Source organism: Collimonas sp. (assembly GCF_035566555.1).
Taxonomy (GTDB): Bacteria; Pseudomonadota; Gammaproteobacteria; order Burkholderiales; family Burkholderiaceae_D; genus Collimonas.
Genome location: NZ_DATMRB010000037.1, coordinates 1 through 50,637 on the forward strand (window position 1 = coordinate 1; position 50,637 = coordinate 50,637).

At 60.1% G+C, this 50,637-nt stretch carries 44 protein-coding genes; 22 read left to right on the forward strand and 22 right to left on the reverse strand.

Features of this window, described 5'->3' with window-relative positions:
* On the reverse strand, positions 1-2,596 hold a 2,596-nt coding region (locus VNZ65_RS05485; RefSeq protein ID WP_325666860.1), incomplete at its 3' end, for an amino acid adenylation domain-containing protein.
* Between the two features lie 520 nt (positions 2,597-3,116).
* Here VNZ65_RS05485 and VNZ65_RS05490 point away from each other — a divergent pair.
* Positions 3,117-4,385: an MFS transporter gene (locus VNZ65_RS05490; protein ID WP_325666862.1), complete on the forward strand. Its 1,269-nt coding sequence runs from the start codon at positions 3,117-3,119 to the stop codon at positions 4,383-4,385.
* Positions 4,386-4,397: 12 nt separating this feature from the next.
* Here VNZ65_RS05490 and VNZ65_RS05495 read toward each other — a convergent pair whose 3' ends face one another.
* Together VNZ65_RS05495 and VNZ65_RS05500 are read right to left on the reverse strand one after the other, a co-directional pair.
* Positions 4,398-5,213, reverse strand: coding sequence for a hypothetical protein (locus tag VNZ65_RS05495; RefSeq protein WP_325666864.1), 816 nt, complete (start codon positions 5,211-5,213; stop codon positions 4,398-4,400).
* An 8-nt stretch (positions 5,214-5,221) separates the two neighbouring features.
* Positions 5,222-5,422, reverse strand: coding sequence for a hypothetical protein (locus VNZ65_RS05500; RefSeq protein WP_061939601.1), 201 nt, complete (start codon positions 5,420-5,422; stop codon positions 5,222-5,224).
* A 178-nt stretch (positions 5,423-5,600) separates the two neighbouring features.
* On the opposite strand from VNZ65_RS05500, the gene VNZ65_RS05505 reads away from it, so the two are divergent.
* The 4 genes from VNZ65_RS05505 to VNZ65_RS05520 all read left to right on the forward strand — a co-directional run bounded on the left by VNZ65_RS05505 (position 5,601) and on the right by VNZ65_RS05520 (position 9,131).
* Positions 5,601-6,647 (forward strand): methionine ABC transporter ATP-binding protein, encoded by a 1,047-nt coding sequence (locus VNZ65_RS05505; RefSeq protein WP_414649057.1) that lies wholly within the window; start codon positions 5,601-5,603, stop codon positions 6,645-6,647.
* A gap of 238 nt (positions 6,648-6,885) precedes the next feature.
* Positions 6,886-7,545 (forward strand): methionine ABC transporter permease, encoded by a 660-nt coding sequence (locus VNZ65_RS05510; RefSeq protein WP_325666867.1) that lies wholly within the window; start codon positions 6,886-6,888, stop codon positions 7,543-7,545.
* Positions 7,546-7,610: 65 nt separating this feature from the next.
* The gene (locus tag VNZ65_RS05515) at positions 7,611-8,420 is read left to right on the forward strand and encodes a MetQ/NlpA family ABC transporter substrate-binding protein (RefSeq protein WP_325666869.1); all 810 of its coding nucleotides are present in this window, start codon (positions 7,611-7,613) and stop codon (positions 8,418-8,420) included.
* Positions 8,421-8,549: 129 nt separating this feature from the next.
* Complete coding sequence (locus tag VNZ65_RS05520) at positions 8,550-9,131, forward strand: ATP-dependent Clp protease proteolytic subunit (RefSeq protein WP_061939595.1); 582 nt, start codon at positions 8,550-8,552, stop codon at positions 9,129-9,131.
* Between the two features lie 112 nt (positions 9,132-9,243).
* Here the strand turns inward: VNZ65_RS05520 and metE are convergent, their stop codons facing one another.
* Entirely contained in the window at positions 9,244-11,544 is a 2,301-nt protein-coding gene (metE, locus tag VNZ65_RS05525; protein ID WP_325666872.1) for a 5-methyltetrahydropteroyltriglutamate--homocysteine S-methyltransferase, read from the reverse strand.
* Between the two features lie 143 nt (positions 11,545-11,687).
* Here metE and VNZ65_RS05530 point away from each other — a divergent pair, with 143 nt between their 5' ends.
* Positions 11,688-12,608, forward strand: coding sequence for a LysR family transcriptional regulator (locus VNZ65_RS05530; RefSeq protein ID WP_325666874.1), 921 nt, complete (start codon positions 11,688-11,690; stop codon positions 12,606-12,608).
* A gap of 23 nt (positions 12,609-12,631) precedes the next feature.
* On the opposite strand, the gene VNZ65_RS05535 is transcribed toward VNZ65_RS05530, so the two are convergent.
* Positions 12,632-13,207 carry a CVNH domain-containing protein gene (locus VNZ65_RS05535; protein ID WP_325666876.1) on the reverse strand — a complete coding sequence of 192 codons (576 nt, stop codon included), beginning with the start codon at positions 13,205-13,207 and terminating at the stop codon, positions 12,632-12,634.
* A gap of 246 nt (positions 13,208-13,453) precedes the next feature.
* Here VNZ65_RS05535 and VNZ65_RS05540 point away from each other — a divergent pair, with 246 nt between their 5' ends.
* Positions 13,454-13,585 (forward strand): hypothetical protein, encoded by a 132-nt coding sequence (locus VNZ65_RS05540; protein WP_325666878.1) that lies wholly within the window; start codon positions 13,454-13,456, stop codon positions 13,583-13,585.
* 71 nt (positions 13,586-13,656) lie between these two features.
* A complete protein-coding gene (locus VNZ65_RS05545; protein ID WP_325666879.1) occupies positions 13,657-15,465 on the forward strand; it encodes a M4 family metallopeptidase in 1,809 nt (602 codons plus the stop codon).
* A gap of 92 nt (positions 15,466-15,557) precedes the next feature.
* On the opposite strand, the gene VNZ65_RS05550 is transcribed toward VNZ65_RS05545, so the two are convergent.
* The 6 genes from VNZ65_RS05550 to VNZ65_RS05575 form a co-directional block, all read right to left on the reverse strand.
* The gene (locus tag VNZ65_RS05550; protein ID WP_325666881.1) at positions 15,558-16,094 is read right to left on the reverse strand and encodes a tetratricopeptide repeat protein; all 537 of its coding nucleotides are present in this window, start codon (positions 16,092-16,094) and stop codon (positions 15,558-15,560) included.
* Entirely contained in the window at positions 16,091-17,302 is a 1,212-nt protein-coding gene (locus VNZ65_RS05555; RefSeq protein ID WP_325666883.1) for a PLP-dependent aspartate aminotransferase family protein, read from the reverse strand. The genes VNZ65_RS05550 and VNZ65_RS05555 overlap by 4 nt, the downstream gene beginning before the upstream one ends.
* Positions 17,299-18,681, reverse strand: coding sequence for a pyridoxal-phosphate dependent enzyme (locus tag VNZ65_RS05560; protein WP_325666885.1), 1,383 nt, complete (start codon positions 18,679-18,681; stop codon positions 17,299-17,301). The genes VNZ65_RS05555 and VNZ65_RS05560 overlap by 4 nt, the downstream gene beginning before the upstream one ends.
* Before the next feature lie 210 nt (positions 18,682-18,891).
* On the reverse strand, positions 18,892-21,741 hold the full coding sequence (locus tag VNZ65_RS05565; RefSeq protein WP_325666887.1) for a TonB-dependent receptor plug domain-containing protein: 2,850 nt from the start codon (positions 21,739-21,741) through the stop codon (positions 18,892-18,894).
* 571 nt (positions 21,742-22,312) lie between these two features.
* Positions 22,313-23,701, reverse strand: a complete 1,389-nt coding sequence (locus tag VNZ65_RS05570) for a sensor histidine kinase (RefSeq protein ID WP_325666889.1) — start codon at positions 23,699-23,701, stop codon at positions 22,313-22,315.
* Positions 23,698-24,366, reverse strand: a complete 669-nt coding sequence (locus tag VNZ65_RS05575) for a response regulator transcription factor (RefSeq protein ID WP_325666891.1) — start codon at positions 24,364-24,366, stop codon at positions 23,698-23,700. The genes VNZ65_RS05570 and VNZ65_RS05575 overlap by 4 nt, the downstream gene beginning before the upstream one ends.
* 198 nt (positions 24,367-24,564) lie before the next feature.
* Here VNZ65_RS05575 and VNZ65_RS05580 point away from each other — a divergent pair, with 198 nt between their 5' ends.
* Together VNZ65_RS05580 and VNZ65_RS05585 are read left to right on the forward strand one after the other, a co-directional pair.
* Positions 24,565-24,960 (forward strand): MerR family transcriptional regulator, encoded by a 396-nt coding sequence (locus tag VNZ65_RS05580; RefSeq protein WP_325666893.1) that lies wholly within the window; start codon positions 24,565-24,567, stop codon positions 24,958-24,960.
* 16 nt (positions 24,961-24,976) lie between these two features.
* Positions 24,977-25,381 carry a carboxymuconolactone decarboxylase family protein gene (locus tag VNZ65_RS05585; RefSeq protein WP_325666895.1) on the forward strand — a complete coding sequence of 135 codons (405 nt, stop codon included), beginning with the start codon at positions 24,977-24,979 and terminating at the stop codon, positions 25,379-25,381.
* Positions 25,382-25,712: 331 nt separating this feature from the next.
* Here VNZ65_RS05585 and VNZ65_RS05590 read toward each other — a convergent pair whose 3' ends face one another.
* Positions 25,713-26,651 carry a LysR substrate-binding domain-containing protein gene (locus tag VNZ65_RS05590; RefSeq protein WP_325666897.1) on the reverse strand — a complete coding sequence of 313 codons (939 nt, stop codon included), beginning with the start codon at positions 26,649-26,651 and terminating at the stop codon, positions 25,713-25,715.
* A gap of 195 nt (positions 26,652-26,846) precedes the next feature.
* Between VNZ65_RS05590 and VNZ65_RS05595 the strand changes: the two genes are divergently transcribed.
* The 5 genes from VNZ65_RS05595 (at position 26,847) to leuA (ending at position 31,925) form a co-directional block, all read left to right on the forward strand.
* Positions 26,847-28,154 carry an MFS transporter gene (locus VNZ65_RS05595; RefSeq protein ID WP_325666899.1) on the forward strand — a complete coding sequence of 436 codons (1,308 nt, stop codon included), beginning with the start codon at positions 26,847-26,849 and terminating at the stop codon, positions 28,152-28,154.
* Positions 28,155-28,166: 12 nt separating this feature from the next.
* Positions 28,167-28,607, forward strand: coding sequence for a GNAT family N-acetyltransferase (locus tag VNZ65_RS05600; protein WP_325666901.1), 441 nt, complete (start codon positions 28,167-28,169; stop codon positions 28,605-28,607).
* 163 nt (positions 28,608-28,770) lie between these two features.
* Positions 28,771-29,094, forward strand: a complete 324-nt coding sequence (locus VNZ65_RS05605; protein ID WP_325666903.1) for a hypothetical protein — start codon at positions 28,771-28,773, stop codon at positions 29,092-29,094.
* A gap of 364 nt (positions 29,095-29,458) precedes the next feature.
* On the forward strand, positions 29,459-29,599 hold the full coding sequence (locus VNZ65_RS05610) for a DUF3096 domain-containing protein (protein WP_082792731.1): 141 nt from the start codon (positions 29,459-29,461) through the stop codon (positions 29,597-29,599).
* A 619-nt stretch (positions 29,600-30,218) separates the two neighbouring features.
* A complete protein-coding gene (gene leuA, locus VNZ65_RS05615; RefSeq protein WP_325666907.1) occupies positions 30,219-31,925 on the forward strand; it encodes a 2-isopropylmalate synthase in 1,707 nt (568 codons plus the stop codon).
* Positions 31,926-32,208: 283 nt separating this feature from the next.
* Here leuA and VNZ65_RS05620 read toward each other — a convergent pair whose 3' ends face one another.
* A complete protein-coding gene (locus tag VNZ65_RS05620) occupies positions 32,209-32,826 on the reverse strand; it encodes an FMN-dependent NADH-azoreductase (RefSeq protein ID WP_325666909.1) in 618 nt (205 codons plus the stop codon).
* 183 nt (positions 32,827-33,009) lie between these two features.
* Here VNZ65_RS05620 and VNZ65_RS05625 point away from each other — a divergent pair, with 183 nt between their 5' ends.
* Entirely contained in the window at positions 33,010-33,942 is a 933-nt protein-coding gene (locus VNZ65_RS05625; protein WP_325666911.1) for a LysR substrate-binding domain-containing protein, read from the forward strand.
* Positions 33,943-33,957: 15 nt separating this feature from the next.
* Here VNZ65_RS05625 and egtB read toward each other — a convergent pair whose 3' ends face one another.
* Both egtB and egtD read right to left on the reverse strand, forming a co-directional pair.
* A complete protein-coding gene (egtB, locus tag VNZ65_RS05630) occupies positions 33,958-35,154 on the reverse strand; it encodes an ergothioneine biosynthesis protein EgtB (protein ID WP_325666938.1) in 1,197 nt (398 codons plus the stop codon).
* A gap of 86 nt (positions 35,155-35,240) precedes the next feature.
* Positions 35,241-36,209: an L-histidine N(alpha)-methyltransferase gene (gene egtD / locus VNZ65_RS05635; protein ID WP_414649058.1), complete on the reverse strand. Its 969-nt coding sequence runs from the start codon at positions 36,207-36,209 to the stop codon at positions 35,241-35,243.
* A 323-nt stretch (positions 36,210-36,532) separates the two neighbouring features.
* Here egtD and VNZ65_RS05640 point away from each other — a divergent pair, with 323 nt between their 5' ends.
* Both VNZ65_RS05640 and VNZ65_RS05645 read left to right on the forward strand, forming a co-directional pair.
* A complete protein-coding gene (locus VNZ65_RS05640; RefSeq protein ID WP_325666914.1) occupies positions 36,533-38,329 on the forward strand; it encodes an ABC transporter transmembrane domain-containing protein in 1,797 nt (598 codons plus the stop codon).
* Positions 38,330-38,375: 46 nt separating this feature from the next.
* Entirely contained in the window at positions 38,376-39,491 is a 1,116-nt protein-coding gene (locus VNZ65_RS05645) for an NADH:flavin oxidoreductase/NADH oxidase (protein WP_325666916.1), read from the forward strand.
* Positions 39,492-39,609: 118 nt separating this feature from the next.
* Here VNZ65_RS05645 and VNZ65_RS05650 read toward each other — a convergent pair whose 3' ends face one another.
* Positions 39,610-40,566, reverse strand: a complete 957-nt coding sequence (locus tag VNZ65_RS05650; RefSeq protein ID WP_325666918.1) for a LysR family transcriptional regulator — start codon at positions 40,564-40,566, stop codon at positions 39,610-39,612.
* Between the two features lie 231 nt (positions 40,567-40,797).
* On the opposite strand from VNZ65_RS05650, the gene VNZ65_RS05655 reads away from it, so the two are divergent.
* From VNZ65_RS05655 to VNZ65_RS05670, 4 genes are all read left to right on the forward strand, one after another.
* Positions 40,798-41,388: a TetR/AcrR family transcriptional regulator gene (locus tag VNZ65_RS05655; protein WP_325666920.1), complete on the forward strand. Its 591-nt coding sequence runs from the start codon at positions 40,798-40,800 to the stop codon at positions 41,386-41,388.
* Positions 41,389-41,485: 97 nt separating this feature from the next.
* Positions 41,486-42,643 carry an iron-containing alcohol dehydrogenase gene (locus VNZ65_RS05660; protein WP_325666922.1) on the forward strand — a complete coding sequence of 386 codons (1,158 nt, stop codon included), beginning with the start codon at positions 41,486-41,488 and terminating at the stop codon, positions 42,641-42,643.
* A gap of 81 nt (positions 42,644-42,724) precedes the next feature.
* Positions 42,725-43,759 (forward strand): NADP-dependent oxidoreductase, encoded by a 1,035-nt coding sequence (locus VNZ65_RS05665; RefSeq protein ID WP_325666924.1) that lies wholly within the window; start codon positions 42,725-42,727, stop codon positions 43,757-43,759.
* A gap of 34 nt (positions 43,760-43,793) precedes the next feature.
* Positions 43,794-44,471 (forward strand): type 1 glutamine amidotransferase domain-containing protein, encoded by a 678-nt coding sequence (locus VNZ65_RS05670; RefSeq protein ID WP_325666925.1) that lies wholly within the window; start codon positions 43,794-43,796, stop codon positions 44,469-44,471.
* Between the two features lie 137 nt (positions 44,472-44,608).
* On the opposite strand, the gene upp is transcribed toward VNZ65_RS05670, so the two are convergent.
* The 6 genes from upp to rplT form a co-directional block, all read right to left on the reverse strand.
* The gene (upp, locus tag VNZ65_RS05675) at positions 44,609-45,259 is read right to left on the reverse strand and encodes a uracil phosphoribosyltransferase (protein WP_098492967.1); all 651 of its coding nucleotides are present in this window, start codon (positions 45,257-45,259) and stop codon (positions 44,609-44,611) included.
* A 210-nt stretch (positions 45,260-45,469) separates the two neighbouring features.
* Positions 45,470-45,877: a MerR family transcriptional regulator gene (locus tag VNZ65_RS05680; RefSeq protein WP_325666929.1), complete on the reverse strand. Its 408-nt coding sequence runs from the start codon at positions 45,875-45,877 to the stop codon at positions 45,470-45,472.
* Positions 45,874-46,317 (reverse strand): integration host factor subunit alpha, encoded by a 444-nt coding sequence (locus VNZ65_RS05685; protein ID WP_014005494.1) that lies wholly within the window; start codon positions 46,315-46,317, stop codon positions 45,874-45,876. The genes VNZ65_RS05680 and VNZ65_RS05685 overlap by 4 nt, the downstream gene beginning before the upstream one ends.
* A 113-nt stretch (positions 46,318-46,430) precedes the next feature.
* The gene (gene pheT / locus VNZ65_RS05690; protein ID WP_325666930.1) at positions 46,431-48,857 is read right to left on the reverse strand and encodes a phenylalanine--tRNA ligase subunit beta; all 2,427 of its coding nucleotides are present in this window, start codon (positions 48,855-48,857) and stop codon (positions 46,431-46,433) included.
* A gap of 98 nt (positions 48,858-48,955) precedes the next feature.
* Complete coding sequence (pheS, locus tag VNZ65_RS05695) at positions 48,956-49,972, reverse strand: phenylalanine--tRNA ligase subunit alpha (RefSeq protein ID WP_061939540.1); 1,017 nt, start codon at positions 49,970-49,972, stop codon at positions 48,956-48,958.
* Between the two features lie 217 nt (positions 49,973-50,189).
* A complete protein-coding gene (rplT, locus tag VNZ65_RS05700; protein ID WP_325666934.1) occupies positions 50,190-50,549 on the reverse strand; it encodes a 50S ribosomal protein L20 in 360 nt (119 codons plus the stop codon).
* Positions 50,550-50,637: the final 88 nt, after the last annotated feature.

Sequence of the window (50,637 nt, forward strand, 5' to 3'; positions counted from 1 at the left end):
GGTACACCAGCGTACCGTCGGCCTGCCAGCGCGCCAGGTCGCCGCTCTTGTACAAGCGTGCACCGGGCTGCTGCGAAAAACGGTCGGCGACGAAGCGCTGCTCGGTCAGTTCCGGCTGGTTCAGGTAGCCGCGCGCTACGCTGGCGCCGCCCACGTACAGTTCGCCAGGTATGCCTACCGGCACCGGTTCTCCCTTGCTGTCCAACAGATAGACCTGGGTATTGGCAATCGGCCTGCCTATGTGCAAGATCTGATCCTCGGCCGTCAGGCGGCCCGAGGTCGCTACTACCGCAGTCTCGGTCGGCCCGTAGTTATTGACCAGGGAGAACGGCATGTCGCTTTGCAGGCCTAACCGCAGGCGGTCGCCGCCGGTCAGCAGATGGCGCAAATGCGGGTTGACGATGCCGTTGCGCATAGCATGTTCCGCCATCGGCGTCGGCAGGAAACTCACGTCCAGCGCCTGCTCGCGCCACCATGCCAGCACCGTTGCCGCGTCGTGGTCCTGCGGCGGCAGCAGCAAGCTGGCGCCGGCACTCAGGGTGGGCCAGATTTCCCACACCGCGGCGTCGAAGCCCAGCCGCGCCACGCACGAAGTACGCTGGCCGGCCCGCACATCGAATGCCGCGCAATGCCAGTGCACCAGATTGAGCAGATTGCGATGCTCGACCATCACGCCTTTTGGCGTACCGGTCGAACCCGAGGTATAGATCACGTAGGCCAGGCTGGATGGCAGAAGATGGCCGCTGTCGGGATTGTGCTCCGGGTATCCGGACCAGTTTGGCGTTTGCAGGTCCAGCAGGGGTAAATCGGCTGCGATTGCCGCCCTCACCTGCTGCCAGCTTCCTGCGATTCCTGCCTGCGTCATCACTACCCGCGGCGCGCTGTCATGCAGCATGTGCGCCAGACGGTCCGCCGGATAAGCCGGATCCAGCGGCACATAGGCCGCGCCTGCCTTCAATACCGCCAGCAAACCCACTACCATCGGCAGACCGCGCTCGACGCAGACCGCCACCCTGTCGTCAGGCTGGACGCCGAGTTCGCGCAGGTAATGCGCCAATTGATTGGCCTGGCGATTGAGTTCGGCGTAGCTCAGCTGTGCCGCACCCTGTTCCACTGCCAGCGCCTGCGGCGTCCGTTCCGCTTGCGCCTCGAACAGCTGCGGCAGCAAAGTGGCAGGATAGCTGGCCTCGGTCGCGTTCCAGGTAGAGACAATCTGATGGCGTTCGGCCGCGCTGAGCAGGGGCAGCTGATCAAGCGGGCAGTCGGCGCCAGACAGGATCGCATCCATCAGCAAAGCCATGCGGCTTTGGATGCGGACGATTTCATCGCGCGTGAAATGGCGCGTGTTGTAATCGAACACCACCAGCACATCCTGGTCCTCGTGGAAATTCCGCACCGACATGGCCAGCGGCGTCTGTTCGTAGCCGTGGTCCAGCTTGACGCCGCTGGCCAGTCCGCCCCCCATGGGGAAATCGGTATTGAAGACTTCAAAGGACAGCGAAACATCGAACAACTGGCGATAGCCGCTCTGCACCACGTTATGCAGGCGGTTGATTTCTGCGATCGGAAAACGCTGGTGCCGGTAGCAGCGCCGCAATTCCTTGGCGACCGCCGCCATCGCCTGCGCAAACGGTTGTTGCCGGTCCAGCGCAAAGCCGACCGGAATGATCGACGAAAACATGCCGATGGTGTTTTTTTCACGGGCATTGCTGCGATTGTGTATCGGTACGCCGATCACCACTTCTTCCAGGTCGACGGCGCGGGCGAAATAGACGCTGGTCAGCGCCAGCATGAAATCCGAAGCGGAAAACCCATGTCCGGATGCATACGCTGTCATCTTTTCAAACTGAGCACGCGCGATCGGCCAGTACACCTGCTCGCTGGGCGCCAGCGTCTTGGCGGCAAGCGCACTGTCGCCCGCCACCAGCCGCGCCGGCAGCTGCGCAAAGCGATGGCGCCAGAATTCCTTGTCGGCCGCAAAGCGCGCTGAAGAGAAATAGTCCTGGTCCTTGGCCAGGAAATCCAGATACGTTGGCGCCGTTTCCGCTACCGTGCTATCCAGTCCCAGCAGCCGATTGTATGCGCTGGCAATGCCTGCGAAACTCTGCGAGGTGCTGATGCCGTCCGCGACCAGATGGTGATAGCACAGCAGCCAGTAGTAACGCACAGGACTGACGCGTATCAGCACCGTTTTCCATAACAGTCCGCCGTACAGATCAAAGCTTTGCTTGAACATCTGCTCCATGTGCTGACGCGCACGCTGGTCGCCATCGGCTTCACCTGAAAAATCCAGTACCGGCAAGACAAAATCCACCGACGGCAGCACCTGCTGCCGCGCCACGCCGCCGGCTTTGACCAAGCTCAGCCGGGATGCATCGTTGGCCATGGCAAAGTCACGGATGGCTTGCTCCAGCAGCTGCGGATCGATCGCGGCGTCGATCTGCACCGCCAGGCCGATGTTGTAGTAAGGGATGTCCGGATTGAGCATCTGGTCCAGCCAGACCACCTGCTGTACCGAAGAGAGTTCGTGGATGCCGGCCGGAGCGCCGTTGGACAAGGAGTTTGATGCAGCGTTTGTTTCAAGCGAATTCGACATGGAAACCCTCTAAGCAGTGTGCTGGTAGCAATTGGAAACGAGGAGCGCAGTCCGCTCCCCAAAAGCCTCGCGCCTGTCGGCGCCGTGGATATGGCGTCAAGCCTTGATTCGAGACGGATTCTTAAGACGTAGCGTCAGAAGTGACAGTCTCAGCGAAGAGACGGGATGGACAAGACTGTGGATGGGTGAGCGTGCACATGAAATTCTCTTGGAGTAGGAAACAAGATGGTTATGGACATCCATTGCGGCGGACCGCCCTCGAAGGCGCAATCGGGAATGGCGCCAATCGCCGTACTTCTCCGACTGCGAGGCAAAAGCCATCACGGCGCTGCAGCTTGGATACGGTGCAACATAGTTACTTTACAGAAAGCAATAAGCGCCGAAACTGTCACTTTTCACAGGGTGTTGCAATGCGGAAAATCCAAGTAGACTGTTCTGTCTTTTATCTCGCCGTTCCGGCTGGAGCGGCGGCCACGGCGCGCCCGTTCGTTCCAACACATACACTCCCGCCATGACCGAGATGAGCAAAGAACTTGGATTGGAAAATACGGCTGCCGCCGATCATGCCGGGCTGCCGCCGGTGTTGCTGCACCGCGGCTTCCTGCTGTTGCTGACAGGTTCTTTCGCTGCCTTCCTGGGAGAGCAGTTGACTACGGTGGCATTGCCATGGCTGGTGCTGAAGCTGAGCAACGACAGCGCGGCGCTGGGCCTGGTGCTGGCGCTGATGGCGGTCCCTAAGATCTTTTTTCTGGTGGTCGCCGGCGTGCTGGTGGACCGCCATTCGCCGCGCGCCGTGCTGCTATGCGCGCTGACCGGCGGCATCATCCTGCTCACAGGGGTAGGCACGCTGCTGCTGTACGACATGCTGGCGCTGTGGATGATGTATCTGTTCGCTTGCGGCATGGGACTGGTGGGCGCCTTCGCCATTCCGGCGCGGGTCGCCATGCTGCCCCGGCTGATCCACCCGCAGCAGCTGCAATCGGCGAATGCGGTGCTGATGGGGATCACACAGGTTTCTCTGCTGGGCGGCCCGCTGCTGGCCGGCCTGCTGGCGACCTCCGCGGATGGACTGGGACTGGTTTTCCTGCTGAATGCAGCTTGTTTCCTGGTCGCGGCCGTCACTGTGCCGCGCCTGCTGCCGCGCACGCAGCCTGTCGCAACCGCGCAACAGGCCGACATGCCGCTGCTGGCTACCATCGTTCCGGCGGCGAAATGGCTGTGGTCGGATGGCGTGCTGCGGACGCTGATCAGTTACTGGGCAGTGGTCACCTTGCTGGTAGCCGGACCGGTGCAAGTCGGGCTGCCGCTGTGGGTGGATCGCCAGCTGGGCGGCGGCGCTTCGGCCTTCGGCATACTGATTGCAGCCAACGGCCTGGGGCAGCTGATCGGCATCGTCTGCGCCGGGCTGCGCGCCAGGAAAGTGGTGCATCTGGGCGTCGCGGTCTGCCTGATCGACGGCTTGACCGGCATGGCCGTGCTTGGCATGGGTTTCACGCACGTGCTGGAGATCGGCCTGGCGCTGATGGTAGCGGTCGGCATCGGCGCCGGCTATGTTCAGGTCGGCTTGTTTACGTGGATACAACGGCGCATTCCGACCGCACTGCACGGCCGGGTGCTCAGCATACTGATGCTGATCCTGATCACCAGTGCACCGCTGTCTGCCTTGATCGCCGGCTATCTGATCCGCTATGTCACGCCGTCCCAGCTGTTCATCTACGGTGGCGCCGCCTTGTCGCTGTTTGCCATGCTGATGCTGCTGCATCCGAAATTGCGGCAACTGCGCAATTAGCCAACCCGCTGATTAATCCTGTGTGTCGGCTTCGCTCAGCGTGTCCACGGCAGGCTCCGGCTCAGGCATATCGTCATCGACTAGCCTGTCCATCCGGATATATTCGATGTTGAGGGTAATCGCTTCGCTATAACGCAGCACAAAGTAGTCGCCCTCGACCACGTAGAAGCGCTCCAGCTCTTCCGCAATGCTGGCGCCGTCCGGCTTGTCGGCCGACAGCGGACGCCGCATTACCTTCTCCAGGATCAGGCGGTCCAGGCTGCCATTGGCGTCGACAAAGAAATTGTCCAGGATACCGGTGAACAGCACCGCCTGCCCGGCGACGTTGACGATGGCCGATACCGAGATCAGGTCCGGCCGCTGCTCTTCGTCGAAATCGGCGCCGGTCAGCAGGTAGTACCAGGGCGCCTGGTTGAAACGCAGCCAGGGAACATACCAGCCGGCGTTGGCGCGGTCCAGGCGATAGTGCGTGATCATCAGGCGGAAACCGTTCGGCACGATCCAGGCGCCGGCATACAGGCTCAGAAAATAGGCGCAGATCCAGGAAAACTGCAAGGCGATGCCCTGGATCGCCTTGGCCTGGCTGGCGGCGTCGGACGACAGCAGCTCCAGCAGCAGCAAGGGTTGCAGGGTGTGGCCGAACAGCCAGGCCGCGGCCAGCAGCCAGAGCGGATGGAAAACGCAGTTCCACAGCATGGCCTCGGTGACAATCTGTCCGAACGGCGAATAATCGAGAGAAATGCGCTCAGCCCGCTTGAAGCGCGAACGAGCGATGAAACCGGGAAGCAATAGCAGGAAGACGATGAGAGCAGGTAGTGCTACGTTCATCGCACCGCTCAGGCGGCCTTGGGGACTACGGTAAGACGGTACAGGACAGTGCCCTCTTGCGCGGAATGCAAGCTGATCACGTCGTCAGTGGCGACCGTGGTGGACAATGAAGGCTGGGAATTCTTGCTGGCCAGATAGGCGCGCAGCTGCAGCGTCGCGCTCGGATCAGCGAGAACTCTTTTGGCCAGTGCGCTCTTGAGTGCTTTCATAGTGTGTCCACTATGCCATAAAAAAGCATTTTTTGCATGTTGTCGCCACGCCATCCTCATGCCGCAGCAACAAGTCCTAACAACAGGATTGTTATATATACATAACGAGATATAACTTTGGCGTATATAGAGTCGCTGCTAAAATTGCACGCCTGACTGACCAATCTGAAGCAAATCCGTGATCCGCATCGAGCAACTGCATAAAACCTATCCGCTGGAACGCAATGCAAAAAGCCAGGCGCCCGCCGTCGCCGCATTGTCCGACATCAATCTGCACATCAAAAAAGGCGAAATATTCGGCATCATCGGCCGCTCCGGCGCCGGCAAAAGCACCCTGATCCGTACCCTTAACATGCTGGAACGTCCTTCCAGCGGCAAAGTGCTGGTCGAGGGCGAAGACATTACCGCGCTGGACAACAGCGGCCTGCACCGGCTGCGCCAGCGCATCGGCATGATTTTCCAGCATTTCAACCTGCTCGGCGCCAAGACCGTGGCCGCCAATATCGACTGGCCGCTGAAGATCACCGGCAAGTACACGCCGCAGGAGCGCGCCGCCCGGGTGACCGAGCTGCTGGCGCTGGTCGGCCTGAGCGAGCAGCGCGACAAATACCCGGCGCAGCTGTCCGGCGGCCAGAAACAGCGCGTCGGCATCGCCCGCGCCCTGGCCAATACGCCGCATCTGCTGCTGTGCGATGAAGCCACTTCGGCGCTTGATCCGGAAACCACCCAGGCCATCTTGCGCCTGCTGCTCGACATCAACCGCAAGCTGGGCCTGACCATCGTGCTGATCACGCACGAGATGCAGGTGATCCGCAATATCTGCGACCGCGTGGCGGTGATCGAAGGCGGCCGCATCGTTGAAAGTGGCGAAGTCGCGGAAGTGTTCCTCCATCCGCAGCATGCGGTGACGCAAAGCATGGTGGCGGAAAGCACGCCGTTTGCTGCCGAAAGCGTCCTGCTGCCACCGGCGACGCCTGGCGCCAGCCATCTGCGCGGCCTGCTGGTGCGCTTGACTTATGTCGGCGACATCACCTACCAGCCGATCCTGAGCAGCATTGCCGCTGCCACCCCCGCGCTGATCACCATCCTGCAAGGCACCATCGCCCGCATCAAGGACACGCCCTATGGCCAGCTGCTGGTGGAAATCCGCGGCGAAGCCGCCGACGTCGCCCAAGTGTTTACCACGCTGGACCAGCACAACATCCGCCATGAGGTACTCGCATGATCCTAGCTTCCTCAGTTGACCGCTTGCTTCACTCTACAATTCAGATGGACACAAACTTATTTTCGTTCGATAACCGCCGCCAGGTAAATGACCAGCGCTACAGGCGCGATTGTGCATTTTTCCGGCCTTCTCGCGTCGTTGCTCCTCCTAGCGGAATACAGTCCGCGTCGTCGTCGCGCCTAGCCAGAAGGCCGGAAAAATGCACACTCGCGCCTGTCCAACTGAGGAAGCTAGGATAATGGATTTCTCTCTGATCGACTGGGCCGATATCTGGCAAGCCACCTGGGAAACCCTGGCCATGACCGGCTTTTCCCTGCTGTTCACCATCCTGCTCGGGCTGCCGCTCGGGATCCTGCTGTTCATCACCGGCAAGCGCCAGCTGCTGGAACAGCGCGGCATCTACCGCGCGCTGTCGCTGGTCGTCAATGTACTGCGTTCAGTGCCATTCCTGATCCTGCTGATCGTGATGATCCCGGTCACCGTGCTGCTGGTCGGCACCTCGCTTGGCGTGCTGGGTGCGATTCCGCCGCTGGTGCTGGGCACTGCGCCGTTCTTTGCGCGGCTGGTGGAAAACGTCTTGCGTGAAATCGACCGCGGCGTGGTCGAAGCCTGCCAGGCGATGGGCGCCAGCAAACGCCAGATCATTTTCGGCGCCTTGCTGCCGGAAGCCCTGCCCGGCCTGATCGCCGCCACCACCGTCACCGCGATTGCCCTGATGTCGTATGCCGCCATGTCCGGCGTGATCGGCGGCGGCGGCCTCGGCGACCTGGCGATCCGCTTCGGCTACCAGCGCTTCCAGACCGAAGTGATGGTCACTACCGTGGCCGTGCTGGTGGTGCTGGTGCAGGTGTTGCAGTTCTCCGGCGACCGCCTGGTGCAGCACTTCACGCGCAAATAATTTTTACAGCTTAGTTCACAAGTTATGCAGTTTTTTTGTTTTTAAAATCCAAAAAGGGAGTTTCTATGTCACGCAAATTTTCACTGTCGCTGGGCCTGGCCGCAGCGGTATTCTCGACCTTCAGCCTGATCGCCGCAGCGCCGGCGCAAGCCGCCGACAAGCTGGTGATCGCCGCCACCCCGGTGCCGCATGCGGAGATCCTGGAATTCGTCAAGCCGATCCTGGCCAAGGAAGGCGTCGACCTGCAGGTCAAGGTGTTCACCGACTACATCCAGCCGGCGGTGCAAACCAATGAAAAGCGGGTAGACGGCAATTTCTTCCTGCACCTGCCCTACCTGAATGAGTTCAAGAAAAACCACAAGGGCGATCTGGAAGTCGTGGTCACCAAGGTGCACGTGGAACCGTTCGCCGGTTATTCCACCAAGTACAAGAAAGTGGCTGACCTGCCGGACGGCGCCACCATCGCCATTCCTAACGATCCATCCAATTCAGGCCGCGCCTTGCTGCTGTTGTCGCGCCAGGGCTTGCTGAAGCTGAAAGACCCGAGCAATATCTCGGCGACGCAGAAAGACATCGTCGAAAATCCCAAGCACCTGAAGTTCAAGGAACTGGAAGCCGCCACCTTGCCGCGCGTGCTGAACCAGGTCGACCTGGCCCTGATCAACACCAACTACGCGATCGAAGCCAAGCTCAATCCGGTCAAGGATTCGCTGTTCATCGAAGATGCCAATTCGCCTTACGCCAACCTGCTGGTGGCGCGCGCCGACAACAAGGACAGCCCGGCCGTGAAGAAGCTGGCGGCAGCGCTGAACTCGCCGGAAGTGAAGAAATTCATCGAAGAAAAATATAAAGGCGCGGTGGTTCCGGCGTTCTGATCGCTTTGTCGACTCTGCCTGGCTGCCAGGCAGCAATAACAAAACAAGCCCTCGCGATTTGCGGGGGCTTTTTGGTTTACACTGGCTCTTTTGCAGTTAATGAATTCCCCAACACCTTAGAGGCACATCATGGAAGAAAAAGTGGAAACGACCAATGCATCCCAGCGCGACGCCTTCCTGGAAGAGAAAGCGTTCAAGTCACGCACCGTGCTGCTGTTCGGCCAGATCAACGATACCGTGGCGCGCGACATCGTGCGCCAGCTGATCGCCCTCTCCGGCGAATCCAAGGCGCCGATCAATTTCCTGGTCTGCTCGCCGGGCGGCCATGTGGAATCGGGCGATGTGATCCATGACGTAATCCGTTTCATCGACGCCCCGGTCAACATGATCGGCAGCGGCTGGGTCGGCAGCGCCGCGGTCAACGTTTTCCTGTCGGTGCCGAAAGAACGCCGCTTCTGCCTGCAGAACACCCGCTTCCTGATCCATCAGCCAAGCGGCGGCGTCGGCGGCCAGGCTTCCGATATCGCCATCCAGGCGCGTGAAATCATCCGCGTGCGCGAAAGAATCGGCGCCTTGATCGCCAAGGAAACCGGCCAGAAGCTGGAAAAAGTGACGGCCGACATCGACCGCGATTTCTGGATGTCGGCGCCGGAAGCAATCGAATACGGCCTGGTGTCGAAATCCATCGTCAGCGCCAAGGAAGTTTCCTGAGCGCGTCAAGGTAATCGGTAAGCGGCAGAGGGGGCGAGTAGATAAACTACTCGCCCCCTCTTTCATTCCACCTGAAATTACGTAGCGCGGGCACAGGTGCCCACGCTACTTGTTACGCTGCCTTGCGTTCCTGTTCCACAGTTTCGCGCAAACGCTTGGCCGCCAGCACCATGTTTTCCAGCGCTTCGTATGTTTCCGGCCAGCCGCGTGTCTTCAGGCCGCAATCCGGATTGACCCACAGCCGCGCATCAGGAATCACGCCGCGCGCCTTGCGCAACAGGCGTTCCATCTCGTCGACTTGCGGCACCCGTGGCGAGTGGATGTCGTAGACGCCCGGGCCGATATCGTTGGGGTAGGCAAACTCGCCGAAGCCGTCCAGCAGCTCCATGTCCGAACGCGAGGTCTCGATGGTGATGACGTCGGCATCCATCGCTGCGATCCACGGCAGGATGTCGTTGAACTCGGAATAGCACATGTGGGTGTGAATCTGAGTTTCGTCGCCGACGCCGGCAGCGCTGATCTTGAATGCGCGCACCGCCCAGTCGAGGTAATGCGGCCAGTCGCGCGATTTCAGCGGCAAGCCTTCGCGGAAAGCCGGCTCGTCGATCTGGATCATGCCGATGTTGGCTTTTTCCAGGTCGCAGACTTCGTCGCGCAGGGCCAGGGCGATTTGCAGCGCCGTGGTTTCGCGCGGCTGGTCGTCGCGCACGAAAGACCATTGCAGCATCGTCACCGGACCGGTCAGCATGCCCTTCATCGGCTTCGCTGTCAGGGTCTGGGCAAACTGGCTCCAGCCGACTGTCATGGCTTCAGGACGATACACATCGCCGTAAATCACCGGCGGCTTGACGCAGCGCGAGCCGTAGCTTTGCACCCAGCCGTTGGCGGTGAAGGCATAGCCCCACAACTGTTCGCCGAAATATTCGACCATGTCGTTGCGCTCCGGCTCGCCATGCACCAGCACGTCGAGGCCGAGCTGTTCCTGCTTTTCGACCACGACGCGGATTTCTTCGCGCATCTTGTCCAGGTAGTCCAGGTGACCGATGTCGCCGCGCTTGTAGGCGGCGCGCGCCTGACGGATTTCAGCGGTTTGCGGGAAAGAGCCGATGGTGGTGGTGGGGAAAGCCGGCAACTGCCATTTTGCTTGCTGCTTGGCGATGCGCGCTTCGAAGCCGGCAGAGCGTTCGGCATCGGCAGCCGTTACTGCCGCCAGGCGCTTTTGCACCAGCGGATTGTGGATGCGGCTGGAACTGCGGCGGCTGGCCTGAGCTGCGCGCGAGGCGACGAATTGCGCTTCCACTGCGGCAGCCTTGCCGTTCAGCGCCTGCTTGAGGGCGACGATTTCCGCCAGTTTCTGGGTGGCGAACGCCAGCCAGCTTTTCAATTCTTCATCGAGCTTGGGCTCATTGGCGAGATCGACCGGCACGTGCAGCAGCGAGCAGCTGGAAGCCACCCACAGGCGGTCGCCCAGTTGCGCCTGCAGCGGCTTGAGCCTGGTCAGCACCTGATCGAGATCGGTACGCCACAGGTTGCGGCCATCGACCACGCCCAGCGACAGCACTTTGTCTTGCGGCCAGCCGGCCGCAAACTGCTCCAGCTGACCGGCGCCGCGCACCAAGTCCAGATGGACGCCTGCCACCGGCAGCGAGCGCAGCAGCTCAGCGTGTTCGCTGACTTCGCCGAAGTACGTCGTCAGCAGCAAGGCCGGCGCCGAACCTTGCAAATTCGCATTCAATTGCGCATAGACCGGTGCAAACGCGTTGCGCCAGGCGGCGTCCAGTTCCAGCGCCAGGATCGGTTCGTCGATCTGCACCGACTCGATACCGGCCGCATGCAGGCGCTGCAGCAGCTGCTGGTAACCAGCCACCACTTTAGGCAGCAGGTCCAGCTTGTGGCCCAGGCCGGACTTGATCTTGCCCTGGTACAGCAAGGTCAGCGGACCGACCAGCGCGACTTTCACCTTGTGGCCAAGGGCGCGCGCTTCCGCGATTTCATCGTGCAGCCAGTCGACGCCGCCGTTGAACTGCACATCGGCAGTCCATTCCGGCACCAGGTAGTGATAGTTGGTGTCGAACCATTTGGTCATTTCCATCGCGAAGTGCTGCTTGCTGCCGCGCGCCAGGATGAAATAGTCAGCCAGGCTCAGTTGTTTCGGATCAAACCCGAAACGGCTAGGAATTGCACCCAGCAAGGCCAGGGTACCCAGGACCTGGTCGTACCAGGCGAAGTCGCCGACGGTTACGAAGTCCAGGCCGGCGTCGGCCTGGGCTTGCCAGTGGCGGGCGCGCAAGGTGGCGCCGGTGGCGCGCAAGGCGGCCTCGTCGGAGGCGCCCTTCCAGAACGATTCCTGGGCAAACTTCAGTTCGCGGTGAGCGCCGATGCGCGGAAACCCTAATACGTGTGCCAATGCCATCTCTGTCTCCAATAAAAACATGTTCGATGACTCGCATCTTGGGCCAGCTTGGATTATGATTCAAACGATAAATATTAAGAATCAACTTGAATTCTACTCATACACCTGTTTTTTGATCAATTCGGCAACTTATTGGCAAGCTCATGCAATCCATCCTTGAATTACGTCACCTGAAAACCCTGCATGCCCTGCGCGAGGCCGGCAATCTGCTGCGCGCGGCGACCCTGCTGAATGTCACGCAGTCGGCGCTATCGCACCAGATCAAGCAGCTGGAAGATCATCACGGCGCCACCTTGTTTGAACGCAAATCGGTGCCGGTGCGGTTTACCCCGGCCGGCGAACGGCTGCTGAAGCTGGCCGATGCGGTGCTGCCGCAAGTGGCGGAAAGCGAGCGCGACCTGGTGCGCATGGCGCAAGGCGTCGCCGGCCAGCTGCGGATCGCGGTCGAATGCCACACCTGCTTCGACTGGCTGATGCCGGCCATGGATATTTTCCGCAAGCGCTGGCCGGAGGTGGAACTGGATATCGTTTCGGGTTTCCAGGCCGATCCGGTCGGCCTGCTGTATGAACATCGCGCCGATGTGGCGATCGTGGCGGAAGTCGATCCTGATGAAAAGGTCGATTATCACGCACTCTTCAGCTTTGAAATCGTGGCGCTGGTAGCGCACGACCACCCGCTGGCGGCAAAGGAATATCTGGTGGCGGAAGATTTTGCCGGCGACACCCTGATTACCTATCCGGTGCCGGACGACATGCTGGACGTGGTCCGCCAGGTGCTCAAGCCGGCCGGCATCCAGACTGCCCGCCGCACCACCGAGCTGACGGTGGCGATGCTGCAGCTGGTGGCCAGCCGGCGCGGCATCGCCACCTTGCCGATCTGGGCGGCGCAAAATTACCTGACGCGCGATTATGTGCTGGCCAAGCGAATCACCGCCAAGGGCCTGACCGGACGCCTGTATGCGGCCTGCCTGCCCGAGGTGTCGCAGCAGCCCTACCTGGTCGACTTCGTCAGCACCACGCGCGAGAGCTGCTACGTCAACCTGCTGAGCGTGGAACTGCTTTGACGGACGCCGTTGCTAGCAGACGATCAGCGGTCGCATTGCAGGTAGCCGTTGATATTGCTGAAGCTGCCGCTACGACAGGAGCGCAGCGAGATTGAAGAGCGTATCCGGCTGTTGTCCCTGCCGCCGCAGGTTGCTTCCAGCACGCCGCCGCGGATGCCGATTTCCGAGCAGGACTGGAGATAACTCCCTGGCGGCAGGTCTCTGCTGGAACCGCCGTAGTCACGGCCGCCCCCGCCCGCGCACTGCAGGTTGCCGTTGATGTTGTCAAAACTGCCGCTGCGGCAAGAAGACAGGGGGATGGAGGTTCTTCTGCCGCCGTTGTCGCCGCCGCAGGTAGCTTCCAGCATGCCGCGCCGCACTACGATATCGCGGCAGGAATCGCGGTAACTGCCGGGAGGCGTCCAGTTGTCGCGGCGGTCGTCATAGCGGTCGCCATACGACGGCGCGTCGTCATAGCCGCCATAAGCGACCACCGGGGCATTGCCATAGTAGCCGGGAGCGGCAGGCTGATACTGGTTATAGCCCTCGTTGTAAGGACCGGCGGCACAGGCGCCAAACGCGCCGCAGGCAATTAACATCAGCATGGATTTGATTTTCATTTTTTCTCCTTCAACGAAACATTTTGTATCGTGGCAATTATACTTCGGCAAAACCAGGCCTCCTTGCACGTTTACCGGTATTGCCCCACTGCCCCCCTCTCCCGCCACCAGGCATCTGCTGACCGCCCCTCCCAAGCATTCTTGCCTGTAAGAAATAACAGCTATTTCGACAATAAAAAATCGCGTATGTTGCTGCATGACATTTCATTTTGTAACAATACGTAACTTATATTGCGCACGCAAAAAATGAAATTCATCGCAGGAATCCTGGTCGTCGGCATCTCTTTCTATGGACTGCAGCAATGGCATCAGTCACAAACGATGTTTCTTTATCAAATGCTTGAGCTGGAGGCCATGGACGCCCTGGATTGCCGGTAGTGTTTTTGTTCGCGAAGTATCTGGTCACCTTATGTCTTATCCACGCATCAATTTCAAGAGAGTGAGATACCATGAAACCAGCATTACGTCACGTCGAAGGCCCGTTATTCCTGTCGCTGCTGCTGGCGGCAAGCTCAAGTGCAATCGCAGCCGAACGCGTTGATCTTGAGAGCTACACACCGCAAGTGCAAGCCGCAAAACAAGGCGGCCAGGTCAGTGCCCAGGCCTTTCTCGGGCTCAGCAGCGACGAACTGAAGCCGCTGCGCAGCCAGAATTACGCCAACGGCAAAGTCGTGACCCGCTACCAGCAATATTTCCAGGGCGTGCCGGTATGGGACCAGGCGATTGTCGAACACCGCTCGGCCAACCAGGCGCAGCCGGCGCTGTCCGGCGGCCTGCTGCGCAATATCGATAACGACCTGCCAAACGCCAAGCCGGTCTATGCCGCCGCTGACGTGTTGCTGCAAGCCAAGTCCATCGCGCGCGCCGCCGTCACCGAAAACGAGCAAGCCAGGCTGTATGTGCAGCTGGGCCAGAACAATGTGGCGCAGCTGATCTATGTGGTGTCGTTCGTCAACAAGAGCGCTGCCAAACCCAGCCGCCCTTATTACATCATCGACGCCAACAGCGGCGCGGTGCTGAAGCAGTGGGAAGGCATCACCCACTACGAAGCCAGCGGCCCCGGCGGCAATGCCAAGACCGGGCAATATGAATACCAGCCGGGCGGCAAGTACGGCCCGCTGGTGGTCGACAACAATTGCAACATGGTCACGCCCAACGTGGTAACCGTCGATCTGCAGAATGGCAGCAGCGGCAGCACGCCATTTCATTTCACCTGCCCGCGCAACACCTACAAGGCTGTCAACGGCGCCTTCTCCCCTTTGAACGACGCCCACTATTTCGGCAACGTCGTCTTCAATATGTACCAGTCCTGGCTCAACCTGAGGCCAATCAGCCAGACCCTGTACATGAAGGTCCATTACGGCAACAACTATGAGAATGCGTTCTGGGACGGCAGCGCCATGAACTTCGGCGACGGCGCCTCGACCTTCTATCCGCTGGTGGCGCTCGACGTGTCGGGTCACGAAATCAGCCACGGCTTCACCGAGCAGAATTCCGGCCTGGTGTATAGCGGCATGTCCGGCGGCATGAACGAAGCCTTCTCCGACATGGCCGGCGAGGCCGCCGAAAACTACATGAAAGGCAGCAACGACTTCCTGGTCGGGACCGAAATCTTCAAGGCCAGCGGCGCGCTGCGCTACATGGCCAATCCGACACAGGACGGCCGTTCGATCGACAATGCGAAGAACTACACCAGCAGTCTCGACGTGCACTACAGCAGCGGCGTCTACAACAAAGCCTTCTACCTGCTGGCGACCACCTCCGGCTGGAGCACCCGCAAGGCCTTCGAGGTGATGGCCGACGCCAACCATTTGTACTGGACCGCCAACAGCACCTTTAACCAGGGCGCATGCGGCGTCGAAAAAGCCGCAGCCGACCGCGGCTATCAGGTGACTGACGTGACGGCGGCATTCAAGGGCGTCGGCGTCAGCTGCAGCGGCAGCAGCGGCAACGTGCTGGTCAAGGGCGTGCCGGTGAGCGGCATCAGCGTTGCCAGCGGCGGCAGCAATGTGTACAGCATTGTGGTGCCGGCCGGCGCCCGCAACCTGAACTTCAAGCTGTCCGGCGGCAGCGGCGATGGCGACATCTATGTCAAGCTGGGTGCAACGCCTAGCACTACTACCTACGACGCCAAATCCGACGGCGGCAGCAATGCCGAAAGCGTCACTATCGGTGCGCCCGGCGCCGGTACCTACTATCTGCTGTTGAATGCCTACCGCGCTGTCAGCGGCGCTTCGCTGGTCGCCAACTACCAGTAAGCGCACTGTAGAAAAGCCCCGGCCGCCTGTGTTTACACAGGCGGCCGGGGCTTTTTATTTGCTGCGGATAATGTAGAAACTTCAGCCGGCGATCAAGACCAGCTCGACGCCAACGCAGCGTTCTTGAGAATTTCCGCGGCGTTTCCTGCCACCGAACGGTTATAGCGCGACAAATGCGGCGCCAGCGTCGTCAACGCCAGGCAGGCTGCTTCCACCGCCCGCCCCTGCGCCAGGTAAGTAAGCGCCAGGATGGCCCGGGTCTCATCATGCAAGGCGGTGCCGTAGGCGGGATCGGCATAGCGCTGCAGCTGTGCGCTGATCAGACGTTCACTTTCATCCAGCTGTCCAAGCAGGCGCAAGCTGCTGCCAAGCTGGATCGATGCCCGTGCCTGGCGGTAAGGATCGAGACTTGCGCTGGCCAGCGCCGCCTGGTACAGCGGCTCCGCCTCTGCCTCCAGACCGCTGGTGTCGCGCACGCAGGCGCGCTCGAACAGCGCCACGGCGTCGCCCTCAGGCCGCTCCGCGGCCAGTGCGTCGACTGCGGCCACCAGTTGCGCCGGCGCAATGACATCGATCTGCTGCCACAGCGCCGTCAGCTGTTGCTCCCACTCATGCAAGCTCTGGCTCATGCTTTCATGGCGGCAAAGGCGTTTTGCAAATCCTTCTTCAGGTCGGCGACATTTTCCACCCCGACCGAGAGCCGGATCAGCGTATCGGTGATTCCCAGCGTCGCCCGGTGCGCCGCCGGAATCGTCGCATGCGTCATGATGGCTGGATGCTCGATCAGGCTTTCGACGCCGCCCAGGCTTTCCGCCAGGGCGAAGATTTCGCAACGCTCGAGGAAGCGCCGGGCGCCGGCCAGGTCGGTTTTCAGATCGACCGAGATGATGCCGCCATAGCCCTGCATCTGGCGCTGCGCCAATTCATGCTGGGGATGCGAGCGCAAGCCCGGATAATGGACGCGCGCCACTTCCGGCAGGCTTTCCAGCCAGTTGGCCAGCTCCAGTCCGTTCTGGCAATGGCGCTCGACTCGCAGCGCCAGCGTCTTGATGCCGCGCAGCGCCAGGAAACTGTCGAATGGACCGGCGATGGCGCCCACCGCGTTCTGCAGGAATCCCAGCCGTTCCAGCCATTCCGCCTGGCGCGCTTCGCGGCCGACCACGGCGATGCCGCCGATGATGTCGGAGTGGCCGTTCAGGTATTTGGTGGTCGAATGCAGCACGACGTCGAAGCCCAGGGTCAGCGGCTGCTGCACCATCGGGCTGGCGAAGGTGTTGTCGGCCACGGCGATGATGCCGCGCTCGCGGCAGATCTTGGCGATAGCTTCCAGGTCGGCCAGCTTGAGCATCGGATTGGTCGGCGTTTCTACCCACACCATCTTTGTCTCTGGCCGGATGGCGTCCAGCAGGTTTTGCGGATCGACCAGGTTGACATAGCTGAACGAGAGGCCGGCGCTGCGCCGCCGCACCTTGTCGAACAGGCGATAGGTGCCGCCGTACAGGTCGTCGCCGGCAATCACATGGGCGCCGGCATCCAGCAGCTCCAGCACATTGGCGGCGGCGGCCATGCCGGAAGCGAAGGCAAAGCCCTGCGCGCCCTGCTCCAGGTCGGCGACGCAGCGCTCCAGCGCCCAGCGCGTCGGATTATGGGAACGGCCGTAGTCCAGGCCCTTGTTGACGCCCGGGCTTTGCTGGACGAAGGTCGAGGTGGCGTAGATCGGCGGCATGATGGCGCCGGTAGACGGATCGGGCGCCTGACCGGCGTGGATCACGCGTGTGGCGAAATGCATGCCGGCCGTATGGCCGCCCTCTGTATGGTTGCTCGGGTCTGATTTCATAATAAGCTCCTGCGAAGATGGTTGAGTAGATCGAAACGGGTAATCAGGCCGTGGAATTGCTGGTCGTCGGCAATGATGGCGACCAGGCCGCGCGCCAGTGTGCTGCGCAGGGCCGGCAGGCCGGCGTCCGGCGCCAGTTTTTCTATGGCGCTGGTCATGGTGCTGCTGACCGGGTCGCTGAAGTGGGCGGGCGCCGCCGCTACCTTGAGCAGCAGATCGGATTCATCGATGATGCCGACCACCTGGCGGCCTTCCTGCGCCAGCACCGGCAATTGCGAGACGTCGGCGCTGCGCATGCGGTTGAAGGCGGTCATCAGGGTATCGTCGGCGGCGACGCTGATGACGCCGCCGTCGGTGTAGCGACGGCCGATGATGTCGCGCAGGTCGCCCAGCATTTCGCGCTTGAGCAAGCCCTGGTCGCGCATCCAGTTGTCGTTGTACACCTTCGACAGGTAGCGGGTGCCGGTATCGCAAACGATGGTGACCACGCGCTTGGGCACCGTCTGCTCGCGGCAATAGCGTAAGGCTGCCGCCAGCAAGGTGCCGGTGGAAGAACCGCCCAAGATGCCTTCCGCCCGCACCAGTTCGCGCGCGCTGCGAAAGCTTTCTTCGTCGCTGATGGTATAGGTATGCTTCACGGCCGACAGATCGGCAATCGATGGAATGAAATCCTCGCCGATGCCTTCCACCGCCCAGGAACCCGGCGTCGATGTGATCTCACCGGTGTTTACATATTCGGCCAGGATCGATCCCTGCGGATCGGCCAGCACGAATTCCAGCTGCGGCTGCGCCTTGCGGAAGAAACGCGTCAGGCCGGTCAGCGTGCCGGCCGAACCGACGCCGCAGACAATCGCATCCAGCCGCTGTCCGCACTGCTGCCAGATCTCGGGGCCGGTGCTTTGTTCATGCGCCAGTGGATTGTGCGGATTATTGAACTGGTCGGCAAAAAAAGCGCCCGGCATCTCGCGCGCCAGGCGCGCGGCCACATCCTGGTAATACTCGGGATGGCCTTTGCCGACATCGGAACGGGTGACATGGACTTGCGCGCCCAGCGCTTTCAGGTGCTGGATTTTTTCCACCGCCATCTTGTCCGGCACCACCAGGATCACGCGATAACCTTTGGCGCAAGCCACCAGCGCCAGGCCCAGGCCGGTGTTGCCGGCAGTTGCTTCGATCACGGTGCCGCCGGGCTGCAGGCGGCCGTCCTTCTCGGCCGCATCGATCATGGAGAGCCCGATGCGGTCCTTGATGGAGCCGCCGGGATTTTGCGATTCCAGTTTCAGGAACAGCTGGCAGCAGCCGGTATCGAGCCGCGTGACTTCTATCAGCGGGGTATTGCCAATCAGGTCCAGCACCGCTGGACGGCTAGCTAAGTTCATGGGCGGATCTTCCTGTCAGAAAGGCGGCAGCCGTCACGCTGCCAGTTTCACATCAGACGATCGGCCTATCTTATCAGTTCTTCACTGAAACATTTTGGTGCAGAAAATTCAACGCCCGAATTCAGATAGCTTTTGCAGCAGACATAAAAAAGCCGGACGCAAACTTCGCGTCCGGCTTTCAGGCGTGGTCAGCCTGCCAGCTTGCTACGATCAGAACTTGTAGCTGCCTGTCAGGTAGAGCTGACGCCCCAGTGGATCGGTGTAGCGTGCATCATAGCCAACCTGGTTGCCGCCGCCGGCATTGACCAGCGACAAAGGCGGAGTACGGGCAAACAGGTTCTTGATGCCAGCCGTGATTTCCAGACCCTTTTTCACGGTCAGCTTGGTTTGCCAGTCGAATGTGGTGTAGGAAGCCACATCGTGGTTAGGCATGTCCACAAAAGCGCCATACGAGCCGTCAGGATTGATGATGCGCACCGCCCCGCTGTCTGCCGTATAGGTCTGGTCGTGATAACCGGAACGGTAGTTGGCGGTCAAGGTATGCGTCCAGTGGTCCGATTGCTTCCAGGAAGCAGCCAGACGCGAGATGATGCGGAACACCACCTGCTGATCCGAACCGTACTTACCGATATCGCTCTGCACGCCGTTGCCCGGGATATCCTGTTGGGCCTTCAGCATGTAAGTACCGGTCCATTGCAGACTCATATCGCCAATCGGCGTCTTGGTCCGGTAGCTATGATCCCAGTCGATACCTTGGTACGAAGCGCTGGCCAGATTGACCGGCGTTTGCAACAAGGCTACTGTTGGTCCGATAGCCGGATCGTTGTACAAGGTCAGGTAGTTCGAATACGCAGCTGGATTAGCGAACGGCAAGGACTCCGGCAGGAACACGATCTGGTTCTTGATATTGACGCGCCACAGATCGAAACCGATCGACAGGTTGCGGATCGGTTCCAGACGGAAGCCAATCGTGCTCTGGGTCGACGTTTCCGGCTTCAAGCCAGCGGAACCAGTCTGACCGTTACCACCTTGCAGCACGTCGTACTGAGACGTGCCTTGGCAACCTGCCGCACGTGGGTCAGGTGGTGAAAACGGACAGGTGTACGTTCCCAGGGTGACGCCAAAAGGCGACAGCGGATTGGTGATCTGCGACAAGTTAGGCGCCCTGAAACCTGTGCCGTAGGAACCGCGCAGCAGGAAGGAATCTACAGGCTGCCAGCGTGCCGAAATCTTGTACGTGGCTTTGCTTGCGGAGTTGCCTTGGGTTGCCGAAGCGATCGGATTGCCGTTGATGTCAAAGTTCGCATCGTTTTTCGCGGCATCGTAGCTGTCGTAACGCAACGCGCCTGTCAGGTCCAGGTTCTTCGCCACCGGCACCAGCAATTCGGTGAAGGCGCCGTAATTCTTGCGGCTCGCATCGATTGGCAGCTGGCCAGCGTTACCGCCGATCATGAAGTCGGTGTAATTAGGCTGAAGCGCATTGGTCCCCATCAAAATCGCGCTTGGGCTCAGGCTGTACTGCTCTCTTGCCACTTCGGCGCCGATACCGATCTGCGCGGTGCCCGCTGGCAATGTGAACAAGTCATGCGAAGCATGCACGTTCAGCACATCGAGCTTGGTGGTCGATTTGTTCAATTCCTGATGCAGAACAGCTGGCGCCAATACGCCCGCCGCTGATCCTGGAGCCGCGAACGGATCGAAATTGCCTGCCGCAACGATGGTGTTGAAAGCGTTGTTGCTGAGGTAGCCACCGGTCGCCGTGTCGGTCCAGGTATTTTGCGAATGGGTGAAGGACGCGTTGTAGTCCCATCCATAAGCATTGCCGTCCACCCCGAATGCCATGTGCAAGGCATTGGTCTTGTACTCGTCGGTACGGCCGCCGGCATCGACCAGGCGCATGTTCATCGTGGCGCCGGTCACGTCACCCGGGTTGATGCCCAGCTGTCCCAGATAGGGCGTGACGTATTTGTTGTACAAAGCGCTGCCAGGCGTCAGTTGCAAGCCCTGGGCTGCCGGTGCGTATTGTGGATCGATCTTGAAGCTCGACGCCACCAGTTCACCGAACAGTGTGGTATCGCTGTTGAGCTTGAAATTGCCCGATGCGACAAAACTGTCGCGTGTCGATTTCGGAATCAGCTCCACGGTCGAGGCGTAATTGTATTTGCAATACTGGCCGGACAGGAAAGTGTTCGCCGCGCATTGGCCGGTTTGCAGATAATTGGGCGAGAACTGCGTCACGGTGTTGCCGCCGTTGCTTTTCAGCGTCACGCCGGCAGGCGCTGTGTAGCTGCTCAGCTGATACAGCGAGTATTGCTGGCCGCCGACGCTGAAGGGCACCAGACCGCTATTGGAAAAACTGCGCTGGTTCGCTTCCAGGTTGGCCTGCTCGTCGTGGCTGTACGACAGCATGACGTTGTAGCCATCCTTGTCCAGATCGCCGAAACCTTTGGTGATGCCGACGTTATAGCTCTTGCCGCCGGACTTGAGCGGGGAATTATAGTTGCCGCTCAAAGTCAGGTCGGTGGAATTTTTCTTGAGGATGAAGTTGACCACGCCGCCGATCGCATCGGAGCCGTACAAGGCCGAGGCGCCGTCGGTCAGGATTTCAACACGGTCGACAGCGGACAGCGGAATGCTGGCCAGGTTGACCGCGGTATCTTGCGAGCGGGCGATCCGGCGGCCGTTCAGCAGCACCAGCGTGTAAGCCGAGCCGATGCCGTGGATGGACGCGGTTTCCAAGCCGCCGCCGCTACCGTTGACCGAACTCGATTGCGGGACAAAGCCCTGCATCGAAGGCAAAGCCTGGATCAGGTCGGAGACGGACGTGGCGCCAGTCTTGGCGATATCGTCCTGGGTCAGCGTCTGCACCGGCAGCGCCCCCTCTTTGGTGATGCGTTTAATGGATGAACCTGTAATTTCCACCCGTTGCATCTGTTGCGATGAATCGTCGGCCTTTGTCTCCTGTGCCTGCACCGAATGAGCCAGCAATCCTAGCCCTACAGCCACGCCGCCTGAAAACATCAGTCGCAGCGCATGAGGCAACTTTCTTTCTTTTATCATTACAAACTCCCTATGGGTAAGTTTCAGAGCATAAATATAAGTTTTGTAAAAAACACACAGATTTGTTAATCGCCTTGTGGGCGATGCAACCGAAGCCTTGTCCGCATAACGGAAAAACAGGTTTCTTTTGCGGTGATGACGTTTCTTGCGAACTTCTTTTTCTGCGCCACATTTTGGGTGCCGTAAAAAAATATTTCCGCACAAACACAAGCAGAGCAACAAACATGCCACAAAACTTTTAACGCTGAACTATGCCTCTCCGGCCGGTCCGTCAGTTGCGGCGCACCATACGGAGGAGCGGTTGCTCGGCATTTAAATTACCGGAAAGAAATTGACTTTGGGGACTGACGTCGCTTGGCGTAAGCGGCATACAACAACTCAAGCGCTCAAAAAGTAACAAGCGTAAAAGTTGTACACACGGGGAACTATTTAGTGCATATTACTGTCCCCGCCGTATAGGCAAGGCCCAGAATTTATTATTTATACAATAAATGTTATTTCGCCATTCCGACCTGGATCGACCTGGCCGGAGGGGCGGTTTTGCTGCACTGCCCATGCACCGGAATGAAGCTTAGGCAGGGAGTTTTGAAGGCGCGCCCAAAATTGGGAAGGGAAAATGCACCGAAAAGATCGTGCCGCCGGCCGCGCCAGGTTCCAGCGTGATCCTGGCACCATGGTCTTTGGCGATATCGCGCACGATGGCCAGCCCCAGGCCATTGCCGGCGACGCTGTCGTCGAGCCGGTGGGAACGCTTGAAAATAGATTCCTGCTCCGACGGCGCGATGCCGGGACCGGAGTCTTCCACCGCAAAGATCCCGCCGTCCTTGCCTTGCAGGGTGCTGACCGTGACCCGGCCATTGCGCGGCGAATAGCGGATGGCGTTGTCAATCAGGTTATCGATCAGGTCGCGCAACAGGAAATGATCGCCCATCACCCGCGTCGGCTGCAGGTTGAAACCGAGATCGATATTCTTCTTGTGCGCTTCTTCGACAAAATGCTGGACCGAGCCCTCGACCAGCTTGTTCATCTCCACCACCCGCAACCTTTCCTTTTCAAACTTGGCAGGCTCGGCGCGCGCCAGCGTCAGCAGCTGGTTGGTCTGGCGGATCATGCGTTCGGTGGACGAGGTCATCAGCACGATCGAATGGGCGCTTTCGGGCTCGTCCGCATGCTTGTGCAGCAGCCATTCCAGCTGCGTCCTGAAGCCGGCCAGCGGCGTGCGCAGCTGATGCGCCACGTTCGCCAGGAAATTCTGCTGCGCCTTGGCGTCCAGCTGCACCCGCTCCAGCAAGCCATTAATGGCCGTGACCACCGGGACCAGCTCGGACGGCACCGGCTTCTCATCCAGCGCCGACAAGTCGTCGCGGCTGCGCGCATTCAGCTCCTCCCGCATTTTCTTGAGCGGCAGCAAACCCTTGCTGATCGCCAGCCAGATGACGGCAATCAGCGCTAGCGCCAACACCCCCTCCAGCAACAGCAGCGCCACGAATATCACGGAACGGATATGGGTGCGCTTGCGCAAGGTTTCGGCGACGCCGATATGCACCGTCTGTTTCCCGATCAGGGTTTTCAAGGCCATGATGCGCACCGGCTCACCCCGCATGAAGCCATCGTAGGGAGCCGGTTCGTTCAGCGCTTCGCGCTCCGGCAACGCAGGAAAGTCGGCGTCTCCCGCCAGCAGCTTGCCTTGCTGATCGCGCACCACCAGGAAGATAGCGTCAAAATGATCGACCCGCAGCACCTGCTCGGCCTGCTTCGACAGATCGATCTCTACCTGCGAACCATTTTCATTCAAACGCGGGATCATGGCCCAGCCGGCGTCGGCCAGGCTCTGGTCAAACGCGATCTGGGCCGGGATCCAGGCCAGCCAGTAAGTGACGCCGGCGCCGATGATATTCACGCTCAGCAGCGGTACAACGAGCCACTTGAGCAGGCTGACGCGGATGCTGGGCAGCTTCATGGCTCGGTTTTTTCCAGCATGTAGCCGAAGCCCCGTATGGTGCGGATTTCAATGCCGGCGTCGGCAATCTTCAGGCGGATGCGCGAAATATATACTTCAACTGCATTCAGGGTCAGCTCGGCGCCCCACGGCAAGATGGCATCAATGATCTGCTGCCGCGACACCACCCGCGACGCCTGCTGAAGCAGATACTCCAGCACGGCCCACTCGCGCACCGAGAGGTCGATCGTCTTGCCGTTGATCTTGGCCCGCCGCGACGAGGTATTCAGCGACAGCCCGCCCAGGTGCATTTCCAGCGGCTGCGGCGCACTGCGGCGCAAGAGCGCGCGTACCCGCGCCACCAGCTCCTGGGTGGCGAATGGCTTGACCAGGTAATCGTCGGCGCCCAGTTCCAGTCCGTAGACCCGGTCCTGCACCGAATCGCGCGCAGTCAGCAGCAACACCGGCACATGGCTGCCGCGCGCCCGCAGGCGCCGCACTACTTCAAAACCGTCGATCCCGGGCAAGCCGATATCCAGCACGACCACGGAGATTTCCGTACGCTGCAGCAGCGCATCGGCGTCATTACCGTTCTGCACCACGTCGACCACCATGCCGTGGCCCTTGAAAATGCGCAGGATGCCGTCCGCCAGCACCGAATCGTCTTCCACCAGGAGAATATGCATTGAATCTTTCACCACTTCCATGGCCGCGCAGACAGGGCACGCGGCCGATCATTGTTTTTATCGCAAGCCTCGATAATCTAGTGTCAATTTTAATCGTTCGGCATGCATTTGCGTTGACCGGCAGACCCCCGCGGCCCGCAAACTGCAGTGATAATAGCGCTTGACCTAGAGCGCACTCTAACTCCTACACTTTATCCCATGACCACTTCCATCACGATCCAACAGACAGCCGCAGCAACCGGGCTCAGCGTCTACACTTTGCGCTATTACGAAAAGATAGGCTTGATAGATCCTGTCCCGAGGCAAAGCAATCAGCATCGCGTGTACCGCCAGGAAGACCTGCGCTGGATTGAATTCCTGCTCAGGCTGCGCGCTACCGGGATGTCGATACAACAGATGCTGCGTTATGCGGAGCTGCGCAGGCTGGGGGAGCGTCTTGGAAGTGTGTCAGAACGCAAGGCATTGCTGGAACAGCATGCCACAACGCTGGAAGCCGATCTTGTGGTGTTGCAAGACACCCTGGCCATGTTGCGCGGGAAAATCGCGCTATACGCCAGCCAGGAAGAACAGCTGAAAGCCCTCGCCGACACATAATCATTGGGAGCAGCATATGCAACAAAGCACATACGAAAAAGGTTTGCAACGCTTGAAGGAAGTGGACGATATCGCCGGCGAAAAGGTCATAGCTAGCCTGGCCGACATCTCGCCGGACCTGGGACGCTATGTCATCGAATTCGGTTTCGGCGAAATATATTCGCGTCCGGGACTGACCCTGCAACAGCGCGAGCTGGCGACAGTAGCCGCGCTGACGGCGATGGGAACGGCGCAGCCGCAACTGAAAGTGCATCTGGCGGCGGCCTTGAATGTCGGCTTGTCGCGCCTGGAAATCACTGAAACCATCATGCAGATGGCCTTGTACGCCGGCTTTCCGGCGGCATTGAACGGCATGTTTGCGGCCAAGGAGGTATTTGCCGAGCATGACCGCCTGGCCCAGCAGGAAACCAGCCAGTATTAGCGTCAGCGCATCTGCCGGGCGCAGTTCCGGCTCGCTCCGCTTGATCAGGGCGGAGCTGCAGCGCAGATTCCCGGGATGCCAGCAAACAGAATGGCGTATGCGGCTTGCAATACATTCTCGGAAGGATAATCCGGGAACAACCTGTCATATGGATACTCGGTAAAGTATCCGATCGGCAGGCGGTACGGCCATGGTGGCGGCCCCGCAGCACGCGTTTAACTCTGCTGAGACTGAAGTCTAAGGGAGCATGGCCGCGGGCAGGAAATACCGATTGCGGATATGGATATAAGAAAAAACGATGGCTAGTTTCCCGCAGGGAAAGCAACATGCATCACGGCCGCGCCAGTATCCTCGCATGCAGCCATTCGCCGCTACGGCACAATTCATCGGTGACCTCCAGCACCAGCCGCTCGACTGCCGCCGCCGCGGTGGTCAGCGGAATATTCCTGGAAGCGCACAGCGCCAGCGTACGCGACATTTTTTCGCCGCTGATCGAGTAGGCCGTCATTTCGCCGCGCCTGATCTCCGGCAGCAAGGGCGCCACCGGCAAGATGGTGGCGCCAATGTCGGCCAGAATGGCCGATTTCATGATGGTCACAGAACTGATCTCGATGACGTTTTCCAGAACGATGCCGGCCGCCCGGGCGACGCTTTCGATGCGCGGGCGCACGCCGTGCTGCATCCCTGGCAAGATCAGCCTGGCCTTGGCGGCGCGGGCAAACGTCACTGAACGGCGCGCGGTCGCATACTGCGAACCGCTGCGGGTGATGAACATCATTTCCTCTTCCGCCAGCGGCGTGACGGCAAACGAACCCAGCTGGCCGTCGTCGAACAGCACCGCCAGGTTGATGCGGCCGGTCTTGAGCTGCTCGATCAGGTTGCCGGTCAGTTCCTCCGTCAGCTGCAGCGAGATATCCGGATAGCGGGCGCGCATCGCTGTCAGCAAAGGCAGCGCCAGGATGCCGGAAACGCTTTGCGGGATGCCGAGCGCGACCGTGCCGGCGGGCTTGTCGGTGGTCTGTGCCACCGCTGACCTGGCGTCGCTCACCTGCTTGAGGATGGCTTGCGCATGCTCGTAGAAAATCTTGCCGGCGTCGGTGGCGATCACGCCCTGCGCCGAGCGGTGCAAGAGCTGCGCCGACAGCTCGTCTTCCAGCTGCTTGATCTGCTGGGTCAACGCCGGCTGAGCGATGTGCAAGACGCGCGCCGCGCGCGACAGCGATCCATGATCGACGATAGCGACAAAATAGCGCAGTTGACGCAACTCCATAAAATGCAGACCTCGGTGATGTATGTTGGTAGGCTGAGCAGCCACGAATAGTGTAAACGAGTTCGCCCTCGCCGCCCTGAAGTCGCCGCGGAGGCATGACACGACACTGGGCTCCGGCTACAATGCATCTCACAAAATCATCGCCAAGCTGAAATTCCACCGTCGCTTCTTATAACTAAAATAAGGCAGAGAGACATGTCCGAACCTTCAAGCCCAGCCAACGCTGCCGCCGGCAGCGCCTTCGAAACAGCCACCTACGCCAAGGTAACCTGGCGCCTGCTGCCGATGCTCTTTCTTTGTTACGTCGCCTCTTATCTCGACCGGGTCAACGTCGGCTTCGCCAAGCTGCAGATGCTCAACGACCTGAAGTTCAGCGAAACCGTCTACGGCCTCGGCGCCGGCATTTTCTTCATCGGCTACTTCATCTTTGAAATTCCCAGCAACATGATGCTGCACCGGGTCGGCGCCCGGCTCTGGATCGCCCGCATCATGATCACCTGGGGCCTGGTCTCGGGCGCCATGATCTTCGTCGACAGCCCGACCAGCTTCTATGCCATGCGCTTCCTGCTGGGCGTCGCCGAAGCCGGCTTCTTCCCCGGCGTCATCCTCTACCTGACCTACTGGTATCCGGCACACCGGCGCGGCAAGATGACAGCGCTGTTCATGACCGGGGTGCCGGTCTCGGGCGTCATCGGCGGCCCGCTGTCGGGCTGGATCATGAAGGCCCTGCCCGGCGTGCATGGGCTGGCGGGCTGGCAATGGATGTTCATCCTGGAGGCGGTCCCGTCCTTGCTGCTGGGCGTGCTGGTGATCTTTTACCTGCAGGACCGGATTCGCGGCGCGGCCTGGCTGAGCGAACAGGAAAAGCAGCTGCTGGAAGCGCAGATAGCGGCTGAAACCAGCCAGAAGCAAGAAGCGTCGCTGGGCCAGATGTTCGCCAATCCGCGCGTCTGGCTGATGGCGCTGATCTATTTCTGCTTCGTCATGGGCCTGTACGGCGTCAGCTTCTGGCTGCCGACCATCATCAAGACCACCGGCGTCACCGACACCTTCAACATCGGTCTGCTGACCGCAATTCCTTATGCGACGGCGGCGGTCGCCATGATCCTGATCGGCCATAGCGCGGACAAGCGGCGCGAACGGCGCTGGCATGTGGCGATCCCGGCAGTGCTGGGCTGCATCGGCCTGATCTTCAGCACTGTGTACGATCACAATACCTTGCTGGCGATGTCGGCGCTGACGCTGGCCACGGTCGGCATCATTACCGTGCTGCCGCTGTTTTGGAGCTTGCCGACAGCGTTTCTCGGCGGCGCCGCGGCTGCAGCCGGGATCGCCTTGATCAACTCGCTCGGCAACCTGGCCGGCTTCGTCAGTCCTTACCTGGTCGGCTGGCTGAAAGACCAGACCCATAGCACCAACAGCGGCATGTACGTGCTGGCGGCGTCGCTACTACTGGGCGCCGTGCTAACGCTGTCGGTACCGAAGCATTTAGTGAACAAGTAAGCGAGGAAAGGCATGGCGGCACAGCTCGAATTCAGACCGGCAACCAGTGCCGACCTGCCATTCTTGACCGCTTTGCGGCACGCCACCATGAATGAGCACCTGACGCGGGCGAATGCTGCGCGCGACGATGCCGCCCACCTGGCGCGTATCCTGTTCCAGTTCGAACATGCGCAGATCATTTCCATTGCAGGCCGGGAGATCGGACTGCTGAAAGCCTATCGCGAACCCGAACAATGGTATATCGCCCAGATCCAGATTGTCCCCGAATTCCAGGGCCAGGGACTGGGCCGTATGCTGATCGACAAGGTACTGGCCCAGGCGCGCCATGAGCGGCTGCCGACAGGATTGAGCGTCCTCGACGGCAACCCCGCCAGGAGACTGTATGAAGCGGCTGGCTTCATGGAAGTCGGCCGCGACGGCATGGCCTGCCTGATGTCCTGCCCGCCGCTCTAAATCCCCGACAAGGTCGACTCTGCCTGCCGCAAACCGCGGCCGCCGGCGCCTGATTACCCCCTTCGCTAAAAAAATCGCAAAGTGCTTGCATTCGAACTCGCCTTGGATAATAATTTAAATGAGAATCATTACTATTTAAAGTCACTCGATCAAGGAGTATTTGATGATTAGTACGCGCGATGCAGCAACCGGCCCGGCCGACAACTACCGTACCCCGCCAGAGCTCCTGATCTCGGCGGTCTTGCACTTGATATCCCAATACAATATGCACACCCTGGCGAGCGACGCCTGTGTACAGTCGGCGCGCACCATCGAACGGCACTTGCGCACCCTGTCCGACTGGCCGGAACTGGCGCCGGTGCTGCGCGCCACATGTCAGCAACTGTCGGAACAATGGACGTCGATGATCGAGCGTGCGCTGCCGAAACAGAAAAACGAGCGCTCCGCCTTTATCACGCGCCTGATTTCAGGCACCAGGGCGCTGTAAATGATCAAAGAGCCTGACGGCTCTGCCTGACCCGCGCTGCCGCCGCCGCAGCAGCGCTGCTGTATTCCCCGGGAAGGGAGTAAATCCGTCTCCTGCCCGCTTTGAAATGGTTGCGCCAACGACCTGCCCGTTGCTGACGCCGACCGCCAAGTTTCAATGTGTGCATTTGACGGAATGTGTGTCCTTATCGGCATTAGCCAATACTTGGCGGTTTCTCCTCCCGCCAAGGCTAGCCAAGCCGTTTTTTTCTACCGTCTTCCACATCCTCCTACATCGCATGACGGCCTTGTCCTACATTGGAAAGACAGCCGGCGACGTATCATCGAGTCAGATGCCACCCTGCCACTCGACAAAAGGAATGCATATGTTTACCACCCTGCACCTGACCCCCATCGTTTCGCTGATCGCTGGCGTACTGATCCTGGCAATTCCGCGGCTGCTGAACTACATCATTGCGCTGTACCTGATCGTCATCGGCCTGATTGGCCTGTTCGGCACACGCTGAACGCCGTACGACACAAGGCATCCGCTGCCAAAATGCAATATTTGCGTGAACAACGCCACGAGCTACGTCGCGAATTACGCCAATTCCCAGCTATTTTTGGCCGGATGCCAAGTCATGCTTGACAAGCCCCGACTTTATCTCATACATTAAGCCCATGGCTTCCCCACGCATCCAATCCCGCTCCCTGCTTCAGCATCCTGGCTTACTGCCGGCAATGCTGCTGTTGCCGCTACTAGCGCTAGCGCTACTACGCGCACTATGATCTCGGCCCCGTTCTGACGGGGCACCTGGCAGCAGCATCGCCACACCAAGAAATCACAGTAGTAAAACTGAAACCTCGCAAGGCGTTTCAATTTTAAAGAGCCCGATTCCATGTACCGCACCCAGCCTCACTCTTCGTTCTCCTGCATCGCCAGCACTGCCGCCACCGCGGCTCGCACCTGCTCGCTATCGCTATCCCTGCTAAAGCTACCGATCGGTTGCCTGGCCTCGCGTTGATTTTTTCGAGTGGCAGCCAGGCAACCGCGCCGCCACCGACCTATCCGTTTTCCTGTCTCATCGAAACACGTATCTAGCAAACGTATCTAGAAAATTTAACCCGCTCCCAGAGAGGCTCCCCATGATGCTGCAAAATCCTGCTGTCAAATACCGTCCTTTTCCGCCTATTCCCTTGAGCGACCGCACCTGGCCGAATCAAGTCATCAGCGCGCCGCCCATCTGGATGAGCACCGATCTGCGCGACGGCAACCAGGCCTTGATCGAACCGATGGATGCCGCGCGCAAGCTGCGCTTCTTCAAATTGCTGGTGAAAATCGGCCTCAAGGAAATCGAAGTCGGTTTTCCATCCGGTTCGCAGACCGACTTCGATTTCGTCCGCAAGCTGATCGAGGAAAAGCATATTCCCGACGACGTCACCATCATCGTCTTGACCCAGTCGCGCGAAGACTTGATCCGCCGCACTGTCGACTCGCTCAAGGATGCCAAACAAGCCATCGTCCACCTGTACAACCCTATCGCCCCGGCCTGGCGCCGCATCGTGTTCGACAAGAGCCGCGACGAAGTCAAGGAAATCGCCGTCTCCGGCACGCGCCTGATCAAGGAACTGACCGACGCTCGCCCGGAAACCCAATGGCGCTATGAATATTCGCCTGAGACCTTCAGCATGGCCGAGCTGGATTTTTCCAAGGAAGTCTGCGATGCCGTGGTCGATGCCTGGCAAGCCACGCCAACCCGCAAAGTCATCCTCAACCTGCCGACCACGGTCGAGTGCAGCACGCCGAATGTATTCGCCGACCAGATCGAATGGATGCACCGCAACCTGGCGCGCCGCGATGCCGCCATCATCAGCGTCCATCCGCACAATGACCGCGGCACCGGCGTCGCCGCCGCCGAGCTGGCCGTGATGGCCGGCGCCGACCGCGTCGAAGGCTGCCTGTTCGGCAACGGCGAACGCACCGGCAATGTCGACCTGGTGACCCTGGCCCTCAATTTGTACACCCAGGGCGTCAATCCTGGCCTCGACTTCTCCGATATCGACGAAGTGCGCCAATGCGTGGAAGACTGCAACCAGATTCCGGTCCATCCGCGTCACCCGTATGTCGGCGACCTGGTGTTTACTGCCTTTTCCGGTTCGCACCAGGATGCGATCAAGAAGGGTTTCGCCGCCCAGAAGGCCGACGCCATCTGGGAAATTCCCTATTTGCCGATCGACCCGGCCGATCTCGGCCGCAGCTACGATGCCGTGATCCGCGTCAACAGCCAGTCCGGCAAGGGCGGCATGGCTTATCTGCTGGAACAGGAATACGGCCTGGCGATGCCGCGCCGCCTGCAGATCGAATTCAGCCGCGCGATCCAGAAAGCCGCCGACGCCACAGGCAAGGAAATCGCCGCCAGCGATATCTACGACATCTTCAAGCAAGAGTATCTGGACAAGCAAACGCCGTATGTGTATCGCGGCCACCGCATGAGCGAGGATTCGAGCCAGGCGCAGCCGGTGAAGATCGAAATCGACATCGTGCGCGACGGCCACGCGCACACCAGCAGCGGCCAAGGCAACGGCCCGATCGACGCCTTCGTCAATGCACTGGGGCTGGACATCAAGCTAATGGATTTCCATGAGCACGCGATCAGCGCCGGCGCCGACGCCCAGGCCGCCAGCTATATCGAGCTGCGCCTGAACGATGCGCCAACCGGCTTTGGCGTCGGCATCGACGCCAATACCCTGACCGCCTCGTTCAAGGCGATCCTGAGCGCCGTCAACCGCCAGATCGAAATCGCCGGCCACGCCGCCAACCAGGAAATCGGCAGCAGCGCGGCAGCGGCGTAAACCGCAGCTTTCTTTCATCCTCCTGCCGCGGCGATCACGCGGCAGGCAGGTATCGTGCAGGCTGGGTATTACCGTACTACATGCTTACATCAGCGCGGCCGGACGTCAGTTACCAGTGACGTCCGGCCGCGTTATCGCTTTTGTAGGGTGGGCACGCTTTTGTGCCCACGCTGTGTCGGTATCCGCGTGGGCACAAAAGCGTGCCCACCCTACGCCGATTGAAAAACGACAGACGTAAAAAATCCGCTACCAGGTAGCGGATTTTTCATTGCGACCGGATAAATCAGGCCATCGCCACTGCGCTGGTCAGATTGCCGATACTTGAGCGTGCTGCCGCAAAGCCGGCTTCTTTCGCTTCCGGACTGTAGGCCAGGCCGTCGGCGCGCACCACTTCGATATCGGTAATCCCGAGGAAGCCGAACACCAGTTTCAAATAATCTTCATGCGCGATGCCGGTAGGGCCGCCGGCATGCTTGCCGCCGGAAGTCGAGACGATCACCACGCGCTTGCCTGTGGCAAGGCCTTCCGGGCCCTTTTCGCTATATCGGAAAGTAACGCCGGCGACACTGATCTGGTCGATCCATGCCTTGAGCTGGGTCGGCACACTGAAGTTGTACATCGGTGCGCCGACCACGATCACATCGGCCGCCATGAATTCGTTGAGAATCGCTTCGCTCAGTTCGACTTCCAGTTTTTGCGCCAGGTTGCGCTTTTCAGCGGGCGTGCCCTTGGCGGCAAAAGTGGCGCCGGACAGATGGGCCGTCACGTCTTTACTGAGGTCGCGATAGCTCAGTTCGATATCGCTGTCGGCGGCCAGCAGAGTGGCCACTACTTCGCGTGTGAGTTGGCGCGAAGCCGAAGCGTCGCCGAGAATGCTGGAGTCGATTTGCAAGAGTTTCATGATGTATTCCGTTCTATCAAATTAAGAGTGGATCAAAATCCATAGCAATCCGGAGAACCCATTTCTCGATGCCAAAGAGTTTGACTGACTGGTTGTTGAACCATTGGACACATCCTAACCTTGCATCACGAATAGAACTAGTCATCAAAAATAAGATATATTGTTCCATATATAGAACACTGAATGACAATCATGCAAGACTTGAATGACCTCTATTTCTTTGCCAATGTTGTGCAGGAAGGTGGCTTCACGGCAGCCGGCCGCAGCCTGGGCATCCCTAAGTCGCGTTTGTCGCGGCGGATTTCGGAGCTGGAGGCCCGCCTGGGAGCGCGCTTGCTACAGCGCAACACCCGTGGCATCGCCCTGACCGATCTCGGCAATCGCTACTATCAGCACTGCCAAGTGGTGATTGCCGCCGCCGAAGCCGCCGAACTGGCGGTCACCAGCTCGCTGGCAGAACCGAGCGGCACGGTGCGGGTCAGCTGCGTGGTGGCGATTGCGCAGACCGAAGTGGCATTTGCGCTGCCAGCTTTCCTGGAGCGCTATCCCAAGGTGAATATCGATTTGCTGTTCACCAATCGCCGCATCAACCTGCTGGAGGAAGGAGTGGATGTCGCGGTGCGGGTGCGCGCTACCGACGATGAAGATCCCAACCTGGCGACACGGCGTTTGCGCTCCGCCTCCGGCGTACTGGTGGCGACGCCGGAGCTGCTGGCCAGATATGGTGCCCTTAAGCACCCGCGCGAACTGGCAAAACTGCCTTTCCTCGGCGCGGTTGAACGCGATCGCCGCATCCATCAGCTGCTCGACGGTCCCAACGACGAACGTTACGAACTGGTGACGGAAGCGCGCCTGGCGGTGGAGGATTTTTCCCTGCGCAAGCGCGCGGCGTTGCGCCATCTCGGCCTGACCATGCTGCCGACCGAATACTGCAACGAGGAGATGGCGCAAGGAAAACTGATACACGTACTGCCCGACTGGACCACGCCATCGGGGCATCTGCAAGTGGTATATCCGACCCAGAGAGGCTTGCTGCCGGCGGTTCGGGTGTTCGTCGATTTCCTGATCGAACATCTCAGCAAGATGCAATTTCCTATAGACCGCTGCCCGAAATGAGGCGCCAGAAAAGATTCAAGAACGCGCCAGCCGGATGCCGCTGAATTGCCAGCGCGCGGTGGCCGGAAAGAAGTTGCGGTAACTCAGGCGCGCATGGCCATGCGGCGTCGCCGCCGAAGAACCGCGCAACACGTACTGGTTGACCATGAACTTGCCGTTGTACTCGCCGACGGCGCCGGGCAAGGCGACGTAGCCAGGATATGGCGCATAGCTGCTGGTGGTCCACTGCCAGGCGACATCAAAATAATCCTCTCCTTGCGCAGCCGCCGCGGCTTCCCATTCCGCCTCCGTCGGCAAGCGGGCGCCGGCCCAGCGCGCATAGGCTTCCGCTTCAAAAAAGGAAAGATGAGTGACGGCTTCATGCATGGCCAGCGGCTGCAAGCCATGCAGGGTGAATTCGCGCCAGGCCGTATCGAATTGCGCCTGCGCCTGCTGCCAGTACAACGGCCGCGTGATCTTCTGCTGCACCACCCAATCCCAGCCGGCCGCCAGCCACAGCAATGGATTGCGATAGCCGCCGTCTTCCATGAACGCCAGATATTCAGCGTTGCTGACCAGCCGCGAAGCCATGGAAAACGGCTCGACAAACTGACGGTGGCGCGGGGTTTCATTGTCGAAGAAAAATCCCTCGCCGTCGTGGCCGATTTCAACGATGCCGGCTTCGAACGGCTGCCAGCGCAGCGCATTCGCTTGCTCCCGCCCGACAGCGGCCACGGCGTCAGGAGCGTGGTATGGCGGCAGCAAGGGATTCATCGACAGCAAATGCTTGATATCGGTCAACAGCAGTTCCTGATGCTGCTGCTCGTGCTGCAAACCCAGTTCGACCAGGGTCGCCAGTTGGCCGGCATTGTCTGCTGCCGGCGCTTGCGCCAGCAGCGCCTGCAGCCGCTGATCGACGTTCTGCCGGTAAGCCAGCACCTCCGCCAGCGCCGGCCGCGTCATCAGGCCGCGCTGCGCGCGCGGATGCTGTTCGCCGACGCCTTCGTAATAGGAATTGAAGAGCACCCGGAAAGCCGGGTGGAAAGGCCGGAAAGCGCTCTCGAAACGCTCCAGGATGAAGGTCTCGAAAAACCAGGTGGTGTGGGCCAGGTGCCATTTGGCAGGACTGGCGTCAGGCATCGACTGCACGCAGCAATCCTCAGCCGACAAGGGCTGCACCAACCGACAGCTCTGCTCGCGCACGCGGGCGAAAGCTGCCGCCAGATGGCGCATTGCCTGCGTTGCTTGACCTGCAGCCTCAGGGGCCAGGCCGGATCTTGTCGCCGTATCCATCGTCTTCCTGTTATCGGGTTGCGCGTTCAAGCGATGCGGGCATGGCAGACCATGAACCAGTTGCGTTCGTCGCTCCAGGTCTGGACCTTTCCGAAGCCGGCTTGCTGCAGCAGATCAACGAAGCCCTGCTCGGTGTATTTGTAGCTGCTTTCGGTATGAATGCTTTCGCCTTGGGCGAAGCGGCGCATGCCGCCGTCCTGCCAATGGACGACGAGATCCTGGCGCGCTTCCAGGTGCATCTCTATGCGATGCTGAGCCTCGTTGTAGAAGGCGCGATGGCGCCATTGCTGCGGCTGGAAATCGGCTTCCAGCAAGCGGTTCACGTGGTTCAGCAGATTCAGGTTGAAGGCCGCGGTGACGCCCAGCGCGTCGTCATAGGCAGCGTCCAGGATCGCCTTGTCCTTGACCAGGTCGATGCCGATCAGCAGGCCGCCGTCGCTGCCTGCGATGGACTTGCGGATATTGTGCAAGAACTTCAGCGATTCCAGCGGCGCAAAATTGCCGATGGATGAGCCGGGATAGAAGAACTGGCGGCGCTGCGCGCCCAAGGTCGCAGGCAGCTCCAGCTCGGAGGAAAAGTCCATGCCCAGGCAGGTCATCTTGATTTTCGGGAACTGCTGCTGCAGCGCGTTGACCGCTGCGCGCAGGAATTTTTCCGAGATGTCGATCGCCACATACTGCTTCGGCCGCAGGCTGGGGAACAGGCGCGCCGCCTTGCTGCAATTGCCGGCGCCAAGATCGATCAGGGTCGCGTCGGGGCCTAGCGCCGCTGCGATCGCGCCGGCATGCTGTGCGAAGATCGCCGCTTCGGTACGGGTCGGATAGTATTCGGGCAGTTCGCAGATGGCGGCAAACAGGTGCGAGCCCAGCACATCGTAAAGATATTTTGGCGAGACGTGGGCATGTGGCGCCAGCAGGCCGGCTACCAGCTGGTCTTGAATTTCGTCTTGCGCTACGCAGTTTTCCCGATGCGTCGGTTGCTGCAGTTGAGCCAAAGGATTCTCCTAAGGTTGCCATCAGTGGATCGACACATTTAGTTGCTTGTTCAGCTACAAAAAATCAGGTCCTTCGCAGCGAGACCCTGCGCTATCGCGCAACATCCACTACACTAGCAAACTGCCAGACAATGAAGTAAGTATATCGATAATCCACAATTGGTTGAAGTTCCCTTTGAATCGATGGCAAAGTGCGTTCGCTCTCTTAACGGATTGCAATATGAATCGACTCATTCAATCCATGAAGGTGCTGTACGATCGCAGCTTGATGCAGATGCAGGCAAACCGCAGGGCCAGGTTCCGCGGCCCACACAGAATCCAACATGACAACAATAACTTCCAAAGAACCACAAAAACGCAGTCTGGGCACACTCGTCGGCTTATTCCCCTTCCTGGCTCCTTATAAACGCCAGTTTGCCATGGCCAGCATCGCGCTGCTGGTGGCGGCCGGCGCTACCCTGGCGATTCCGTATGCGTTCCGGCAAATGATCGACCTCGGCTTCAGCACCGGCGGGATCCAGGGCGCCAATCATATCGACCTGTATTTCCTGGCGCTGTTCGGCGTTGCCTGTGTGCTGGGCGTGGCGACCGCAGCGCGCTTTTACATGGTGTCATGGCTCGGCGAACGGGTTACCGCCGACCTGCGCAGCGCGGTGTATTCGCATGTCGTGACGCAGAGCCCGCAGTTCTTTGAAACCACCAAGACCGGCGAGGTGCTGTCGCGCATCACCACCGACACCACGCTGATCCAGGCGCTGGTCGGCACCAGCATCTCGATGGCGCTGCGCAATGCGCTGCTGTTCGCAGGCGGCATGATCATGCTGTTCATCACCAGCGTCAAGCTGAGCGCAATCATCCTGGTGATGCTGGCGCTGGTGGTGCTGCCTATCGTCTGGTATGGCCGGCGCGTGCGCAAGCTGTCGCGCGATTCGCAGGACCGGGTGGCCGACGCCTCGGCCATGGCCGGTGAAATCCTCAACGCCATGCCGACCGTGCAAGCCTTCACCCATGAAACCATCGAGGCGCAGCGTTTCGACGTCTCCATCGAAAATGCCTTCAGCACCGCGATGGAACGGATACGCGCGCGTTCGCTGCTGACCATGATGGCGATCCTGCTGGTGTTCGGCGCTATCGTGTTCGTGCTGTGGCTGGGCGCGCATGCCGTGGTCCAGGGCAGCATGACGGGCGGCGAGCTGGGCCAGTTCATCCTGTATGCGGCCTTGCTGGCCGGCTCCATCGGCGCCCTGGCGGAAGTGATGGGCGACGCCCAGCGCGCCGCCGGCGCCACCGAGCGCCTGCTGGAACTGCTGGCGGCGCAGTCGCCGGTGCAATCGGTGCTGCTGCCCGACACGCTGCCGCCGCGCACTGCGCAAGGCGCCGCCCTGACCCTGGAAAACATCGGCTTCCGCTACCCCTCGCGGCCTGAGAGCGCCGCCCTGCACGGCTTGTCGCTGGATATCCGCCCTGGCGAAACAGTGGCCGTGGTCGGCCCTTCCGGCGCCGGCAAGACCACCCTGTTCCAGCTGCTGCTGCGCTTCTACGATCCGCAGCAAGGCAGCATCAAGCTCGACGGCGTCGACATCAAGTACCTCGACCTGCACACCTTGCGCAACGCCATCGGCATCGTACCGCAGGACACCATCATCTTCTCCGCCAACGCGCTGGAAAACATCCGCTACGGCCGCGTCGGCGCCAGCGACGCCGAAGTGATCGCCGCCGCCAAGATGGCGGCAGCCGACGAATTCATCGAACGCCTGCCGGAAGGCTATCAATCCTTCCTCGGCGAACGCGGCGTGCGCTTGTCAGGCGGCCAGCGCCAGCGCATTGCGATTGCGCGCGCCCTGCTGAAGAATCCGCCGTTGCTGCTGCTGGACGAAGCCACCAGCGCGCTCGACGCCGAATCCGAACGTGCCGTGCAAGGCGCGCTGGAAGCGGCCATGATCGGCCGCACCACCCTGGTGATCGCGCACCGCCTGGCGACCGTGCAGCGGGCCGACCGCATCATCGTGCTGGAACACGGCCATGTAGTCGAAAGCGGCAGCCATGCCGAACTGGTCGCGCACAATGGCTTGTACGCAAGCCTGGCGGCGCTGCAGTTCAACATCGTCAACGAAATGTGAGCCTGCCAGCAGCGGGCTTGCCAACACCAACCGACAGGAAAAGAATATGAGCATCTTGTTTTCTCCATTGAAGTTACGCGGCGTGACGCTGGCCAACCGGATTGCCGTTGCCCCCATGTGCCAGTATTCAGCCGAAGACGGCTTCGCCAACGACTGGCACCTGGTGCACCTGGGCAGCCGCGCAGTCGGCGGCGCCGGCCTGATCATCTTCGAAGCCAGCGCCGTGCTGCCGCAAGGACGCATCTCGCCGCAAGACCTGGGCATCTGGAAGGATGAGCATATCGCGCCGCTGAGTCGCATCACCCGCTTCATCGAACAGCAAGGCGTGGTGGCGGGCATCCAGCTGGCGCATGCCGGCCGCAAGGCCAGCGTCTGGCGTCCGTGGGAAGAACAGCAAGGCCGGGTCGGACCGGAACAAGGCGGCTGGCACACCGACGGACCGTCGGCGATTGCCTTCGATCCCAGCTATACCATGCCGGCCGCGCTCAGCATCGAAGGCATCAAGAGTGTGATCAAGGCCTTTGCCGATGCTGCCGTGCGTGCGCACAAAGCCGGCTTCAAGCTGGTGGAAATCCACGCCGCGCATGGCTATCTGCTGCACCAGTTCCTGTCGCCGATCAGCAATCAGCGTAGCGACCAGTACGGTGGCTCGTTTGAAAACCGCGTGCGCCTGGTGCTGGAAGTGGTGGCTGCGGTACGCAAGGTGTGGCCGCAGGATCTGCCGCTGCTGGTGCGGCTGTCCGCCACCGACTGGATCGATGGCGGCTGGAGCGCCGATGAAACGGTAGCCTTGAGCCGCCTGCTGCGCGCAGCTGAAGTCGACCTGGTCGACGTCTCCAGCGGCGGCAATATCGCCAGTGCCAGCATTCCGGTCGGCCCCGGCTACCAGACCAAGTTCGCCGCCAGGGTCAAGCACGAAGCCGGCATCGCCAGCGGCACGGTCGGCATGATTACCGACCCCGGCCAGGCAGAGCACATCCTGCGCACCGAACAGGCCGACCTGGTGCTGATGGCGCGCGAACTGCTGCGCGATCCTTACTGGCCTTTGCATGCGGCCGATGCGCTGCACGACGTCACCTCGTGGGCGCCGCAGTACATGCGCGCGACTTCACGCAAGTCGCCGCAGCGGCCAACAGTCGACTACAGCGACAACTCAAAGTAAGCAGTAGGGTGGGCACATCGTGCCCACGCGTGACCGCGATAACCGGAGTACAGACCTGCGCGGCGCAGAAATAGGAAGTGCGTAGAGTAAATTCACGCGTGGGCACGATGTGCCCACCCTAGATCTGCTGCACCGCCTGCTTGGCCGGCGCCTTGCCGAGGCCGGCCGCCACTTCGGCGATCAGGCGTCGCAGCCAGACCACGTCCGGCGCCACGTGCGAGCGCGCATGCCACAGCATGTAGAAACGCATCTTCGGCATATCGAACGGCAGGGTAAACATGCCGATCGGCCAGTCTTCGATGATGTGTTCGGCAAACTGGCGGCCGGTGGTGAAGATCAGATCGGACTTCGACAGCACGTGCGGCACCAGCGCGAAATACGGAATCGTCACCTGCACGTTGCGCTTCAAGCCTTGTTCGGCCAGCGCGGCGTCGATGCCGCTGCGGTGCCCTTCTATATAAGGCGTCGGCGCCAGGTGCGGCATTTCCAGGTAATACTTGAGGGTCAGGCCCTTCTTCGCGACCGGATGGTCGCGGTGCATCATGCACACCACGTCGTCGTCGAACAATTGCGCCAGGTGCAGATGCTCGGGCGGATCAGGCCAGTTGCCGATCACCATGTCGAAGCGGCCGGTTTCCAGCGCGCTGGCGTAGTCCAGGTTGGCGTCCAGCGCATGCACCATCAGGCTGGCGCCCGGCGCGCGCTTGCGCAGCTGCTCGATGATGGACGGGATCAGCAGCATGTTCAGGTAATCCGGCGTACCGATATGGAACACCCGCGACGTGCTGTCGGCTTCAAAGGCGGCCACCGGCGCCGCGATTCTTTCGATCACTTCCAGGCCTTGCTTGGCCAGCGCCAGCAGCTCCTGTCCTCGTTCCGTCGGCACCATGCCGGTCTTGCCGCGCACCAGGATGGCGTCGCCGGTCAGCTCGCGCAAACGCTTGAGCGTGTTGCTGATGGTCGGCTGCGATTGGCCCAGCTTGATGGCGGTGCGCGAGACACTTTTTTCCACGAGCAAAGTGTGCAGCACACGCAGCAGGTAGGTATCAAGGTGGTGGTTGGTACGGGATGTCATGGGCGCCGCTAAAAAGGGTGGGGAACTGTCAACTTTCGACTAAATATGAAAATTGCATAATAAACCCCACCAGCATAACGGATATGCGTAAACATGAATAGTCGTCGGTAAAGCATGACTGGATAACGCCAAAGTATCGAATCGACTGCATTTTGACAAAATTTGGTTAAAATTTGTCAGTTTTGACGCAATTAGACGACCGGTCTAATTTTAATGTAGAATAGATCCATCATGCGAACCTCTTACGACACCACCAAGCGCCATATCCTCGACGCAGGACAGAAAATCATCGCAGTCAAAGGCTTCTCCGGAGTCGGGCTGAGCGAGATCCTGAGTGCGGCGGCGATACCCAAGGGCTCCTTCTATCACTACTTCGGCTCGAAGGAACAGTACGGCCGGGCACTGATGGAGCAATATGTGGAAGATTACCTGCAAGCGCTCAACCAGGTCCTGCAGGCTGGCGCCGGACCGGCACGCGAGCGCTTGCTGCGCTATTGGAGCAACTGGCGCGAAACCCAGGCCGGCGGCGAGGCCATGGACAAGTGCCTGGTGGTCAAGCTCAGTGCGGAAGTGGCCGATCTGTCGGACGACATGCGCCTGGTCTTGTGCGCGGGCACCCAGCAAGTAATGGCGCGGATTGCCGACTGCATCGCAGAAGGCATCGCCGACGGTTCCTTGCAGGTCGGCCTGGAACCGCAGAAAACCGCGCAGATGCTCTATCAGCTGTGGCTGGGCGCCAGCCTGCTGGCCAAGCTCCAGCGTGACCGCGGCCCGCTCGAAAACGCCATGGAGATCAGCCTCAGCGTGCTGGCTCCGCCCTGAACAATCCACACATTACACACGCGCTTGCATCTTGCAGGCGCATCCATTTTTTGCCGCTCGCCTTGTTTGAGCGGCCTATTTGCCAAAGGAAACTTCCATGTTGAATTTTGAGTTCTACAACCCTACCAAGATCGTCTTCGGCCGCGACACCATCGCCAAGCTGTCCCAGCTGGTGCCCGCCAAGGCGCGCGTACTGATCCTGTACGGCGGCGCCAGCGCCCAGAAAAGCGGCACCCTGGCCGAAGTCAAGGCAGCGCTCGGCGAGCGTGAAGTCCATGAGTTCGCCGGCATCGAACCGAATCCGAGTTACGAAACGCTGATGCAGGCGGTCGAGCAGGTGCGCGCGCAAAAGATCGATTTCCTGCTGGCGGTCGGCGGCGGCTCGGTCATCGACGGCACCAAGTTTGTCGCCGCCGCTGCGCATTTCGAAGGCGAAGCCTGGGATATCGCCGTCAAGCGCGGCGCCAACATCGCCAGCGCCCTGCCCTTCGGCAGCGTACTGACCTTGCCGGCGACCGGCTCGGAAATGAACAACGGCGGCGTCGTCACCCGCAAATCGATACAGGCCAAGCTGGCCTTCCACAGCCCGCTGGTGTTTCCGCAATTCTCGATTCTCGATCCGACCAAGACCTTCACCCTGCCGCCGCGGCAGATTGCCAACGGCGTGGTGGATGCCTTCGTGCACACCGTCGAGCAATACCTGACGTATCCGGTGCAAGGCCAGGTGCAAGACCGTTTCGCCGAAGGCTTGCTGCTGAGCCTGATCGAAACTGGGCCGAAAGTGCTGGCCGAACCGGACGACTACGACGCCCGCGCCAACCTGATGTGGGTAGCGACACTGGCGCTCAACGGCCTGATCGGCGCTGGCGTGCCGCAAGACTGGGCCACCCACATGCTCGGCCATGAACTGACGGCACAATACGATATCGACCATGCCCGCACCCTGGCGATCGTGCTGCCGTCCTTGCTGACCGTGCGCCGCCACAGCAAACATGCCAAACTGCTGCAATACGCCGAACGCGTCTGGCAGATTACCGAAGGCAGCGAAGATGCCCGCATCGACCTCGCCATCGAACGCACCCGTGCATTCTTTGAAAGCATGGGCATCAAGACCCGCTTGTCGGACTACGAACTGGGCCAGCCCGCGGTCGAAACAGTGCTGGTGCAACTCGAACAGCACGGCATGACCAGGCTCGGTGAACACCAGGACCATACCCTCGCGGTCAGCCGCAAGATCCTTGAAGCGGCGCTGTGAAACTGACGCTTAACTGATTACTGATTCCGCCCACGCCGGCATAGCAGCGCCGGCATTCATTCCACCCAAGGAGTAGCGAACATGTCACAAAGCAAAACCGTCAACCGTCGCATCCTGCTGGCTTCGCGGCCGCATGGCGCACCGACTGCCGAGAATTTCAAGCTGGATCAAAGCCCGCTGCCGGTACCCGCCGCAGGCCAGGTGTTGCTGCGCACTGTCTATCTCTCGCTCGATCCGTACATGCGCGGCCGCATGAGCGATGCGCCTTCCTATGCGGCGCCGGTCGAAGTCGGCGAAGTCATGGTCGGCGGCACGGTGGCGCGGGTTGAAGCGTCGGAGAATCCTGCCTACAAGGCTGGTGACCTGGTGCTGAGCTACAGCGGCTGGCAAGACTATGCGCTGTCCGACGGCAAAGGCTTGACCAAGCTGGATCCGAAGCTGGGCAAGCCATCCTACGCACTCGGCCTGCTCGGCATGCCTGGCTTCACTGCCTATATGGGCTTGCTCGACATCGGCCAGCCGCAAGCTGGAGAAACCGTGGTGGTGGCGGCTGCCACCGGCGCGGTCGGCTCGGTGGTCGGGCAGATCGCCAAGCTCAAGGGCTGCCGCGTGGTCGGCATCGCCGGCGGCGCCGACAAGTGCAAATACGCAGTGGAAGAACTGGGCTTCGACGCCTGCATCGACCATCGCGCAGCGGATTTTCCGCAACAGCTGGCGGCAGCCTGCGGCAAAGGCATCGACGTCTACTTTGAAAATGTCGGCGGCGCTGTATTCGAGGCCGTGCTGCCCTTGCTGAACGCAAAAGCGCGGGTGCCCTTGTGCGGCATGATCGCCAGCTACAACGCCACCGGCAAGCCGGAAGGCCCGGATCACCTGCCGTCGCTGATGCGCCGCCTGTTGACCCGCCGTATCAAGATGCAAGGCTTCATCATCTTTGACGACTACGGCCACCGCTATCCGGAATTCTTCAAGGAAATGAGCGGCTGGCTCGCCGCCGGCAAGATGAAATACCGCGAAGACATCGTCGACGGCCTGGAAAATGCGCCGCAAGCTTTCATGGGTCTGCTGGAAGGCAAGAACTTCGGCAAGCTGGTGATACGCACTGGCGACGAATAAACGTTCCTACTATCGTCACACACAAGGATTTGATATGAACATATTAATGGTACTGACTTCGCACGACAAACTGGGCGACACAGGCAAGAAAACCGGTTTCTGGCTGGAAGAATTCGCTGCTCCCTACTACGCGTTCCTGGATGCCGGCGCCAAGCTGACCCTGGCCTCGCCGCAGGGCGGCCAGCCGCCGCTGGATCCGAAAAGCGACGAGCCGGACGCCCAGACCGAAGCCACCGAGCGCTTCCGCAAGGACAGTGCAGCGCAAGCGGCACTGGCGTCGACCATCAAGCTGTCCGCAGTTCAGGCGAAAGATTATGACGCCGTGTTTTATCCGGGCGGGCATGGTCCATTGTGGGATCTGGCGGAAGACAAGGATTCGATCGCGCTGATCGAAGCCTTTCATGCCGCAGGTAAGCCAGTTTCCGCGGTCTGTCACGCGCCCGGTGTGCTGCGTCATGTGCGCGCTGCGGACGGCACACCGCTGGTCAAGGGAAAAAAAGTTACCGGCTTCTCGGACAGCGAAGAAGCAGCGGTGCAGCTGACCGATATCGTGCCCTTCCTGGTGGAAGCCGAACTGAAACGCCTTGGCGGCGATTACAGCAAGGGAGCGGACTGGGGTAGTTATGCTGTAGCCGACGGCAACCTGATCACTGGTCAGAATCCGGCTTCTTCGGTTGCGGTGGCGGAGTTGGTGTTGAAAATGCTGGCTTAAGACGGCTGTCTGAAGAGATCGACAGCTATCGGATGTACTCCGTAGTCCGTCAAATGGGGTCAGAGTAATTTTCGCGGTTCTTCGCGAAAATTACTCTGACCCCATTTGACTGCTGCGCAGCTGGGTTTACGTACGACTTACTTGGTGCCGAATATGCGGTCGCCGGCATCGCCCAGGCCTGGCACGATGTAAGCGTGTGCGTCCAGATGCGAATCCAGGCTCGCCACATACAGCTTGACGCCGGGATGCGCATCCTGGAACACCTGCACGCCCTCAGGCGCAGCCACCAGCGCCAGGAAGATGATCTGCTCATCGCTGACGCCGCGCTTCTTCAGCACATCCACCGCATGCACCGCCGAATTGCCGGTCGCCACCATCGGATCGCAAACGATGAAGATGCGCTCCGCCAGATCCGGCAAGCGCACCAGATACTCCACCGGCTGGTGCGTATCCGGATCGCGATAGACGCCGATATGCCCCACCCGCGCCGAAGGCACCAGGTCCAGCAGACCGTCGCTCATGCCGATACCGGCACGCAGCACCGGCACCACTGCCAGCTTGCGCCCGGCAATCACCGGCGCCTCCATGCTCTGCATCGGCGTCTCGATCAGCTGTGTGGTCAGCGGCAGGTCGCGCGTGATTTCATAGCCCATCAATAAGGTGATTTCCCGCAGCAGTTGCCGGAAAGTGCGGGTCGAGGTTTCCTTGCTGCGCATGTGCGTCAGCTTGTGCTGGATCAGCGGATGGTTAAGGATGAAGAGATTCGGGAAACGCGGGTCGCTGAGCATAAGTGTCATTCTTGCGGGACAGAGGCGCACGGCGAGTGGCTGCACGGGAAGTGGCGCACGGCGAGTGTTTAAGAGTCGCCGAAGCGCGACGATTTACACTCGCCGTGCGCTTCTGTCTCCAACTAATTAGATAAAACGGTTAAATTGCAAAGAAAGGTATTGATCCAAATACAAAAAAGGAGAGATTTCTCTCCCCTCTCTGTTCAGTAGTTATTCTACGGCTGGCTCGGTTTTGGGTATCAGCAGCGCCAGTATCTGCTCAAGCTCGTGACGCACCTCGACCAGGCTCACCTCGTTCTGCCTGGCTTCGGCGGCCTGCTCTGCTTCCGCGGCAATGCCCAGGCGGCCGTCGAGCTTGTTGCGCGCGCCGCTGATGGTAAAGCCATGTTCGTACAGCAGCTCGCGGATGCGGCGGATCAGCAGCACTTCGTGATGCTGGTAATAACGGCGGTTGCCGCGCCGCTTGACCGGCTTGAGCTGGGTGAATTCCTGCTCCCAATAACGCAGCACATGCGGCTTGACGCCGCACAGGTCGCTCACTTCGCCAATGGTGAAATAGCGCTTGGCCGGAATCGGCGGCAACACGACTAGCTCGGTTTTACTAATGCGATCGTTCATGAATTAGCTGGAAGGGCTGCGGCAAACTGTTGAATAGGCTGGATGGGTTGCAGGCTTGCGGCTTCAACCATGCCCTTGAGTTTCTGGCTGGCGTGGAAAGTCACCACGCGGCGCGCGGTGATAGGAATCTCTTCCCCGGTTTTCGGATTGCGGCCCGGACGCTGCGGCTTGTCGCGCAGCTGGAAATTGCCGAAGCCGGACAACTTCACCGACTCGCCACGCTCCAGCGCATCGCGGATTTCATCGAAAAACGTTTCCACCATGTCTTTGGCTTCACGCTTGTTGAGACCAACCTGTTCAAACAAAAGTTCAGCCAGTTCCGCCTTGGTCAGTGTCGGTAAATTCTTTTCCGCCTGCGAACGGGCTTGCGCTTCACGCATCGCCCGGTTCAGGTCGGCGTCCAGAACGGATTCAAATTCTACTGTCTGCATATTGTTCATTCTGTCGTTACGCCCCTGTCTTCTGGATTGCTGCCGCCGGAGCCGCGCTTGAGCGCGCGCATCCAGCTTTCTACCGCAGGTTTTATCATTAAATTACGTGGATTGAAGGCAAATCAAGTCCGTAATTTTGCTGTTGGCACCTTGCTGACAGCAGCGATCAAAGCAGCCATGGCGGCTTCTACGGTGTCATCTTGGAGGGTGTTTTCAGTATCTTGCAAGGTAAACCGGAAAGCAAGACTTTTTTCGTCATTTTCCAGTCCTTTGCCATGATATTCATCAAATAAAACAATGGCTTGCAGAATCCGGCAGGCCGGATTGCCTTGCTGCTCAGCAGCAAAGACATCCATCAAATCCTGCGCATAAACCGCTTGTTTTACCACCACTGCAAGATCGCGCACCACCGCCGGGAATTTCGAAATTTCGGTGTAAGCCGGCACTTGCCGTTGCTGCAACGCCAGGCCGTCGACTTCAAACAGCACCGGCGCCAGCGGCAATTCATATTTCTGTTGCAGGCGCGGATGCAGCTCGCCTATGAAGCCGATGGCTTGATCGCCCAGCAGCACTTGCGCCGAACGGCCGGGATGCAGCGCCGGATGTTCGATTTTGGCAAAACGTAAAACCACCGGTGCAAACAGCGCTTCCAGATCAGCCTTGACGTCGAAGAAATCGACGTTGCGGCTAGCCTGGCCCCATTGCTCATCGGCTTGCGGACCGTAAGCCAGGGCGGCGATCCGCTTCGGCTGCGCATAGCCGGCCACTGCCAGCGGACCGTTCTCGACCTGCTGGTCGCGCATGTAGACCGCGCCGGTTTCAAAAATCCGCACGCGGTTCAGCTTGCGGTTCAGATTGTATTTGACGTTGGCGACCAGGCTGCCGACCAGGGTCGAACGCATCACGCCCATCTGGCTGGCAATCGGGTTGAGCACCTTGATCGGCGCCAGGTTGCCGGCGAAGTCGGCTTCCCATGCGGCTTCGACGAAACTGAAATTGATCACTTCCTGGTAATCCAGGTCAGCCAGCTGGCGGCGCGAAGTGAACAGCGAGCGCTGGTTTTCCGGCGCGATGTACATCGCGTTCGGCGCCACCGGCGGCAAGGCCGGGATATTCTCAAAGCCGTAGACGCGGGCGATTTCCTCGATCAGGTCTTCCTCGATCTCGATATCGAAACGGTAGGACGGCGGCGTCACCGAAAACACGCCGTTCTCTTGCGTGAACGCCAGTCCCAGGCGGGTGAAAATATCAGCGATCTGGCTATCCGACAAAGGCACGCCGATGACCCGGATCGCGCGCGCGGTGCGGACCTTGACCGGATCGCGCTTGGGCAGGTTGACGCTCTGGTCGTCGATCGGACCGATCTGGGTCGCAGACGTGCCGCAGATTTCGACCAGCAAGGCGGTGATGCGCTCGATGTGCTCGACGGTGGTGGCGAAATCCACGCCGCGCTCGAAACGATGGCCGGCATCGGTCGAGAAATTGAAGCGGCGGGCGCGGCCCTGGATCGCTTGCGGCCACCAGAAAGCGGCTTCCAGGTAGATGTTTTGCGTTTCCAGCGATACTGCGGTGGCGTCGCCGCCCATGATGCCGGCCAGCGATTCGATCTGGCGGTCGTCGGCGATCACGCCGATCCAGTCGTCAACGCTGACGGTATTGCCGTTCAACAGCTTCAGTGATTCGCCGGCCTTGCCCCAGCGTACATCGAGGCCGCCGTGGATCTTGTCAAGGTCGAACACGTGGCTGGGACGGCCCAGCTCCAGCATCACGTAGTTGGAGATGTCCACCAGCGCCGAGATCGGACGCTGGCCGCTGCGCTCCAGGCGCTGCTTCATCCATTGCGGCGTCGGCGCCTTGGCGTTGAGGCCGCGGATCACGCGGCCGGAGAAACGGCCGCACAAATCAGGCGCGGAAATCTTGACCGGCAAGGTTTCTGTAATAGTCGCAGCGACAGTCTTGTACTGCGGTTGCTTGAGGGGCGTGCCGGTCAAGGCCGACACTTCGCGCGCGACGCCCAGCACCGACAGGCAATCCGCCTTGTTCGGCGTCAGCTTGATGGTGAACTTGAGGTCGTTGAGTTCGAAATAATCGCGGAAATTCTGGCCCACCGGTGCATCGTCCGGCAGTTCCAGCAGACCGCCGTGCTCTTCCGACAGTTTCAGTTCGCGCGCCGAGCACAGCATGCCTTGCGACTCGACGCCGCGCAGCTGGCCCAGCTTGATCTCGAACGGCTTGCCATCGGCGCCCGGCGGCAGGATGGCGCCGACCATGGCGCACGGCACCTTGAGGCCCGGGCGCACGTTCGGCGCGCCGCAGACGATGTTCAGCATGGCGCCGGCGCCGACGTCGACCTGGCAGACATTCAGGCGATCGGCATTCGGATGCTTGGCGGTCTCGACCACCAGGCCCACCACGATATTGGTAAAGGGCGGCGCGACCGGCTCGACCTCTTCCACTTCGAGACCGGACATGGTCAGCAGGTGGGACAATTCGTCCGAAGTCATCTTCGGATCGACCATGGAACGCAGCCAGCTTTCAGAGAATTGCATAGGTAAAACCTTCAAAAACCTTTAGTCACAGAAGCAAGGAACGCTGGATCGGCGAGGCACAAGGGCAAGCCTGTCGCAGCGTCTTCGGCGAGGAGCTTTTAGTTAAATTGTTTCAGGAAACGCAGATCGCCTTCGTAGAACAGGCGCAGATCGTTGATGCCATAGCGCAGCATGGTCAAACGCTCGATGCCGGAGCCGAACGCGAAGCCGATGAACTGCTCAGGATCCAGGCCCATGTTGCGCACCACATTCGGATGCACCTGGCCGGCGCCCGAGACTTCCAGCCAGCGCCCTTTCAGCGGACCGCTGCCGAAGGCAATGTCGATCTCGGCCGAAGGTTCGGTGAACGGGAAATAGGATGGGCGGAAACGCACTTGCAGATCGTCGGTTTCGAAGAAAGCCTTGACGAAATTCAGGTAGACGCCCTTGAGGTCGGCGAAGCTGATGTCTTCGGCGATCCACAAGCCTTCGACCTGATGGAACATCGGCGAATGGGTGGCGTCGCTGTCGACGCGGTAGGTGCGACCGGGGGCGATGACCTTGATCGGCGGCTTGTTCATGCGCGCATAACGCACCTGCATCGGGCTGGTGTGGGTGCGCAGCAGCAGCGGTTTGCCTTCAGTGTCGTTGCCTTCGATGTAGAAGGTGTCCTGCATTGAACGCGCCGGGTGGTTTTCCGGGCTGTTCAAGGCGGTAAAGTTGGTCCAGTCGGTTTCGATTTCGGGGCCGTCGGCCACATCGAAACCGATCGAACGGAAAATTTCCTCGATGCGCTGCCAGGAGCGCATCACAGGATGGATGCCGCCGACGCCGCGGCCGCGGCCCGGCAAGGTGACATCGATCGCTTCCGCATTCAGGCGCTCTTGCATCTGCGCATTGGCCAAGGCATCACGGCGCGCGGTCAGCGCGGCTTCGATCTGCTCTTTGGCGGTATTGATGACGGCGCCCTGGACTTTGCGCTCGTCCGGCGCCAGCTTGCCCAGCCCCTTCATCTGCTCCGTGATCTGGCCGGTCTTGCCGAGGTATTTGGCTTTCGCGTTTTCCAGCGCGGCGGCGTCGACAGCGGCGATGAAATCAGCCTGGGCTTGCGTTACTAGTTGTTCTAGGGAATTCATGCAGTTTTCCTGCTCCATTGAAGCCGAAATACACCCATCTATCCAGTCAGGGACAGAGCAATACGCCACAGGACAAGCCAGGCGACTCTTGAACTCTTCCGCAAACACGAAAAGTGGCGGTTAAAAACACAAACGGGGCATAAGGTGTTGACCTCTGCCCCGCTCGGGATTGCCACACCGCAGAACTGCACGGCACTGGCAAAACTACATAAGAAACTTACGCAGCGATGTTGGCCTTGACTTGATTGACAATCGCAGCAAACGCTGGCTTGTCCATCACTGCCATATCAGCCAGAACCTTACGGTCCAGTTCGATCGAAGCACGCTTCAGACCGTTCATGAATACGCTGTATGTCACGCCATGCTCACGGGAAGCGGCGTTGATACGGGCGATCCACAAAGCACGGAATACGCGCTTCTTGTTGCGGCGGTCACGGTACGCGTATTGACCAGCGCGCATGACTGCTTGCTTGGCTACACGGTAGACTTTACTGCGGCGACCGCGGTAACCCTTGGCAAGGTTAAGAACTTTTTTATGACGGGCACGAGCTGTAACCCCACGTTTTACTCTAGGCATAATAACTCCTTAGTATGAGGTTAAGCGTTCGGCAACATGCGCGAAACGGATACCATGTTGTGGTCATTGACCCCAACGGAACCGCGCA

Excerpts from the sequence above, each read along its gene's own strand:
- VNZ65_RS05490 (WP_325666862.1), top strand. The coding sequence starts at position 3,117 with ATGAGCAAAGAACTTGGATTGGAAAATACGGCTGCCGCCGATCATGCC.
- VNZ65_RS05495 (WP_325666864.1), bottom strand. The coding sequence starts at position 5,213 with ATGAACGTAGCACTACCTGCTCTCATCGTCTTCCTGCTATTGCTTCCC.
- VNZ65_RS05500 (WP_061939601.1), bottom strand. The coding sequence starts at position 5,422 with ATGAAAGCACTCAAGAGCGCACTGGCCAAAAGAGTTCTCGCTGATCCG.
- VNZ65_RS05510 (WP_325666867.1), top strand. The coding sequence starts at position 6,886 with ATGGATTTCTCTCTGATCGACTGGGCCGATATCTGGCAAGCCACCTGG.
- VNZ65_RS05515 (WP_325666869.1), top strand. The coding sequence starts at position 7,611 with ATGTCACGCAAATTTTCACTGTCGCTGGGCCTGGCCGCAGCGGTATTC.
- VNZ65_RS05520 (WP_061939595.1), top strand. The coding sequence starts at position 8,550 with ATGGAAGAAAAAGTGGAAACGACCAATGCATCCCAGCGCGACGCCTTC.
- metE (WP_325666872.1), bottom strand. The coding sequence starts at position 11,544 with ATGGCATTGGCACACGTATTAGGGTTTCCGCGCATCGGCGCTCACCGC.
- VNZ65_RS05530 (WP_325666874.1), top strand. The coding sequence starts at position 11,688 with ATGCAATCCATCCTTGAATTACGTCACCTGAAAACCCTGCATGCCCTG.
- VNZ65_RS05535 (WP_325666876.1), bottom strand. The coding sequence starts at position 13,207 with ATGAAAATCAAATCCATGCTGATGTTAATTGCCTGCGGCGCGTTTGGC.
- VNZ65_RS05540 (WP_325666878.1), top strand. The coding sequence starts at position 13,454 with ATGAAATTCATCGCAGGAATCCTGGTCGTCGGCATCTCTTTCTATGGA.
- VNZ65_RS05545 (WP_325666879.1), top strand. The coding sequence starts at position 13,657 with ATGAAACCAGCATTACGTCACGTCGAAGGCCCGTTATTCCTGTCGCTG.
- VNZ65_RS05550 (WP_325666881.1), bottom strand. The coding sequence starts at position 16,094 with ATGAGCCAGAGCTTGCATGAGTGGGAGCAACAGCTGACGGCGCTGTGG.
- VNZ65_RS05555 (WP_325666883.1), bottom strand. The coding sequence starts at position 17,302 with ATGAAATCAGACCCGAGCAACCATACAGAGGGCGGCCATACGGCCGGC.
- VNZ65_RS05560 (WP_325666885.1), bottom strand. The coding sequence starts at position 18,681 with ATGAACTTAGCTAGCCGTCCAGCGGTGCTGGACCTGATTGGCAATACC.
- VNZ65_RS05565 (WP_325666887.1), bottom strand. The coding sequence starts at position 21,741 with ATGATAAAAGAAAGAAAGTTGCCTCATGCGCTGCGACTGATGTTTTCA.
- VNZ65_RS05570 (WP_325666889.1), bottom strand. The coding sequence starts at position 23,701 with ATGAAGCTGCCCAGCATCCGCGTCAGCCTGCTCAAGTGGCTCGTTGTA.
- VNZ65_RS05575 (WP_325666891.1), bottom strand. The coding sequence starts at position 24,366 with ATGCATATTCTCCTGGTGGAAGACGATTCGGTGCTGGCGGACGGCATC.
- VNZ65_RS05580 (WP_325666893.1), top strand. The coding sequence starts at position 24,565 with ATGACCACTTCCATCACGATCCAACAGACAGCCGCAGCAACCGGGCTC.
- VNZ65_RS05585 (WP_325666895.1), top strand. The coding sequence starts at position 24,977 with ATGCAACAAAGCACATACGAAAAAGGTTTGCAACGCTTGAAGGAAGTG.
- VNZ65_RS05590 (WP_325666897.1), bottom strand. The coding sequence starts at position 26,651 with ATGGAGTTGCGTCAACTGCGCTATTTTGTCGCTATCGTCGATCATGGA.
- VNZ65_RS05595 (WP_325666899.1), top strand. The coding sequence starts at position 26,847 with ATGTCCGAACCTTCAAGCCCAGCCAACGCTGCCGCCGGCAGCGCCTTC.
- VNZ65_RS05600 (WP_325666901.1), top strand. The coding sequence starts at position 28,167 with ATGGCGGCACAGCTCGAATTCAGACCGGCAACCAGTGCCGACCTGCCA.
- VNZ65_RS05605 (WP_325666903.1), top strand. The coding sequence starts at position 28,771 with ATGATTAGTACGCGCGATGCAGCAACCGGCCCGGCCGACAACTACCGT.
- VNZ65_RS05610 (WP_082792731.1), top strand. The coding sequence starts at position 29,459 with ATGTTTACCACCCTGCACCTGACCCCCATCGTTTCGCTGATCGCTGGC.
- leuA (WP_325666907.1), top strand. The coding sequence starts at position 30,219 with ATGATGCTGCAAAATCCTGCTGTCAAATACCGTCCTTTTCCGCCTATT.
- VNZ65_RS05620 (WP_325666909.1), bottom strand. The coding sequence starts at position 32,826 with ATGAAACTCTTGCAAATCGACTCCAGCATTCTCGGCGACGCTTCGGCT.
- VNZ65_RS05625 (WP_325666911.1), top strand. The coding sequence starts at position 33,010 with ATGACAATCATGCAAGACTTGAATGACCTCTATTTCTTTGCCAATGTT.
- egtB (WP_325666938.1), bottom strand. The coding sequence starts at position 35,154 with ATGCGCCATCTGGCGGCAGCTTTCGCCCGCGTGCGCGAGCAGAGCTGT.
- VNZ65_RS05640 (WP_325666914.1), top strand. The coding sequence starts at position 36,533 with ATGACAACAATAACTTCCAAAGAACCACAAAAACGCAGTCTGGGCACA.
- VNZ65_RS05645 (WP_325666916.1), top strand. The coding sequence starts at position 38,376 with ATGAGCATCTTGTTTTCTCCATTGAAGTTACGCGGCGTGACGCTGGCC.
- VNZ65_RS05650 (WP_325666918.1), bottom strand. The coding sequence starts at position 40,566 with ATGACATCCCGTACCAACCACCACCTTGATACCTACCTGCTGCGTGTG.
- VNZ65_RS05655 (WP_325666920.1), top strand. The coding sequence starts at position 40,798 with ATGCGAACCTCTTACGACACCACCAAGCGCCATATCCTCGACGCAGGA.
- VNZ65_RS05660 (WP_325666922.1), top strand. The coding sequence starts at position 41,486 with ATGTTGAATTTTGAGTTCTACAACCCTACCAAGATCGTCTTCGGCCGC.
- VNZ65_RS05665 (WP_325666924.1), top strand. The coding sequence starts at position 42,725 with ATGTCACAAAGCAAAACCGTCAACCGTCGCATCCTGCTGGCTTCGCGG.
- VNZ65_RS05670 (WP_325666925.1), top strand. The coding sequence starts at position 43,794 with ATGAACATATTAATGGTACTGACTTCGCACGACAAACTGGGCGACACA.
- upp (WP_098492967.1), bottom strand. The coding sequence starts at position 45,259 with ATGCTCAGCGACCCGCGTTTCCCGAATCTCTTCATCCTTAACCATCCG.
- VNZ65_RS05680 (WP_325666929.1), bottom strand. The coding sequence starts at position 45,877 with ATGAACGATCGCATTAGTAAAACCGAGCTAGTCGTGTTGCCGCCGATT.
- VNZ65_RS05685 (WP_014005494.1), bottom strand. The coding sequence starts at position 46,317 with ATGAACAATATGCAGACAGTAGAATTTGAATCCGTTCTGGACGCCGAC.
- pheT (WP_325666930.1), bottom strand. The coding sequence starts at position 48,857 with ATGCAATTCTCTGAAAGCTGGCTGCGTTCCATGGTCGATCCGAAGATG.
- pheS (WP_061939540.1), bottom strand. The coding sequence starts at position 49,972 with ATGAATTCCCTAGAACAACTAGTAACGCAAGCCCAGGCTGATTTCATC.
- rplT (WP_325666934.1), bottom strand. The coding sequence starts at position 50,549 with ATGCCTAGAGTAAAACGTGGGGTTACAGCTCGTGCCCGTCATAAAAAA.